The sequence below is a fragment of the Streptomyces sp. NPDC048295 genome, assembly GCF_040652135.1.
Lineage (GTDB): Bacteria > Actinomycetota > Actinomycetes > Streptomycetales > Streptomycetaceae > Streptomyces.
In genome coordinates, this window is the sequence record NZ_JBEZLL010000020.1 from 1 (window position 1) to 55,987 (window position 55,987).

At 72.0% G+C, this 55,987-nt stretch carries 53 protein-coding genes (1 of these 53 cut by a window edge); 19 read left to right on the forward strand and 34 right to left on the reverse strand.

Annotation, left to right across the window (positions count from 1 at the left end):
* Positions 1–307: 307 nt before the first annotated feature.
* Entirely contained in the window at positions 308–1,297 is a 990-nt protein-coding gene (locus AB0D53_RS26725) for a helix-turn-helix domain-containing protein (protein WP_362450977.1), read from the reverse strand.
* Positions 1,298–1,372: 75 nt separating this feature from the next.
* Here AB0D53_RS26725 and AB0D53_RS26730 point away from each other — a divergent pair, with 75 nt between their 5' ends.
* Positions 1,373–1,957 (forward strand): cysteine hydrolase family protein, encoded by a 585-nt coding sequence (locus AB0D53_RS26730; RefSeq protein WP_362450979.1) that lies wholly within the window; start codon positions 1,373–1,375, stop codon positions 1,955–1,957.
* 1 nt (position 1,958) lies between these two features.
* Here AB0D53_RS26730 and proC read toward each other — a convergent pair whose 3' ends face one another.
* From proC to AB0D53_RS26760, 6 genes are all read right to left on the reverse strand, one after another.
* Complete coding sequence (gene proC / locus AB0D53_RS26735) at positions 1,959–2,768, reverse strand: pyrroline-5-carboxylate reductase (RefSeq protein ID WP_362450982.1); 810 nt, start codon at positions 2,766–2,768, stop codon at positions 1,959–1,961.
* A gap of 74 nt (positions 2,769–2,842) precedes the next feature.
* The gene (locus tag AB0D53_RS26740; protein ID WP_362450984.1) at positions 2,843–3,613 is read right to left on the reverse strand and encodes an ABC transporter permease; all 771 of its coding nucleotides are present in this window, start codon (positions 3,611–3,613) and stop codon (positions 2,843–2,845) included.
* A complete protein-coding gene (locus AB0D53_RS26745; protein ID WP_362450986.1) occupies positions 3,610–4,377 on the reverse strand; it encodes an ABC transporter ATP-binding protein in 768 nt (255 codons plus the stop codon). The genes AB0D53_RS26740 and AB0D53_RS26745 overlap by 4 nt, the downstream gene beginning before the upstream one ends.
* Positions 4,378–4,409: 32 nt before the next feature.
* Complete coding sequence (locus tag AB0D53_RS26750; RefSeq protein WP_362450988.1) at positions 4,410–5,231, reverse strand: methyltransferase domain-containing protein; 822 nt, start codon at positions 5,229–5,231, stop codon at positions 4,410–4,412.
* A 143-nt stretch (positions 5,232–5,374) separates the two neighbouring features.
* Entirely contained in the window at positions 5,375–5,893 is a 519-nt protein-coding gene (locus AB0D53_RS26755) for a hypothetical protein (RefSeq protein WP_362450990.1), read from the reverse strand.
* A gap of 103 nt (positions 5,894–5,996) precedes the next feature.
* On the reverse strand, positions 5,997–6,338 hold the full coding sequence (locus AB0D53_RS26760) for an SH3 domain-containing protein (RefSeq protein ID WP_362450992.1): 342 nt from the start codon (positions 6,336–6,338) through the stop codon (positions 5,997–5,999).
* Between the two features lie 132 nt (positions 6,339–6,470).
* Between AB0D53_RS26760 and AB0D53_RS26765 the strand changes: the two genes are divergently transcribed.
* Complete coding sequence (locus tag AB0D53_RS26765; RefSeq protein ID WP_362451269.1) at positions 6,471–8,663, forward strand: PQQ-binding-like beta-propeller repeat protein; 2,193 nt, start codon at positions 6,471–6,473, stop codon at positions 8,661–8,663.
* A gap of 112 nt (positions 8,664–8,775) precedes the next feature.
* Here the strand turns inward: AB0D53_RS26765 and ilvD are convergent, their stop codons facing one another.
* The 4 genes from ilvD to AB0D53_RS26785 all read right to left on the reverse strand — a co-directional run bounded on the left by ilvD (position 8,776) and on the right by AB0D53_RS26785 (position 13,274).
* Positions 8,776–10,626, reverse strand: coding sequence for a dihydroxy-acid dehydratase (gene ilvD, locus AB0D53_RS26770; protein ID WP_362450994.1), 1,851 nt, complete (start codon positions 10,624–10,626; stop codon positions 8,776–8,778).
* Between the two features lie 124 nt (positions 10,627–10,750).
* Positions 10,751–11,395, reverse strand: coding sequence for a TetR family transcriptional regulator (locus tag AB0D53_RS26775; protein WP_362450998.1), 645 nt, complete (start codon positions 11,393–11,395; stop codon positions 10,751–10,753).
* The gene (locus AB0D53_RS26780) at positions 11,392–12,219 is read right to left on the reverse strand and encodes a sugar phosphate isomerase/epimerase (protein ID WP_329820431.1); all 828 of its coding nucleotides are present in this window, start codon (positions 12,217–12,219) and stop codon (positions 11,392–11,394) included. Before AB0D53_RS26780 ends, AB0D53_RS26775 begins: the two co-directional genes overlap by 4 nt.
* A 107-nt stretch (positions 12,220–12,326) precedes the next feature.
* On the reverse strand, positions 12,327–13,274 hold the full coding sequence (locus AB0D53_RS26785; RefSeq protein WP_362451000.1) for a Ppx/GppA phosphatase family protein: 948 nt from the start codon (positions 13,272–13,274) through the stop codon (positions 12,327–12,329).
* A 40-nt stretch (positions 13,275–13,314) separates the two neighbouring features.
* On the opposite strand from AB0D53_RS26785, the gene AB0D53_RS26790 reads away from it, so the two are divergent.
* Positions 13,315–14,166 carry a hypothetical protein gene (locus AB0D53_RS26790; RefSeq protein ID WP_362451003.1) on the forward strand — a complete coding sequence of 284 codons (852 nt, stop codon included), beginning with the start codon at positions 13,315–13,317 and terminating at the stop codon, positions 14,164–14,166.
* Between the two features lie 34 nt (positions 14,167–14,200).
* Here the strand turns inward: AB0D53_RS26790 and AB0D53_RS26795 are convergent, their stop codons facing one another.
* Positions 14,201–16,066 (reverse strand): hypothetical protein, encoded by a 1,866-nt coding sequence (locus tag AB0D53_RS26795; protein WP_362451005.1) that lies wholly within the window; start codon positions 16,064–16,066, stop codon positions 14,201–14,203.
* Between the two features lie 239 nt (positions 16,067–16,305).
* Here AB0D53_RS26795 and radA point away from each other — a divergent pair, with 239 nt between their 5' ends.
* Both radA and disA read left to right on the forward strand, forming a co-directional pair.
* Positions 16,306–17,718 (forward strand): DNA repair protein RadA, encoded by a 1,413-nt coding sequence (radA, locus tag AB0D53_RS26800; RefSeq protein WP_362451007.1) that lies wholly within the window; start codon positions 16,306–16,308, stop codon positions 17,716–17,718.
* 80 nt (positions 17,719–17,798) lie between these two features.
* A complete protein-coding gene (gene disA / locus AB0D53_RS26805) occupies positions 17,799–18,923 on the forward strand; it encodes a DNA integrity scanning diadenylate cyclase DisA (RefSeq protein WP_329820424.1) in 1,125 nt (374 codons plus the stop codon).
* Between the two features lie 109 nt (positions 18,924–19,032).
* Here the strand turns inward: disA and AB0D53_RS26810 are convergent, their stop codons facing one another.
* A complete protein-coding gene (locus AB0D53_RS26810) occupies positions 19,033–19,848 on the reverse strand; it encodes a hypothetical protein (protein WP_362451010.1) in 816 nt (271 codons plus the stop codon).
* A gap of 172 nt (positions 19,849–20,020) precedes the next feature.
* Between AB0D53_RS26810 and AB0D53_RS26815 the strand changes: the two genes are divergently transcribed.
* The 6 genes from AB0D53_RS26815 to cseC all read left to right on the forward strand — a co-directional run bounded on the left by AB0D53_RS26815 (position 20,021) and on the right by cseC (position 25,335).
* A complete protein-coding gene (locus AB0D53_RS26815) occupies positions 20,021–20,668 on the forward strand; it encodes a phosphatase PAP2 family protein (RefSeq protein ID WP_362451012.1) in 648 nt (215 codons plus the stop codon).
* A 154-nt stretch (positions 20,669–20,822) separates the two neighbouring features.
* Positions 20,823–21,725 carry an A/G-specific adenine glycosylase gene (locus tag AB0D53_RS26820; protein ID WP_072487051.1) on the forward strand — a complete coding sequence of 301 codons (903 nt, stop codon included), beginning with the start codon at positions 20,823–20,825 and terminating at the stop codon, positions 21,723–21,725.
* Between the two features lie 176 nt (positions 21,726–21,901).
* Positions 21,902–22,516 (forward strand): SigE family RNA polymerase sigma factor, encoded by a 615-nt coding sequence (locus AB0D53_RS26825; RefSeq protein WP_362451014.1) that lies wholly within the window; start codon positions 21,902–21,904, stop codon positions 22,514–22,516.
* An 83-nt stretch (positions 22,517–22,599) separates the two neighbouring features.
* Positions 22,600–23,241, forward strand: coding sequence for a hypothetical protein (locus AB0D53_RS26830; RefSeq protein WP_362451271.1), 642 nt, complete (start codon positions 22,600–22,602; stop codon positions 23,239–23,241).
* A gap of 7 nt (positions 23,242–23,248) precedes the next feature.
* Positions 23,249–23,956: a two-component system response regulator CseB gene (gene cseB, locus AB0D53_RS26835; RefSeq protein ID WP_329820490.1), complete on the forward strand. Its 708-nt coding sequence runs from the start codon at positions 23,249–23,251 to the stop codon at positions 23,954–23,956.
* Entirely contained in the window at positions 23,953–25,335 is a 1,383-nt protein-coding gene (gene cseC / locus AB0D53_RS26840; protein WP_362451016.1) for a two-component system sensor histidine kinase CseC, read from the forward strand. The genes cseB and cseC overlap by 4 nt, the downstream gene beginning before the upstream one ends.
* Before the next feature lie 232 nt (positions 25,336–25,567).
* On the opposite strand, the gene AB0D53_RS26845 is transcribed toward cseC, so the two are convergent.
* Positions 25,568–27,139 carry an MDR family MFS transporter gene (locus AB0D53_RS26845; protein WP_362451018.1) on the reverse strand — a complete coding sequence of 524 codons (1,572 nt, stop codon included), beginning with the start codon at positions 27,137–27,139 and terminating at the stop codon, positions 25,568–25,570.
* 136 nt (positions 27,140–27,275) lie between these two features.
* Here AB0D53_RS26845 and AB0D53_RS26850 point away from each other — a divergent pair, with 136 nt between their 5' ends.
* Positions 27,276–27,860: a helix-turn-helix domain-containing protein gene (locus tag AB0D53_RS26850; RefSeq protein ID WP_362451020.1), complete on the forward strand. Its 585-nt coding sequence runs from the start codon at positions 27,276–27,278 to the stop codon at positions 27,858–27,860.
* Positions 27,861–27,893: 33 nt separating this feature from the next.
* On the opposite strand, the gene AB0D53_RS26855 is transcribed toward AB0D53_RS26850, so the two are convergent.
* Together AB0D53_RS26855 and AB0D53_RS26860 are read right to left on the reverse strand one after the other, a co-directional pair.
* A complete protein-coding gene (locus AB0D53_RS26855; protein WP_362451022.1) occupies positions 27,894–28,604 on the reverse strand; it encodes a M23 family metallopeptidase in 711 nt (236 codons plus the stop codon).
* 1,192 nt (positions 28,605–29,796) lie between these two features.
* Positions 29,797–32,325: an ATP-dependent Clp protease ATP-binding subunit gene (locus AB0D53_RS26860; protein ID WP_329820414.1), complete on the reverse strand. Its 2,529-nt coding sequence runs from the start codon at positions 32,323–32,325 to the stop codon at positions 29,797–29,799.
* A gap of 428 nt (positions 32,326–32,753) precedes the next feature.
* Here AB0D53_RS26860 and AB0D53_RS26865 point away from each other — a divergent pair, with 428 nt between their 5' ends.
* Complete coding sequence (locus AB0D53_RS26865; RefSeq protein WP_362451025.1) at positions 32,754–33,359, forward strand: SCO3374 family protein; 606 nt, start codon at positions 32,754–32,756, stop codon at positions 33,357–33,359.
* On the opposite strand, the gene AB0D53_RS26870 is transcribed toward AB0D53_RS26865, so the two are convergent.
* The 10 genes from AB0D53_RS26870 to AB0D53_RS26915 all read right to left on the reverse strand — a co-directional run bounded on the left by AB0D53_RS26870 (position 33,338) and on the right by AB0D53_RS26915 (position 41,607).
* Positions 33,338–33,673, reverse strand: a complete 336-nt coding sequence (locus tag AB0D53_RS26870) for an Lsr2 family protein (protein WP_072487060.1) — start codon at positions 33,671–33,673, stop codon at positions 33,338–33,340. The two genes, AB0D53_RS26865 and AB0D53_RS26870, sit on opposite strands and share 22 nt — an antisense overlap.
* A 157-nt stretch (positions 33,674–33,830) precedes the next feature.
* Positions 33,831–34,388 (reverse strand): amino-acid N-acetyltransferase, encoded by a 558-nt coding sequence (locus AB0D53_RS26875; RefSeq protein ID WP_362451027.1) that lies wholly within the window; start codon positions 34,386–34,388, stop codon positions 33,831–33,833.
* A gap of 9 nt (positions 34,389–34,397) precedes the next feature.
* Positions 34,398–34,886: a BlaI/MecI/CopY family transcriptional regulator gene (locus AB0D53_RS26880; protein WP_362451029.1), complete on the reverse strand. Its 489-nt coding sequence runs from the start codon at positions 34,884–34,886 to the stop codon at positions 34,398–34,400.
* A 116-nt stretch (positions 34,887–35,002) separates the two neighbouring features.
* Positions 35,003–35,182, reverse strand: coding sequence for a hypothetical protein (locus tag AB0D53_RS26885; RefSeq protein ID WP_093547418.1), 180 nt, complete (start codon positions 35,180–35,182; stop codon positions 35,003–35,005).
* 137 nt (positions 35,183–35,319) lie between these two features.
* Positions 35,320–35,904: a hypothetical protein gene (locus AB0D53_RS26890; protein WP_362451273.1), complete on the reverse strand. Its 585-nt coding sequence runs from the start codon at positions 35,902–35,904 to the stop codon at positions 35,320–35,322.
* 139 nt (positions 35,905–36,043) lie between these two features.
* The gene (locus tag AB0D53_RS26895) at positions 36,044–36,841 is read right to left on the reverse strand and encodes a type III pantothenate kinase (protein ID WP_362451031.1); all 798 of its coding nucleotides are present in this window, start codon (positions 36,839–36,841) and stop codon (positions 36,044–36,046) included.
* On the reverse strand, positions 36,841–37,884 hold the full coding sequence (gene nadC / locus AB0D53_RS26900) for a carboxylating nicotinate-nucleotide diphosphorylase (protein WP_362451033.1): 1,044 nt from the start codon (positions 37,882–37,884) through the stop codon (positions 36,841–36,843). The genes AB0D53_RS26895 and nadC overlap by 1 nt, the downstream gene beginning before the upstream one ends.
* A 2-nt stretch (positions 37,885–37,886) precedes the next feature.
* Positions 37,887–39,629 carry an L-aspartate oxidase gene (locus tag AB0D53_RS26905; RefSeq protein WP_362451036.1) on the reverse strand — a complete coding sequence of 581 codons (1,743 nt, stop codon included), beginning with the start codon at positions 39,627–39,629 and terminating at the stop codon, positions 37,887–37,889.
* On the reverse strand, positions 39,626–40,672 hold the full coding sequence (gene panC / locus AB0D53_RS26910; protein ID WP_362451039.1) for a pantoate--beta-alanine ligase: 1,047 nt from the start codon (positions 40,670–40,672) through the stop codon (positions 39,626–39,628). The genes AB0D53_RS26905 and panC overlap by 4 nt, the downstream gene beginning before the upstream one ends.
* Positions 40,669–41,607: a DUF2520 domain-containing protein gene (locus AB0D53_RS26915; RefSeq protein WP_362451042.1), complete on the reverse strand. Its 939-nt coding sequence runs from the start codon at positions 41,605–41,607 to the stop codon at positions 40,669–40,671. Before AB0D53_RS26915 ends, panC begins: the two co-directional genes overlap by 4 nt.
* Positions 41,608–41,798: 191 nt before the next feature.
* On the opposite strand from AB0D53_RS26915, the gene AB0D53_RS26920 reads away from it, so the two are divergent.
* Positions 41,799–43,001 carry a beta-eliminating lyase-related protein gene (locus AB0D53_RS26920; RefSeq protein WP_362451045.1) on the forward strand — a complete coding sequence of 401 codons (1,203 nt, stop codon included), beginning with the start codon at positions 41,799–41,801 and terminating at the stop codon, positions 42,999–43,001.
* Here the strand turns inward: AB0D53_RS26920 and AB0D53_RS26925 are convergent.
* A complete protein-coding gene (locus AB0D53_RS26925; protein ID WP_362451047.1) occupies positions 42,998–43,258 on the reverse strand; it encodes a hypothetical protein in 261 nt (86 codons plus the stop codon). The two genes, AB0D53_RS26920 and AB0D53_RS26925, sit on opposite strands and share 4 nt — an antisense overlap.
* Positions 43,259–43,362: 104 nt before the next feature.
* On the opposite strand from AB0D53_RS26925, the gene AB0D53_RS26930 reads away from it, so the two are divergent.
* Positions 43,363–44,463, forward strand: coding sequence for a DUF5937 family protein (locus AB0D53_RS26930; protein WP_362451275.1), 1,101 nt, complete (start codon positions 43,363–43,365; stop codon positions 44,461–44,463).
* Between the two features lie 100 nt (positions 44,464–44,563).
* Here the strand turns inward: AB0D53_RS26930 and AB0D53_RS26935 are convergent, their stop codons facing one another.
* Positions 44,564–45,241, reverse strand: coding sequence for a response regulator transcription factor (locus tag AB0D53_RS26935; RefSeq protein ID WP_362451050.1), 678 nt, complete (start codon positions 45,239–45,241; stop codon positions 44,564–44,566).
* 43 nt (positions 45,242–45,284) lie between these two features.
* Positions 45,285–46,487, reverse strand: coding sequence for a sensor histidine kinase (locus AB0D53_RS26940; RefSeq protein WP_362451052.1), 1,203 nt, complete (start codon positions 46,485–46,487; stop codon positions 45,285–45,287).
* A gap of 96 nt (positions 46,488–46,583) precedes the next feature.
* Between AB0D53_RS26940 and AB0D53_RS26945 the strand changes: the two genes are divergently transcribed.
* Positions 46,584–47,558 (forward strand): SAM-dependent methyltransferase, encoded by a 975-nt coding sequence (locus tag AB0D53_RS26945; protein ID WP_362451055.1) that lies wholly within the window; start codon positions 46,584–46,586, stop codon positions 47,556–47,558.
* Between the two features lie 52 nt (positions 47,559–47,610).
* Positions 47,611–48,753 carry an NADH-quinone oxidoreductase subunit D gene (locus AB0D53_RS26950; protein WP_362451057.1) on the forward strand — a complete coding sequence of 381 codons (1,143 nt, stop codon included), beginning with the start codon at positions 47,611–47,613 and terminating at the stop codon, positions 48,751–48,753.
* 50 nt (positions 48,754–48,803) lie between these two features.
* On the opposite strand, the gene AB0D53_RS26955 is transcribed toward AB0D53_RS26950, so the two are convergent.
* From AB0D53_RS26955 to AB0D53_RS26970, 4 genes are all read right to left on the reverse strand, one after another.
* On the reverse strand, positions 48,804–49,820 hold the full coding sequence (locus AB0D53_RS26955) for a hypothetical protein (protein ID WP_362451060.1): 1,017 nt from the start codon (positions 49,818–49,820) through the stop codon (positions 48,804–48,806).
* A 95-nt stretch (positions 49,821–49,915) separates the two neighbouring features.
* Entirely contained in the window at positions 49,916–50,902 is a 987-nt protein-coding gene (locus AB0D53_RS26960) for an ABC transporter substrate-binding protein (RefSeq protein WP_362451062.1), read from the reverse strand.
* A gap of 110 nt (positions 50,903–51,012) precedes the next feature.
* Positions 51,013–51,687 carry an ABC transporter permease gene (locus tag AB0D53_RS26965; RefSeq protein ID WP_362451065.1) on the reverse strand — a complete coding sequence of 225 codons (675 nt, stop codon included), beginning with the start codon at positions 51,685–51,687 and terminating at the stop codon, positions 51,013–51,015.
* A gap of 3 nt (positions 51,688–51,690) precedes the next feature.
* Positions 51,691–52,401 (reverse strand): ABC transporter permease, encoded by a 711-nt coding sequence (locus AB0D53_RS26970; protein WP_362451067.1) that lies wholly within the window; start codon positions 52,399–52,401, stop codon positions 51,691–51,693.
* A gap of 129 nt (positions 52,402–52,530) precedes the next feature.
* Between AB0D53_RS26970 and AB0D53_RS26975 the strand changes: the two genes are divergently transcribed.
* Positions 52,531–53,718 carry a betaine/proline/choline family ABC transporter ATP-binding protein gene (locus AB0D53_RS26975; protein ID WP_362451069.1) on the forward strand — a complete coding sequence of 396 codons (1,188 nt, stop codon included), beginning with the start codon at positions 52,531–52,533 and terminating at the stop codon, positions 53,716–53,718.
* 59 nt (positions 53,719–53,777) lie between these two features.
* On the opposite strand, the gene AB0D53_RS26980 is transcribed toward AB0D53_RS26975, so the two are convergent.
* Complete coding sequence (locus AB0D53_RS26980) at positions 53,778–54,902, reverse strand: alpha/beta hydrolase-fold protein (protein WP_362451071.1); 1,125 nt, start codon at positions 54,900–54,902, stop codon at positions 53,778–53,780.
* Between the two features lie 138 nt (positions 54,903–55,040).
* Between AB0D53_RS26980 and AB0D53_RS26985 the strand changes: the two genes are divergently transcribed.
* On the forward strand, positions 55,041–55,987 hold the 5' portion of the coding sequence (locus tag AB0D53_RS26985; protein ID WP_362451074.1) for a phosphatidylglycerol lysyltransferase domain-containing protein. The gene runs 889 nt beyond the window's last position; only the first 947 of its 1,836 coding nucleotides appear in the window; it begins with the start codon at positions 55,041–55,043; the stop codon falls past the right edge of the window.

A 55,987-nucleotide genomic window follows, 5' to 3' on the forward strand; every position in this document is an offset into this window, starting at 1 on the left:
TTTCCCTTTCCGGCGAGTCCGACTCTATCAGATCCTTTCGGGCCTGATTCCCAGTCAGCGGGGTTTGTCTTCCCGGCCGTTGGGCCGTTCCGACGAGTGAGACTTTAGCGGAATCCCGGGCCCCGACGCTAATCGGGGTCACGTTCCTTCGAACGCGGATTCCTCATTTCGCACATACGCACAGAATGCCCGGCGACAGATGTCGCTGACCAGATGTGATTACTGCGGAATGGCTGTCCGGGGACCGACCGGAGTCGGCGCTCACGTCGGACAACTCGGAGCACACTACGGATCCGGGCGGGGCGTGTCAACCTCGGGCCCGGGCCGGGTCCTGGTGGAAGGCCAGGCGGTAGTCACGGGGGCTGGTGGCGAGGTGGGTGGCGAAGTGCTGGCGCATGGTGACCTCGCTGCCGAAGCCGGTGCGGCGGGCCACCTCGGGAAGGGGGAGGTCGGTGCGCTCCAGGAGCTTCTGGGCTGCGGCGATGCGTTGGGTGATCAGCCAGCGCAGCGGCGTCGTACCGGTGGTGGCCTGGAAGTGGCGGGCGAAGGAGCGGGGGGACATTCCTGCGCGGGCGGCGAGGCCGGCGACCGTGTGGGGTTCGGCCAGATGGGCCAGGGCGTGGGCGCGTACCGCGGCGAGGGTGTCCGCATCGCGGTCGGCGCGGGGGGTGGGGTGCTCGATGAACTGGGCCTGGGTGCCGGTACGGAACGGGGCGGTGACCATCGAGCGGGCGATCGTCGCCGCGGCCTCGGCTCCATGGGTGGTGCGTACGAGGTGGAGGCAGAGGTCGATGCCGGCCGCGGTGCCGGCTGACGTCCAGATGTTGTCGTCGTGGAGGAAGAGGGCGTCCTGGGTGACCTTCACCTTGGGGTGGCGGGTACTCAGGAGGTCGGTGAGGTTCCAGTGGGTGACTGCCTGGCGGCCGTCCAGCAGGCCGGCCTGGGCGAGCGTGAAGGCTCCGCCGCACAGGGCAGCGATCGGGGTGGCTCGGGCGTGGGCGCGGCGCAGGGCTCCGAGGACGGGTGCGGGGGCCGGGGTCACGTGGTCGTCGAGGCCGGGGACGACGATCAGGTCGGCGCGGGCGAGCCAGGCGAGGGTGCGGTCGGGGGTGAGGGAGAGGCCACCGCGCAGGGCGACGGGGGTCGGTCCGGCGGCGGTGCGGCGCAGGTCGAAGGGCGGGACGCCCCGGTCGGTGCGGTCGACGCCCCAGACCTCGGTGATGACCGAGACGTCGAAGGCACGGACGCCGGGGAAGCAGACGAGCGCGATGCGGGTGGGATCGGAGGTGGTCGCCATCATGGCAGTAAAGCATCGGTCGATGGCTTTTTGACCTCTGGGACGCGGGGGGTGCCGGGCGGCAGGATCTTTCACATGGAGATCGCAGAGAACGCAGCGCTGATCGTGATTGACGTGCAGAACGGCTTCGAGGAGGAGGCGTACTGGGGGCCGCGGAACAATCCGGAGGCGGACCGGAACATCGCGGGGCTGATCGATGCATGGCAGGCGAGCGGGCGGCCCGTGGTGTTCGTACGGCACGACTCGACCAAGCCCGGTTCGCCGTTGCGCACGGGGCAGTCGGGGAACGACTTCAAGGCATACGTGGAAGAGCGGCGCGGAAAGGGCAGTGGGCCCGAGCTGTTGCTGACGAAGAGCGTGAATTCCGCCTTCTACGGGACGCCCGACCTCAAGGAGTGGCTGGAGCGGAGCGGGATCCGGCAGTTCGTGGTGGCGGGGATCCAGACCAACATGTGCGTCGAGACGACGGCGCGGATGGGCGGGAACCTCGGGTACGAGGTGTTCTTCCCGCTGGATGCGACGCACACCTTCGATCTGACCGGGCCGTGGGGGTGGACGCAGAGCGCGGACGAGCTGGCACGGGCCACCGCCGTGTCGTTGCACGGCGGTGGGTTCGCGAAGGTGGTCGGCAGCGCCGAGCTGATCGCTGCGGCGGAGTAGGTCAGCCGTTGCCGGAGGCGAGTTCGCGGCTGCGGTCGCGGGCGGCTTCGAGGGCGGCGATGAGAGCGGCTCGTACGCCGTGGTTCTCCAGCTCGCGGATGGCGCTGATGGTGGTGCCCGCCGGGCTGGTGACGGCTTCGCGCAGCTTGACGGGGTGTTCGCCGCTGTCGCGGAGCATCACGGCGGCGCCGATGGCGGCCTGGACGATCAGGTCGTGGGCCTGGGCGCGGGGCAGGCCGAGCAGGATGCCGGCGTCGGTCATCGCCTCGACGAGGAAGTAGAAGTACGCGGGGCCCGAGCCGGACAGGGCGGTTGCCGCGTCCTGCTGGGACTCGGGGACCCGGAGGGTCTTGCCGACGCCGCCGAAGATCGCCTCGGCGGCGGCGAGGTGGTCGGTGGTGGCGTGGCTGCCGGCCGAGATGACGGACATGCCCTCGTCGACGAGGACGGGGGTGTTCGGCATGACCCGTACGACCGGGGTGTTCGCGGCGAGGCGGTCCTCGATGAAGGCGGTCGTGATGCCCGCGGCCGCGCTGATGACCAGGCGGTCGGGGGTGATGCGCCGGGCGAGCTCGTCGAGGAGCCGGCCCATGTCCTGGGGCTTGACCGCGAGGATGAGGATGTCGGCGCGCTCGGCGGCCTCGGCGTTGCTGACGGAGTCGACACCGTAGCGGTTGCGGAGTTCCTCGGCGCGCTCGGAGCGGCGGGTGGTGACCAGCAGGTTCCCCGGGCGCCAGCCCGCCCGGATCATGCCGCTGAGCAGGGCCTCGCCGATCTTGCCGGTGCCGAGGACTGCGACTGTCTGGGTCATGTGGTTCACCCTCCGGGCGGTGCTGACGGTTCTCGGTGCTCGGTGCTCGTGTGCGCCATCCTCGCACCGGCCCGTCAGGCGGTGCGGCGGCGGAGGGTGGCGGCGCCGAGGGCCAGGACCAGGAGGGCGCAGCCCGCCACGATCAGGACGTCGCGGACGAAGTCGCCGGTGATGTCGGTGTGGCCGAGGACCTGGTTCATGCCGTCGACGGCGTACGACATCGGCAGCACGTTCGAGATCGCTTCGAGGAACGGGGCCATCCGGTCGCGGGCGATGAACAGTCCGCAGAGCAGGAGCTGCGGGAAGATCACGGCGGGCATGAACTGGACGGCCTGGAACTCGGATGCGGCGAAGGCGGAGACGAACAGGCCCAGCGCCGTGCCGAGCAGCGCGTCGAGCAGGGCGACCAGGAGCAGCAGCCACGGGGAGCCGATGACGTCCAGGCCCAGTGCCCAGACCGAGACCGCGGTGGCCAGGAGGGACTGGACGATCGCCACGGTGCCGAACGCGAGGGCGTAACCGGCGATCAGGTCGCCCTTGCCGAGCGGCATCGCGAGGAGGCGTTCGAGGGTGCCCGAGGTGCGTTCGCGCAGGGTGGCGATCGAGGTCACCAGGAACATCGTGATCAGCGGGAAGATGCCGAGGAGCGAGGCACCGATGGCGTCGAAGACGCGGGGGCTGCCGTCGAACACGTACCGCAGCAGCGTGATCAGTACGACCGGGACCAGGAGCAGCAGTGCGACGGTACGGGCGTCGTGGCCGAGCTGGCGCAGGACCCGGGCGGCGGTGGCGAGGGTGCGTGCCGGGCTCAGGAATGCGGGTGCCGGGGACGGGTGCGGGCTCATCGGGAGGGCTCCTGACGGGTGGCGGCCTGGTCGACCAGGTGGAGGAATGCCTCTTCGACGGTGTCCGCGCGGGCGGCGGAGCGCAGCGCCCCGGGGGTGCCGTCGGCGAGGATCTCGCCCTCGCGCATGAGGAGCAGACGGTGACAGCGCTCGGCCTCGTCCATGACGTGGGAGGAGACGAGGAGCGTGGTGCCGTGGTCGGCTGCGAGGCGGTGGAAGAGGTTCCACAGGTCGCGGCGGAGCACGGGGTCCAGGCCGACGGTGGGTTCGTCGAGGACCAGGAGTTCCGGGGTGCCGAGCAGGGCCACGGCGAGGGAGGTGCGGGCGAGCTCGCCGCCGGAGAGGGCTCCGGCGAGGGCGTCGGCCCGGCCGGTCAGGTCGACCTCGGCGATGGCGCGGGTGACGGCGTCCCGGCGGGCGTCACGCTGTCGGCGGCCCGGCCGGAGGATCGCCGCGAAGTAGTCGAGGTTCTGCCGGACGGTCAGGTCGGTGTAGACGGAAGGGGCCTGGGTGACGTACCCGATGCGCGGCCGGAGGGTGGGGTGGCCCGCGGGACTGCCGAGCACGTCGAGGGTGCCGGTGACCTTGGCCTGGGTGCCCACGACGGCACGCATAAGGGTGGATTTGCCGCAGCCCGAGGGGCCCAGGAGGCCGGTGATCCTGCCGGGTTCGACGGCGAAGTCGAGGCCGTGCAGGACGGTGCGGTCGCCTCGTACGACCGTGAGGCCGTGGGCCTCGACGGCCGCACCTCGGTAATTCATCATGCGATGAATATTGATCCCGGGTTGTCCGCCCGTCAAGAGGCGTGGCCTGGGCTCACCGCCACGCTCAGGTCGACCGTGTAGCGCTCCTCGACCGTGCCGTCGGGGAAGAGTTCCGCGAGCCGGTCGCGCTCCTCGGCAAGGAAGCGTCGGGTGCCCTCCTCGCCGAGGACGAGGAAGGCGGAGTGGCTGCCGAGGTTGGCGAGGTGGGTGTCGACGGACACCCGTCGGGTCCAGGGCACCCGGCGGTGCGTGAAGTCGAGCCCGGAAGGCAGGTCGCGGGGGCGGACGGCCGAGCCGTGGGCGGAGTCGCCGGCGCCCAAGAAGCGGCGGAGCCGGGCGTCCTGGTCGGCGATCCAGGGGACGGAGTGGTCGGCGACGTTCCACCAGAGGGCGAGTGCGCCGCCGGGGCGCAGGACGCGCAGTGCCTCGGGGGCGGCGAGCGCCGGGTCCGTCCAGTGCCAGGCCTGGGCGTACGTGATCAGGTCGGCCGACGCGGTGGCGAGGGGGAGGTGGTTGCCGTCGCCGCGTACGACGGGCAGGTGCGGGAGCGAGCGGTGGAGTTCCGCCGCCATGCCGGCGCCCGGTTCCACGGCGACGACCCGTGCGCCGCGCTCGTGGAGGAGGCGGGTGGCGATGCCTGTGCCGGCGCCGATGTCGACGGCACGGGCGCCCCGGAGGGGACGGCGGGCCAGTTCCTCGACGGCGTCGAGGAGTGCGGGCGGGTAACCGGGGCGGGCCGCGGCGTACTGGGCGGCGGCGCGGTCGAAGGAGAGCGCGCGGGGCACGGGAGCGGGTGCGTCGGGACTGGTGGAGTAGGCGGGATCTGCGGGATCTGCGGGATCTGCGGGAAGCATGGGCTCATCGTGGCGCGTGCGCCGGAGCCCGCGCCGGTGATTTCCCCCTGCGCGTACCCGCGCCGGGGTGCGCGTGGCTACGCGAACCGGCGCGCGCGTGACTTCGCGAACCGGCGTGCGTGTGGCTTCCGCCCGGGGCCGTGCTACTTGCGCTTGGGGCGCTTGCCCTTGGTGTTCTTGCGGGCCGAGCGGCGCTTCTCGTACCGGGCCAGGGCCGTCTCGTACTCCGTGCGGTGCAGCTGCTCGCCCGGCGCCTCCCGGAACGTACGGAGGAAGTACGCGATCAGCGAGCCGACGAAGCCGATCGTCTTGAGGCCGCGCAGATTGGCCTCGCGCGCCGGATCGGCGGGGCGGCGGCTGAACCCCTCCCAGGTCTTGCGGAAGGCGATGGCGCTGCAGATGGCGAACATCAGGACGACCAGGATGCCGACGAAGCCGCCGACATCGGCGATCTCCAGCCCCTGGTAGGCGAAGCGGAGCACGAAGCAGGCGGCGACCGCGGCGGCCAGGGAGCCGACCGCGGCCCCGGCCCGGCGCAGCCCGTAGCCCCCGCTGTGGTCGACCCAGGTCGTACCGAAGAAGCGCAGGGGCTCGGGCCGCGGGCCGGGCGTGGTGGGGCCGGGCGTGGCACCGGCGCCGGGGGCTTCGCTGTTCTCGCTCACGAAGTCGATTATCCCCGGGCGGCCGCGGACCCGGACGCGCCGGTCGCGATCCCCTTCACGATCCCGGCCGCCGTCCCGGTCAGTCGCAGCGCGGCGCGATGTATCAGTCGCAGCGCGGCGCGATGTAGCCGTCGCTGCCCGTGTGGACGTAGGCGTCCGACACGAACTGGCCGTTGGCGATGTTGTCCCAGAGGTTGGAGGTGCCGTACGGGCCGGTGACCCGCTCCCCCGGCTTCTGGCAGTAGACCGGGACCTTCATTCCGTACGGCAGGGTCCTGACGATCCCGTACTTGGTGCCCGGTCCCGTCCGGACGTTGACGCGGTAGCCGGGCGCGATCGGGTACCGGGTGACGTCGTCGGTCCCGGCGAGCGTCTGCACGCCCTCGGTGACGTCGATCGCGTCGGCCGCGGCGGTCGTGCCGTCGGTGTGCTCGTCCATGGCCATGAGGCCCTCCCCCGTCGAGAGATGGTGTGTACGACGTGTACGACGCGCAGGCTACAAGCCCCATCCGGATCGCACGCACCATCGACTAGGCTCCGTGCGTCGCGCTTGCGGACGAACACACGGGGGTGGGCGATGCCGCCGCTGCGAGGTACCGGAGCCAATCCGGAAGCGGAGCATCCGGAGTACGCCGGGCAGTACCGTCTTGAGGCACGTCTCGGCGCGGGCGGCATGGGCGTCGTGCACCTGGCGCGCTCCGCCTCCGGGCTGCAGCTCGCCGTCAAGGTGGTGCACCAGCAGTACGCCTCGGACCCCGAGTTCAGGGCGCGTTTCCGGCAGGAGGTCGGGGCGGCCCGCCGGGTCAGCGGCGCCTTCACCGCACCGGTCGTCGACGCCGACCCGGATGCCGCACGGCCGTGGATGGCCACCCTGTACGTCCCCGGCCCCACGCTCGCCGACCAGGTGAAGCGGAACGGGCCGATGTCCCCCGCCGCACTGCGCAGGCTGACGGCGGGACTGGCCGAGGCGCTGCGCGACATCCACCGGGCCGGGGTGATCCACCGCGACCTCAAGCCGAGCAACGTGCTGCTCTCCGACTCCGGGCCCAAGGTCATCGACTTCGGGATCTCCCGGCCCTACGACAGCGATCTGCGCACCGAGACCGGCAAGCTGATCGGCTCGCCGCCGTACATGGCGCCCGAGCAGTTCCAGCGGCCGCGCGAGGTCGGGCCCGCCGCCGATGTGTTCGCCCTGGGGGCCGTGCTGGTCCACGCGGCGACCGGCCGGGGGCCCTTCGACTCGGACAGCCCGTACATCGTGGCCTACCAGGTGGTGCACGACGAGGCCGATCTGGCGGGCGTGCCGTCGGACCTGGCCCCGCTGATCGGGCAGTGCCTGACGAAGGACCCGGCCGGGCGGCCCACCCCGGACGAGATCATGACGACGCTGAGCCCGCCGTCGTACGACGCCGCCGCCTTCATACCGTCGCAGCGGCGGCCGGTCCGCGGCCCGGCGCCCGTACCGGAGACCGGGGCCGATGCCTCCTCCGACGCGGACACGCATGTGGGCGCGGCACGGGCCGGCAAGGCGGCCCCGGGCGGCGGCAAGCGGCGGTGGCTGGCGGCCACCGCGGCGCTGCTGGTCATGGGGGCCGGCGGGGTGTGGGCCGTCGGCGCGGCCGGCGGGGCCGGTGAGCCGGGCGGTACGGGCGGTACGGGCGGGGCGAAGGGTCCGGCAGAGGAGTTCGCCCCGTGGCGGACGGCCTTGCGGACCAGCGGCAAGGCGACACCGGTCTGTTCCCCGGCGGACGGTGCCGGGCAGGAGGGGCCCGGCCGGGCCGCGGGTCTGTACTGCGTGGCGGACGGCGTCGGTGTCACCCGGCTGGATCCCGCGGACGGCCGGGTGCTGTGGTCCCGGCGCGGCGCGGAGGGCGGCCCGTCGGTCGGCGTGGTGTCGGTCTCCGGCGGTCTGGTGCACACGGCGGTGCCGGGCGGGAAGCTCCGGGCGTACGACCCCGCCAAGGGCGAGCAGGTCTGGGCAGCGGACCTCTCCCCGTATGCGGGCGTCCCCTTCGACGCGGGTGACGCGCTGCTGCTGGTCGCCGAGGACGGCACCACCGAGGCGCTCGACTCCGCGACCGGTGTCTCCCTCTGGCGGCATTCGCTCGCCGGGCATCGGCGCCCGGACTACGCGCTGTACGACGCCGGCACCGGGCTGGCCTACGCGTTCGAGCACTCCGCCTACGGGTCCACCACCCTGGTCACGGCCGTCCGTGCCGCGACGGGGCGCACGGCGTGGCAGCGGCGGCTGGACGGGATGCTGACCCCGGTGGGGACCTCGGGCGGTGCACTCGTCATGACGGCCATGAACGGGGACACCCAGACCGTCGGGCTGGTCCGCTACGAGCCGAAGGAGCGGAACGTCGTACGGATGACGCTGCCGTTCCGGATGAACGAACCGGAGGTCGTGCTGGGCGGGGACACGGCCTATCTGCTGGCGCACGGCGGGAGGCTGGTCGCCGTCGACACCCGCCCGGCCGAGGGCGGCGAAACGGTCCGCTGGCAGCTGGAGACCGCCGCCGGGCGGACTTCCGCTCCCGTCCTCGGCGCCGGGGGCCGGCTGTACTTCTCGGCGGCGGACGGGCGGCTGATGGCCGTGGACACCGCGCACGGCAAGCTGCTGGGGCAGACGGGCCCACGGCTGCGGAACGGGAGGCTCACGTACTCCTCGGCGCTGCCCGCCCCGGTGGCCGCCGGCCGGACCGTCTTCGGGACCGCGCCCGACGGGTCCGTGTTCGCCGTGGACGGACAGGACCCCGCCCGCTGGTGAGAGCGGACGGGGTCCTCGTCGGTCGGCGGACCGGTCGGCCGGGCCGTACATGTCTCGGTCCGGCTCCTACAAGTGCCGACCCGGCTCCTATACGTACCGGCCCGGACGCGTCTCAGCCCAGCTTGGACACGTCGCGCACCGCGCCCCGGTCCGCGCTCGTCGCCATCGCCGCGTAGGCGCGCAGCGCCGCCGAGACCTTGCGCTCGCGGTCCTTCGGGGCGTAGACGCCGTTCAGCGCCTCGCGGCGGGTGGCCAGCTCGGCCTCGGGGACGAGGAGCTCGATCGAACGGTTCGGGATGTCGATCCTGATCCGGTCGCCGTCCTCGACCAGTGCGATCGCGCCGCCCGACGCGGCCTCCGGCGACGCGTGGCCGATGGACAGGCCCGACGTACCGCCGGAGAAGCGGCCGTCGGTCACCAGGGCGCAGCTCTTGCCGAGGCCGCGGCCCTTGAGGAAGGAGGTCGGGTAGAGCATCTCCTGCATGCCGGGGCCGCCGCGCGGGCCCTCGTAACGGATGACGACGACGTCGCCCTCCTTGATCTCCTTGCGGAGGATCTTGTCGACGGCCGCCTCCTGCGACTCGCAGACGACCGCCGGGCCCTCGAAGGTCCAGATCGACTCGTCGACGCCCGCCGTCTTCACGACACAGCCGTCCACGGCGAGGTTCCCCTTGAGGACCGCGAGGCCGCCGTCCTTGGAGTAGGCGTGCGCCAGGTCGCGGATGCAGCCGCCGGCCGCGTCCAGGTCGAGGGTGTCCCAGCGCTCGGACTGCGAGAAGGCGGTCGCGGAACGGACGCAGCCGGGAGCCGCGTGCCACAGCTCGACGGCCTCCGGGGACGGGGAGCCGCCGCGGACGTCCCAGTTCTTCAGCCACTCGGCGAGGGAGTCGGAGTGCACCGAGTGCACGTTCTCGTCGAGCAGGCCGCCGCGGTGCAGCTCACCGAGGATGGCGGGGATGCCGCCGGCCCGGTGGACGTCCTCCATGTAGTACGTGCCGCCGGGGGCCACGTTGGGCGCGACCTTCGAGAGGCAGGGGACACGGCGCGAGACCTCGTTGATGTCGTCGAGGTCGTACGCCAGCTCGGCCTCCTGGGCGGCGGCCAGCAGGTGCAGGATCGTGTTGGTGGAGCCGCCCATCGCGATGTCGAGCGCCATGGCGTTGTCGAACGCGGCACGGGTGCCGATGGAGCGGGGCAGGACCGACGCGTCGTCCTGCTCGTAGTAGCGCCGGGTGATCTCGACGACCGTGCGGCCGGCCTCCTCGTACAGCGCCTTGCGGGCGGTGTGCGTGGCGAGGACGGAGCCGTTGCCGGGGAGGGAGAGGCCCAGGACCTCGGTCAGGCAGTTCATCGAGTTGGCGGTGAACATGCCGGAACAGCTGCCACAGGTGGGGCAGGCGTTCTCCTCGATGCGGAGGATGTCCTCGTCCGAGATGCTCTCGTCGACGGCGTCGCTGATCGCGTTGATCAGGTCGAGCTTGCGGACCGTGCCGTCGACGAGGGTGGCCTTGCCGGCCTCCATCGGGCCGCCGGAGACGAAGACCGTCGGGATGTTGAGGCGCATCGCGGCCATCAGCATGCCGGGGGTGATCTTGTCGCAGTTGGAGATGCAGATCAGCGCGTCCGCGCAGTGCGCCTCGACCATGTACTCGACGGAGTCGGCGATCAGGTCGCGGGAGGGGAGGCTGTAGAGCATCCCGGCGTGGCCCATCGCGATGCCGTCGTCGACGGCGATGGTGTTGAACTCGCGGGGCACGGCGCCCGCGGCCTTGATGGCGTCGGAGACGATCCGGCCGACCGGGGCCAGGTGGGTGTGGCCGGGGACGAATTCGGTGAAGGAGTTGGCGACCGCGATGATCGGCTTGCCGATGTCCTCGCTCGCTACGCCCGAGGCCCGCATGAGGGCACGGGCGCCCGCCATGTTGCGGCCGTGAGTGACAGTGCGGGACCTCAGCTGGGGCATCGTCTCTCGCTCCTTCGACGTTAAAGACTGTCTCCGAGCGTACGCCTCCGGCTCCAAGATCTGGACACAGTGTCCGAAATGCGGGATGAATTGCTCGGTGGGTGGGCGGGGTGCCGGTGAGGTCTCAGGATTCCGTGAGGTAACGCTGAAGTGTCGGCGCGACCATCTCGATGATCTTCTCGGGGTCGGCCGAAGCCAGCGGTTCCGCCCGGATCACATAGCGGAGCATCGCGATCCCGATCATGTGCGAAGCCGCCAGTTCCACGCGGAACGTGGCGTCCGGTACGTCGAGTGCCTCCGCGACCCGCTCCAGGAGCCGGCGCAGGACGAAGCCCCTGAGGACCTCCGCCGCCGCCTCGTGCGTCAGGGCGGACCGCATGACCGCCAGCAGTGGGGCCCTGGACGCCGGGTTCTCCCATACGCCGATGAAGTAGCGGGCCAGCCGCTCCCCCACGCCCTCCGTGCTGTCGCCGAGGAGGGCCGGGATCACCAGGGCCGGCTCGAAGGAGAGCTCGATCGCGGCCGCGAAGACCTCGTCCTTCGTACCGAAGTAGTGGTGGACCAGCGCGGAGTCGACACCCGCCGCCTTGGCGATGCCCCGGACCGAGGTCTTGTCGTAGCCGCGCTCGGCGAATTCGGTGCGGGCCGCCTCCAGGATGCGGGTGCGCGCGTCGGGCCCGCTGGGTGCGGTGGTACGGGAGGGGCGGCCGCGGCGCCTGGGGCCGACGGGGCCTTTGGGCTCGCCGGGCCCCATGGGGTCGTCCGTCATTTGCGGGGTGCCCGGGTCGGGGACGACGCCAGGTGGAGCCGGGTGAAGGCCAGCGCCTCCGCCAGGTCGGCCTCGCGTTCGGCAGTGGACATGGCACGGCGGGTGTTGACCTCGATGACGACATGGCCGTCGAAGCCGGTCCGGGCCAGGTGCTCCAGCAGTTCGGCACAGGGCTGGTCGCCCCGGCCGGGCACCAGGTGCTCGTCCTTGTTGGAGCCCTTGCCGTCGGCGAGGTGGATATGGGCGAGCCGGTCGCCCATCCGCTCGACCATCGCCATGCCGTCGGTGCGGGCCGTCGCGGTGTGCGAGAGGTCCACGGTGAAATGGCGGTAGTCGTCGTGGGTGACGTCCCAGTCGGGGGCGTACGCGAGCATCTCGCGGTCCCGGTAGCGCCAGGGGTACATGTTCTCGACGGCGAACCGCACATCGGTCTCGTCCGCCATGCGCCAGATGCCGGAGACGAAGTCGCGGGCGTAGTTGCGCTGCCAACGGAACGGCGGGTGGACGACCACGGTCGTCGCCCCGAGCTTCTCCGCCGCGGCGCGGGCCCGCTGGAGCTTCACCCACGGATCGGTGGACCAGACCCGCTGCGTGATCAGCAGACAGGGCGCGTGGACGGCCAGGATCGGCACCTGGTGGTAGTCGGAGAGCCGCCGCAGTGCCTCGATGTCCTGGCTGACGGGGTCGGTCCACACCATGACCTCGACGCCGTCGTAGCCGAGGCGCGCGGCGATCTCGAAGGCCGTCGCCGTCGATTCCGGGTAGACGGAAGCCGTCGACAGGGCGACCTTCGCGTCCGGGATGCGCACCACTGGTTCTGCCACTGGGACAGCGTACGGGCAGTGGTGGGCCGCACCGGGGGGTCCCGGCGGAAAGTGAGCAGGGCCATGACGGGCGACCGGCCGCCCGGCGGCCCTCCGCGGTCCGGCGCTCAGCCCAGCGAGGCCCGCTCCGCCGGCAGGTGGTCCAGGCGGCGCAGGATGACGCCCTCGCGCAGCGCCCAGGGGCAGATCTCCAGCTCGTCGACCCCGAACAGATCCATCGCCCCCTCCGCGACCAGCGCCCCGGCGAGCAGCTGCTGGGCCCGGCCCACGGAGACGCCGGGCAGACCGCCCCGCTGCTCGGTGGTCATCGTCGCCAGCTTCGGCACCCACTCCTCCAGCGACTTGCGGGTGAGGCCGCGCTGCACGTAGAGACCGTCGGTGGAGCGCGCGGCGCCCGCGATCCTGGCGAGCTGCTTGAAGGTCTTGGACGTGGCCACGACGTGGTCCGGGCGCCCGAGACGGGTGAACTCCCCGACGCTGCGGGCGATCCTGGCCCGGACATGGCGGCGCAGCGCCTTCACCTCCGCCGGGTCCGGCGGGTCGCCCGGCAGCCAGCCGGCGGTGAGCCGGCCCGCCCCGAGCGGCAGCGACACCGCGGCGTCCGGCTCCTCGTCCATCCCGTACGCGATCTCCAGCGAGCCGCCCCCGATGTCCAGGACCAGCAGCCGCCCCGCCGACCAGCCGAACCAGCGGCGGGCGGCGAGGAAGGTGAGCCGGGCCTCCTCCGCGCCGCTCAGGACGGCGAGGTCGATGCCCGTCTCGTCCCGCACCCGGGCCAGCACCTGATCGGCGTTGCTCGCCTCCCGTACGGCGGACGTGGCGAACGGCAGGACGTCCTCGCACCCCTTGTCCTCGGCGGCCTGGAGCGCGTCGGTGATCGTCGCCACGAGCCGGTCCACACCGTCGGGGCCGATCGCCCCGTCCTCGTCGAGCAGTTCGGCCAGGCGCAGCTCCGCCTTGTGCGAATGCGCGGGCAGCGGGCGCGCGCCGGGGTGCGCGTCCACCACCAGCAGATGCACCGTGTTCGAACCCACGTCGAGGACTCCGAGTCTCATGGCAGGAACGCTACCGGGACCTCAGCCTTACTCTTGGCGCGTGCCAAAGACGAAAAAGGCGAAGCCGGGCAAAAACACGAAGAAGCAGAGAACGAAGCAGGAGATGCAGCAACAGGAAGTGAACGGACCGGACCGGTCCGAAGACGAGACGGGGATCGACTTCGCGCGCGCCTGGGTCGAGTTCCCGGACCCCGCGGACGACGAGCAGATCTTCCGCTGCGACCTGACCTGGCTGACCTCCAGGTGGACCTGCATCTTCGGCAGCGGCTGCCAGGGCATCCAGGCGGGCCGCGCGGACGACGGGTGCTGCACCCTGGGCGCGCACTTCTCGGACGAGGACGACGAGAAGCGGGTGGCGGACCACGTCGAGCGGCTGACCCCCGAGCTGTGGCAGTTCCACGACGTCGGCACCGGGACGGGCTGGGTCGAGGTCGACGACGACGGGGAACGCCAGACACGGCGCTGGAAGGGTTCGTGCATCTTCCAGAACCGGCCCGGATTCGCGGCGGGCGCGGGCTGCTCCCTGCACATCCTGGCGCTGCGGGAGGGCCGGGAGCCCCTGGAGACCAAGCCGGACGTCTGCTGGCAGCTGCCGGTCAGGCGTACGTACGACTGGATCGACCGGCCCGACGACACACGGGTGCTCCAGGTGTCGATCGGTGAGTACGACCGCAGGGGCTGGGGCCCCGGCGGTCACGATCTGCACTGGTGGTGCACCTCGGCGACCTCGGCGCACGGGGCCGGGGAGCCGGTGTACGTCTCGTACCGGCCCGAGCTCACCGAGATGATGGGCAAGGAGGCGTACGAGCGGCTCGTCGAGCTCTGCGAGCAGCGGCTGTCCTCGCTGCTGCCGATGGCACCGCACCCGGCGGACCCGGTCGATCCGGAGTGACGGCACGGGGGGGGTGAGCCCCGGCCGGCCCGCTTCAGTCCGCCGGGGTCGTGCCCGGCCCCGGGTCGGTGGGGGCTGTGGAGCCGGACGGGTCCGGTGACGGGTGGCCGGTCGGGCCGGGGTCCGTCGGCGTCGGTGTGGGCTCGCCCGGTGTCGGGCCGGTGGACGGTGTGGGGTCCGGCGAGGACGTGGGCGGCTCCGAGGGGCCGGGGGTGGCGGAGGGTTCCGCCGGGTGTCCCGGGCCGCCGGGCACGGGCGGCGCCGCCCCGTGCCCCCGGATCACCACCGCCGAGCCCGACGGGGCGAGGGCGATGCGCGCGCTCCACGGGCCGGCCGGTCCCTGTTGGTGGTCCACCAGGACCTGGACGGTGACGCTCTCGCCCGCGGCGAGCGTGCCCGAGTAGCGGCTCAGCCCCACCCAGGACGCGTCCGAGCGGGCCGACCAGGCGACGGGCGTGCCGCCCGACGCGGTCAGCCGGATCAGGGTCCTGCCGCCCGAGGAGCGGGCCTCGACGGTGAGCCCGCCGACGCCGTCCCGGCCCGGACCCGAGCTGATCACCTCCGCCGAGACGTCCGGGGCACTGCCGTCCACGAAGCGGGCGCCGGGCTGGGGGCGGGCGTTGCCCGCGTTCTCGTAGTGCCCGTCCGCGGTGCCGTCGGAGCCGTGCCGGGCATCGCTCTCGGTGGCGGTGACCGACGAGCCCTCGTGGCCCTCGCCGGTCAGCGACGCGCCGCGGTAGGCGGTCCACAGCGCGATCACCGGGGCGGCGACGACCGTCGCCACCACCGTCGTCGTGACGACCCTGGCCCGCAGCCGGTCGCGGCGCGCGGCGTGGTCCTTCGGGTCCACGGGGAAGCCCGCCCGGTCGAAACGCGGGCCGCCGGAGCGGTTGCGCCGGGCGTGGACCATCGCCACGTACGCCGAGGGCCGGGGCGCCTCGACGACCGGCAGCGCGGCGGCCGGGGTGACCGCGGCACCGGGCCACGGGCCCTCGGCGCCGGCCCGTTCGGCGGCCCGGCGGCAGCGGGGGCAGTCGTCGACGTGGCGGACGAGTTCGCGGCGCAGGGCGGCGGAGAGCAGGACGCGGTGCTCGCCGGTGAGCCGGGCGACGGTGGAGCAGTTGCCGCTCTCGACGACGGCGAGTGCGGCGCGGGTGCGTTCCACCTCGCAGGCCGCGGCGGCCAGGAGTTCCCGGGCGGCCGCCGGTTCGAGGCCCAGGACGGAGGCGACGGCGCGTGGGGGGAGACGGTGGCGCACGGCGAGTTCGAGCGCCTCGCGCTGCTCGGGGGTGGTGCCGGCGGCCTCGGGCCAGGCGAGCCGGGCGAGTTCACGGCGGTGCGCCTCGGCGGCGGCCTCGGTCTCGGGAGCGCGGGCGGGGCCTGCGGGGGCGCCGCCCGGCGTGAACGCGGCGGTGGCGGGGGTCTTCGCGGCGACGGCCGGGGGCGTACGCCGCCCCGTGCGCGCCCCCTGAGTGGCCGCTCCGCCCGGCTGCTTGCCCGGAGGCCCGCCCGCCCGCCACGTCTCCTGCTTCGACGAGAGCCTCCGCGGCTGCTTCCCGGTCTTGTGCCGGTGCGCCTGGCGGCCCTGTTTCTGCTCGGCGAGCTTGCGCAGGCACATCCATCTGGCCAGCGCGTACAGCCAGGATTTACGTTCCTCCTCGCCCGTCGGGCACCGGCCGCCCTGCCGTTCCGCGATCGCGAGGACACCGCCGAGCGCCTCGGTGGCCGCGTCGTGGTCGCAGAGCACGGAGAGGCAGTAGGTGAACAGGCCGTCGAGATGGGGTTCGTAACGGGCGGGCGGCCGACGCGGCGAAGGGTCCGTCGGGAGACGGGGCGCACTGCTCCGCGCCCGGTGTGCGCCGGTGGTGTGCGTGGGGGGCTCCAGACCGCTGCTCGTCACCTTGCGACCGTAGGCAGCACAGGGCACACATTTAGCGCCTCTTCAGCACTTTTAATCCTTACGGGTGAACGTATCCCTCAAAAGGGGACAGAAATTCCCTATTTCTCCGCAAGCACCCACCATTTCGCCCTGCAGCGCCCACCGTTCCGCCGGGTGCGCAGCAGCCCTCGGAGGGCACGCACCCTCGCCGCCGGACCGGGCCCGGCGGCGTTGTCGTACCCCACCTATACGGTTGCGCCATGGCTGCCCGTACGAAAACCGCGAAGGACCGGCCGTCCTACCGCTGCACCGAGTGCGGCTGGACGACCGCCAAGTGGCTCGGCCGCTGCCCCGAATGCCAGGCGTGGGGGACGGTCGAGGAGTTCGGCGGCGCCCCCGCCGTGCGGACCACCGCGGCCGGCCGGGTCAGTGCCGCCGCGCTCCCCATCGGCCAGGTCGACAGCCGGCAGGCCACCGCCCGGTCGACCGGCGTCGGTGAGCTGGACCGGGTGCTCGGCGGCGGTCTCGTCCCGGGCGCCGTCGTGCTCCTCGCGGGCGAGCCGGGCGTCGGCAAGTCGACGCTGCTGCTGGACGTCGCCGCCAAGGCGGCGAGCGACGACCACCGCACGCTCTACGTCACCGCCGAGGAGTCCGCGAGCCAGGTGCGGCTGCGCGCCGACCGGATCCGGGCGATCAACGACCACCTCTACCTCGCGGCCGAGACCGACCTGTCCGCGGTCCTCGGCCATCTGGACGCCGTCAAGCCCTCGCTCCTCATCCTCGACTCCGTACAGACCGTCGCCTCGCCCGAGATCGACGGGGCGCCGGGCGGCATGGCGCAGGTCCGGGAGGTCGCCGGGGCCCTCATCCGGGCCTCCAAGGAGCGCGGCATGTCCACGCTCCTGGTCGGCCATGTCACCAAGGAGGGGGCGATCGCCGGGCCGCGGCTGCTGGAGCACCTCGTCGACGTGGTGCTGTCCTTCGAGGGCGACCGCCACGCCCGCCTGCGGCTCGTACGGGGCGTCAAGAACAGATACGGCGCGACCGACGAGGTCGGCTGCTTCGAGCTGCACGACGAGGGCATCACCGGCCTCGCCGACCCCTCCGGCCTCTTCCTCACCCGGCGCGACGAGCCCGTGCCCGGCACCTGCCTGACCGTCACCCTGGAGGGCAAGCGGCCGCTCGTCGCCGAAGTCCAGGCGCTGACGGTCGATTCCCAGATCCCTTCGCCCCGGCGCACCACCTCCGGCCTGGAGACGTCCCGGGTGTCGATGATGCTCGCGGTCCTGGAGCAGCGCGGCCGGATCAGCTCGCTGGGCAAGCGGGACATCTACAGCGCGACGGTCGGCGGTGTGAAGCTCTCCGAGCCCGCGGCGGACCTCGCGGTCGCGCTGGCCCTGGCCAGTGCCGCGAGCGACACCCCCCTGCCCAAGAACCTGGTGGCGATCGGCGAGGTGGGCCTCGCGGGCGAGGTCAGAAGGGTCACGGGGGTCCAGCGCAGGCTGGCCGAGGCGCACCGCCTGGGCTTCACGCACGCGCTGGTCCCGACCGACCCGGGGAAGGTCCCGGCCGGTATGAAGGTCACAGAAGTCGCCAACATGGGCGATGCGCTGAGAGTCCTCCCACGGCGCTCTCGCGCACAGGCCCCCCAGGAGGAGAGCGCACGCCGGTAGACTTTGCCCTGGTCTCGCCCGTCCGTACGAACGGTACGAGGGACGTAAGGGCACCGCAAACCTGTGACCGGAGGAGTGCAGTGGCAGCCAACGACCGGGCAGCATCGCCCGGAAAGTCCGGCCAAGGCACCGGTAATGAGGCGCTCATGCGCGCCTCGCTGAGCGCCGTGGCGCCCGGAATGGCGCTGCGGGACGGTCTGGAGCGCATCCTCCGCGGCAACACCGGCGGGCTGATCGTGCTCGGCATGGACAAGACCGTCGAGTCGATGTGCACCGGCGGATTCGTGCTGGACGTGGAGTTCACCGCGACGCGCCTGCGCGAGCTGGCCAAGCTCGACGGCGCACTGATCCTCGACAAGGACATGACCAAGATCCTGCGCGCCGGCGTGCAGCTGGTGCCGGACGCCTCCATCCCCACCGAGGAGACCGGCACCCGCCACCGCACGGCGGACCGGGTCTCCAAGCAGTGCAACTTCCCGGTCGTCTCGGTCTCGCAGTCGATGCGCCTGATCGCGCTCTACGTGGACGGGGAGCGCCGGGTCCTGGAGGAGTCCGCCGCGATCCTCTCCCGCGCCAATCAGGCCCTCGCCACCCTGGAGCGGTACAAGCTCCGGCTCGACGAGGTCGCGGGCACGCTCTCCGCGCTGGAGATCGAGGACCTGGTGACGGTCCGGGACGTCACGGCCGTCGCCCAGCGGCTGGAGATGGTCCGCCGGATCGCGACCGAGATCGCGGAGTACGTGGTCGAGCTCGGCACCGACGGCCGGCTTCTCTCGCTCCAGCTCGACGAGTTGATCGCGGGCGTCGAGCCGGAGCGCGAGCTGGTCGTGCGCGACTATGTGCCGGAGCCGACCGCGAAGCGGTCCCGCACGGTCGGCGAGGCGCTGACCGAGCTCGACGCGCTCTCCCACACCGAGCTGCTCGAACTCCCGGTCGTGGCACGGGCCCTGGGCTACAGCGGCTCGCCCGAGACGCTCGACTCGGCGGTCTCGCCGCGCGGCTTCCGGCTGCTGGCGAAGGTGCCGAGGCTGCCCGGGGCGATCATCGACCGGCTGGTGGAGCACTTCGGCGGTCTGCAGAAGCTGCTCGCCGCCAGCGTGGACGATCTCCAGACGGTGGACGGCGTCGGCGAGGCGCGCGCCCGCAGCGTGCGCGAGGGGCTGTCACGGCTGGCCGAGTCGTCGATCCTCGAACGGTACGTGTAGAGCCGGTACCAGCAGCGGCGCGCAGCGTGACCGGGGCCCGGGAGACCGGGCCCCGTCGCATGTCCGGGGCCCGCCCCGGCGCCCCCTGCCCGGCGCCGGGCCCGCGCGCTCAGTCCTTCGCGAGGACGAACGAGGCGCGCTGCACCGGCTCGCCCGGCGCCTTCGCCTCGACCAGATACGTTCCGGGCCCCGCCGTCCCCGCGGGCGGCGTCGCGCACTGCGGGGAGCTCTTCCTGCGGTCCCACTCCACGGTGTGCACGACGGTCTCGCCCGCCGGGACCTTCAGCAGCAGGACGGCCGCATCGCGCGGGCAGTCCTTGGAGGACCACACCTGGTTGTCGTCGCCGCCGGCCTCGGTGATGGTGAGCACCGCGCTCTTCGGCCCGAGGTCGGCCTTGCAGGTGGTGGCCGAGGTGTTCTTGACGACCAGCTTGAACTTCGGCTTCTCGCCGGGGCTGTAGCTGAGCTCGGTGCTCAGGTTCAGGCGCAGTGCCGCGGGGGTGCAGTCGGGGAGCGGGGAGGAGGCCGGGACCTGCTGGCCGGCCGTCCAGCCGCTGCCGTTCGCGCCACCGGCTCCGGTGCCCGCTCCGCCATCGGCGCCCGTACCGCCGTCGCCCGCTCCGCCGTCGGAGCCCGCGCCCGTGCCGCCGCCGTGACCGCCGTCACCGCCCGAGTCGCCCGACTCGTCGCGTCCGCCGGGCTGTTGGCTGATGGCCGGGCCCGAACCTCCGGGGCCAGGGGTGATCTCGCGTACGGGACCGGACCCGGCGGGCCGGGAGTCGTCCTTGGTCTTCTCGCCCCCGCCCGAGGTGACGATCCATACGATCAGCAGCGCGAGCAGCGCGACGAGCGTCGCCGCTACGGCCCTCCGGCGCCAGTAGATGGTGGAGGGAAGCGGACCGATCGGATTACGCAAAGATCCCACGGCTCAAACTCTACGAGAGATCGGCGCCAACTCCCGCCCCACCCGCCGCCCCGGGCCACAAGTTTTACGGATCATCATCCCGGACGGCCCGTTCCGGGCCCGTGGCGCCGCCGAGTTGGCCACCGGGCATCGCCCGGATGAACTCCCGGTTTCATTGACTACCCTCTGTCACATGGATAGTTCAGTTACGGCCCCGCTCTACCGGGACATCACCGACTTCGCACATGACATGCCGTCATGGGTGCAACATCTGGCCGAGATATGGACGGAGCTCGGGCTCCTGGTCTTCGGGGTCCTGTTCATCACCGGCTGGTGGCGGGCCCGGAGTCAGGACGACCGCGCCCTGGCGCTGGCGGTGCTCGCGCCCGTCGCGACGGCCTTCGGCTATGTGGCCAGCGAGGTGCTCAAGTCGATGGTGAACGAGGAGCGCCCGTGCAGGTCGGTCGCCGGAGCGGCGGCCTCGTTGGTGACCTGCCCGCCGACCGGTGACTGGTCCTTCCCCAGCAACCACTCCGCGATCGCCGGCGCGGCGGCCGTGGCCCTGGCGATCGCCCGGCCCCGGCTGGCCTGGCTCACGGTGCCGCTGGCGCTGCTGATGGCTTTCTCCCGGGTCTTCGTCGGCGTGCACTATCCGCATGACGTGGCGGTCGGGCTGCTGCTCGGCGCCGCGGTCTCGGCCCTGGTGGTCGCCGTGCTGCGCCGCCCGGCACAGTCGCTCGCCCGGACGGTGCGCGGCAGCGGGGCGCCTGTGGCCGCCTGGGCCTCGGGGCCGGGCACGCCCCCGGCCGGCCGCTCCCACCGACGGGCCAAGCGGCACTGACGGCCCCTGGCAGCCGGGGCCGGCCCCCTTGGGCCGGTTGCCGGACCGCCGGGGCGCGGACGGGTGGCATTATCACCCCAAGGGCCCTCAGCGGGGGCGACACCACCGTGCACGGAACCATCGTGTGTCCTTCCGTGCCAGGATCGGCGGTGCGATGACTGCCATGACTGCGACACAGACGCCCCCCGCCTCCCTCCACTCTCCCGTCATCGGGTGGTTCGACCAGCACGCCCGCGATCTGCCCTGGCGCCGCCCCGAAGCGGGCGCCTGGGGTGTGATGGTGAGCGAGTTCATGCTGCAGCAGACCCCCGTGAGCCGGGTCCTTCCGGTGTACGAGCAGTGGCTCGCCCGCTGGCCCCGCCCCGCCGACCTGGCCGCCGAACCGCCCGGCGAGGCGGTCCGCGCCTGGGGCCGGCTCGGCTACCCGCGCCGGGCGCTCCGCCTGCACGGGGCCGCGCAGGCCATAACGGAACGGCACGGCGGCGACGTACCGAGCGAGCACGCCCAGCTGCTCGCCCTGCCCGGGATCGGCGAGTACACCGCGGCGGCCGTGGCCTCGTTCGCGTACGGGCAGCGGCATGCCGTGCTCGACACGAACGTCCGCCGGGTGTTCGCCCGCGCCGCGACCGGGATCCAGTACCCGCCGAACGCGACCACCGCCGCCGAACGCAAGCTGGCCCGCGCGCTGCTCCCCGAGGAGGACGAGCGGGCGGCCCGCTGGGCCGCCGCGACGATGGAGCTCGGAGCCCTCGTCTGCACCGCGAAGAACGAGGACTGCGACCGCTGCCCGATCGCCGGGCAGTGCGCCTGGCGGCTGGCCGGGAAGCCCGCCCACCAGGGGCCCCCGCGGCGCGGTCAGACCTATGCCGGTACCGACCGGCAGGTGCGCGGCCGGCTGCTCGCCGTGTTGCGCGAGGCGATGACACCGGTGCCGCAGTCGGCGCTGGACGCGGTGTGGGACGAGCCGGTGCAGCGCGCCCGCGCGCTGGACGGCCTGGTCGCCGACGGCCTGGTCGAACCGCTGGCCGGCGGGCAGTACCGGCTGCCGCTGAGCTGAGCTCCGTACCGGCGCCTCTCCGCCGCTGTTACACAACCGATGGACAGCCGTGCGTCGGCGTATGGCTGCTCCGCACAACCCCGTGACAACAGCTCCGTAGCGTCTTCTCCGTCAGCCCGACCGAACGATGGCTGACGGCGGAACCACGGGGATCCACGGGGACGGAGGCGGTTGGAATGGCGCACGGCGAGGTGCTCGCATTCGAGGACTACGTACGCACTCGGCACGACGCGCTGCTGCGCAGCGCGCGACGGCTCGTCCCGGACCCCGTGGACGCGCAGGACCTGCTCCAGACCGCGCTGGCCCGTACGTACGGCCGCTGGGACGGCATCGCCGACAAGTCCCTGGCCGACGCCTATCTGCGCCGCGTCATGATCAACACCCGTACCGAGTGGTGGCGGGCCCGCAAGCTGGACGAGGTCCCCACCGAGCAGCTGCCCGACGCGAGCGTCGAGGACGGCACCGAGCAGCGCGCCGACCGCGCCCTGCTGATGGATGTGCTGGGCGTACTGGCTCCCAAGCAGCGCAGCGTCGTCGTGCTGCGACACTGGGAGCAGATGAGCACGGAGGAGACGGCTGCGGCGCTCGGCATGTCGGCCGGTACGGTGAAGAGCACGCTGCACCGTGCGCTGGCACGGCTGCGCCAGGAGCTGGAGAGCCGTGAGGCGGCGAGCAGCGAGGCCCGGCTCCACGAGGAGCGGGACCTGGCACCCCGCCGCGCTCCGGCAGCCGTCCGGACGCGGGCGGCCAGGCATACGGACGAACGGGGGCGGGAGCGTTGCGCGGCCTGACAGCCAGCGACGGCGACGGCGGTGACCGTGGCGGTGAAAGAGACGACGGTGGCCGAGCGGCCACCGTCGGACGTGGCCGGGTCCTGACCGGCTGGGCGGCGAGCGCCACGACCCTGGTCGGCCTCGCCGCCTTCGGGCTGCTCATCGTCGGCTGCTCGACCGGCGGTACCGGCACCCGGGACGAGGGCCCGGCCGGCACGCAGCCGGTGGCCCAGGTCACGCCCGGCACCGGACCGACCTCCTCCGCGAAGCCCGCCGCGCGGATAGATCCCGTGACGCTGCTCAAGCACGACCCCAAGGTCAGCGAGCGGGTCAGAACGGATCTGAAGCCCTGCACCGGCTCCGCGTACCCGGTGGACACCTCCTACGGCACCATGACCGGGGGGCCCTCGCCCGATGTCGTGGTGAACGTGATGACCTGCGGCGACTCGGTGGGCGTCGGCACGTACGTGTACCGCCCGCGGACCAACGGCCAGTACGAGAACGTGTTCGCCATCGAGCAGCCCGCGGTCTACGGCACCATCGACCGCGGCGATCTGGTGGTGACGACCCAGGTGTACGAGAAGAAGGACTCGGTCTCGTACCCCTCCGGCGAGGAAGTGATCACCTACCGCTGGGCGGGCAGCCGGTTCAACGAGCACGACCGGGTGCACAACGACTTCAACCGAGCAGTCGGCAGCGGCGGTACGGACCTTCCGGGGGCCGCCGACCCGGCGGGGAACTGAGAGCAGTCTGATGGCCGAGACCCACGTCCTGTTCGTCGAGGACGACGATGTCATCCGCGAGGCCACCCAGCTGGCGCTGGAGCGCGCCGGCTTCGTGGTCACCGCCATGCCCGACGGCATGTCGGGCCTCGACGCCTTCCGGGCGGACCGCCCCGACATCGCCCTGCTCGACGTGATGGTGCCTGGACTCGACGGGGTCAGCCTCTGCCGTCGTATCCGCGACGAGTCGACGGTGCCCGTGATCATGCTGTCGGCCCGCGCGGACTCGATCGACGTGGTGCTCGGTCTGGAGGCCGGCGCGGACGACTACGTCACCAAACCCTTCGACGGGGCGGTCCTGGTCGCCCGGATCCGTGCCGTACTGCGCCGTTTCGGCCATGCCTCGGGCGGGCAGCCGGGCACCGGGGAGCCGGAGTTGCAGCCCGCCGGCGGGGTGCTGGTCTTCGGTGATCTGGAGGTCGACACCGAGGGCATGGCGGTCCACCGCGGCGGCGAGCAGGTGGCGCTGACCCCGACCGAGATGCGGCTGCTGCTGGAGTTCTCCGCGGCGCCCGGCACGGTGCTCTCCCGCGACAAGCTCCTGGAGCGGGTCTGGGACTACGGATGGGGCGGTGACACCCGGGTCGTGGATGTCCATGTGCAGCGGCTGCGCACCAAGATCGGCCAGGACCGGATCGAGACGGTCCGCGGCTTCGGCTACAAACTCAGGCCATGAAGCGGCCCGCCCTGCGGACCGGAGTCCGCTGGAAGATCAGCATCGCGATCGCCGCGGTCGGCGCGCTGACCGCGGTCGCGCTCAGCTTCGTCGTCCACAACGCGGCCCGGGTCTCGATGCTGGAGAACGCCCGCGAGGTCCAGCTGGAGCGGCTGACGTACGCCCAGCTGCTGTACGAGGCGACGAAGACGAAGAAGGCCGACCCCCGGTTCGGCGCCAAGCTCAACGACCCGACCATGCCGCGCAGCCTGCGCGCGGAGACCGCCAGGAACCGGCGCGCCACCCATGTCGAGGTGACCAGCAAGGGGGTGCCCGATGTGTGGGCGGCCGTGCCGGTCGGCCACGGTGACGTGCTCTCGCTGCACACCCGGTTCGCGGGCCGCAACTCCACGATCATGCGCGATCTCGACCGGGCGCTGATCATCGGCTCGGTCTCGGTGGTCTTCGGCGGCTGTGCGCTGGGGGTGCTGATCGGCGGGCAGCTGTCGCGCCGGCTGCGCAAGGCGGCGGCCGCGGCGGGCCGGGTCGCGCAGGGCAATACGGAGGTACGGGTCAGGGAGGCCGTCGGCGGTGTCGTCCAGGACGAGACCGATGAGCTGGCCGGTGCGGTGGACGCGCTGACGGACGCGCTGAACGCGCGGATCGAGGCGGAGCGCCGGGTCACCGCGGACATCGCGCACGAGCTGCGTACGCCGGTGACCGGTCTGCTGACGGCGGCCGAGCTGCTGCCGCCCGGCCGCCCCACCGAGCTGGTACGGGACCGGGCGCAGGCGATGCGCACGCTCGTCGAGGACGTGCTGGAGGTGGCCCGGCTGGACAGCGCGTCGGAGCGGGCCGAGCTCCAGGAGGTCGCGCTGGGCGAGTTCGTCAGCCGGCGGATCGCGCTGCTGGACCCGGATGTACGGGTGCGGGTGGTGCATGAGTCCTGGGTCAACACCGATCCGCGGCGCCTGGAGCGCATCCTCGGCAATCTGCTGGGCAACGCCGCCAAGCACGGGGCCACCCCGGTGGAGGTCACGGTCGAGGGCCGGGTGGTCCGGATCCGCGATCACGGTTCCGGGTTCCCGGCGGCGCTGCTGCGCGAGGGGCCGAGCCGGTTCCGTACCGGAAGCAGTGACCGGTCCGGACAGGGGCACGGTCTCGGGCTGACCATCGCGGCCGGTCAGGCCCGGGTCCTCGGGGCCCGGCTGACCTTCCGCAACGCGGCGCCGGAAGGGGCCGCGGAGGGCACGGGCGGGGCGATCGCGGTGCTGTGGCTGCCCGAGCACGCGCCGACGAACACCGGCAGCTTCCCGATGCTCCAGGTGTCCGAGCAGCGCGGCCCGGACAGCGACGAGGCCCGGGGCGCGGAGGCCGGCCGCGGGCGGACCGACGCCTGAGCCGGACACGGCAGGAGGCTACGGGGGCCGAGGGGCCGGGTACGGCAGAAGGCCACCGGGGCCGAGAGGTCCGGTACGGCAGAAGGCTCCCGAAGGGGTCCGTACGTCGAAGGCTTCCGGGGCCGGAGGGGCCCGGGTACGACAGGAGGCCACCGGGGCCGGAGGGGCCCGCCGATACAGCGGAAGGCTCCCGGGGGCGTGCCCCGGGAGCCTCCTTCGTACCCGCTCCGGATCAGACGGCCTCGGCCTGCTGGGTGACCGGACCCGCTCCGCGCAGCGGTACCTCCTTGACGAAGACCGAGGCGACCAGGGCGATCAGGCCGACCGAGGCGCCGACGAGGAACGCGATGTGCGTGCCGGACGACACCGCGAACTGGTAGGCCTCGCGGGCCGCCTCCGGCAGCTTCGCCAGGCTCGCCGCGTCCAGCTGGGCGGACCTGGCGGTGGCTGCCCCGCCGCCGCGGGCGACCATCTCGTCCTGCACCCGCCCGGTGAACAGCGCGCCCATGATCGCGACGCCGAAGGAGCTGCCGAGCGTACGGAAGAGGGTCGTCGCGGAGGAGGCGACGCCCATGTCCTTCATCTCCACGCTGTTCTGCGCGACGAGCATCGTGATCTGCATCAGGAAGCCCATGCCCGCGCCGAGCACCGCCATGTAGACGCCGGAGGTGAACCGCGTGGTGTCGACGTCCATCCGCGAGAGCAGGAAGAGGCCGATCACCATCAGCGCGGAGCCCACCACGGGGAAGATCTTGTACTTGCCGGTGCTGGTGGTGACCCGTCCGGCGACCAGCGAGACGACCATCATCGACAGCAGCATCGGCAGGAGCAGCAGACCCGAGTTGGTCGCCGAGGCGCCCTGGACGGACTGCTGGTACAGCGGCAGGAAGAGCACCGCGCCGAACATCACGAAGCCCGTCATGAAGCCGACGACGGACATCAGGGTGAAGTTGCCGTTGCGGAAGATGTGCAGCGGGATGATCGGTTCCGCCGCCTTCGTCTCGACGAAGACGAAGCCTGCGAGCGAGGCCACGCCGATCGCGATGAGCTCCATGATCACGGCGGAGTTCCAGTCGTACTCCGTACCGCCCCAGGTGGTCACCAGCACGATCGCGGTGATGCCGAGGGTCAGCAGCCCCGCGCCGAGGTAGTCGACCTTGGCCTGGGCCCCCTTCCGCTTCGGCAGGTGCAGCACGATGGTGACCATGGCGAGGGCGACCGCGCCCAGCGGCAGGTTGATGTAGAAGCTCCAGCGCCAGCCGAGGTGGTCGGTGATGGTGCCGCCGACCAGCGGTCCGCCGATCATGGCGATGGCCATGACACCGGCCATCATGCCCTGGTACTTGCCGCGCTCGCGGGGCGGGACGAGGTCGCCGATGATCGCCATGACGCCGACCATCAGGCCGCCCGCGCCGAGTCCCTGGACCGCCCGGAAGCCGATCAGCTGGCCCATGTCCTGGGCCATTCCGCTCAGCACCGAGCCGATCAGGAAGATCACGATGGACGTGAGGAAGATGCCCTTGCGGCCGTACATGTCGCCGAGCTTGCCCCAGATGGGGGTGGAGGCGGCGGTGGCCAGGGTGTACGCGGTGACGACCCAGGACAGGTGCTCCAGGCCGCCGAGGTCGCCGACGATGGTCGGCATGGCCGTGCCGACGATCAGGTTGTCCAGCATGGCGAGCAGCATCGTGATCATCAGGGCGAGCATCACCACCCGGACACTGCGCTGCGGCGTCTCGGGTATCCCGGACGGCCGGTCGGCGACGGCCGCCGCCCCGCCGCCCGCCTTCTTCAGATCGGACATTGTCCCCACTCCCCTGATCCCCTGTCGGTCCCCTGTGCGGCCGGGCACTTACTTGCCGCCCGGCTAGTAACTACACTGGGGAAAGTAGACCCCCAACTAGCCGGGCGTCAAGTAAGTTTCCAGCAAAGGAGAGCTCATGAGGAGCACGCCGCAGCGGCGCCGGGGCAACACGCGCCAGCGCATTCAGGACGTCGCTCTGGAGCTCTTCGCCGAACAGGGCTACGAGAAGACCTCGCTCCGCGAGATCTCCGAGCGGCTGGATGTCACCAAGGCCGCGCTGTACTACCACTTCAAGACCAAGGAAGACATCCTGGTCAGCATCTTCGACGACCTCAACCGTCCGGTCGAGGAGCTGCTGGCCTGGGGCAAGGAGCAGCCGCGCACCCTGGAGACGAAGAAGGAGATCCTCAGCCGCTACAGCGAGGCCCTGGCCGCCGCCGCCCCACTGTTCCGCTTCATGCAGGAGAACCAGGCGGCCGTACGGGACCTGAGCATCGGGGTGACCATCAAGGAGCGCGTCGTCGCCCTGGTCGACCTGCTCCAGGAACCCGGCGGCTCGCTGGCCGACCATGTGCGCTGCTCCACCGCGCTCTTCGCGACGCACGCGGGCATGTTCGCCCTCAAGGACCTCGAAGGCGACCCCGAGGAGAAGCGCAAGGCCGTCCTCGAAGTCGCCTTCGAACTGGTCACCCGGGCCCACGGCCGGGAGTCCGCGGAGTAGCGGAGCCGTCCCGGCCCCGGCCGTCCGGTCGGATCAGACCCGCACGCCCTTCTTGTGCAGGAAGCCGACCGGGTTGACCGCGGAGCCGTAGTCGGCGGTGTGCCGGATCTCGAAGTGCAGGTGCGGGCCGCTGGAGTTGCCGGTGTTGCCGGAGAGCGCGATCCTGTCGCCCGTCTTCACTGTCTCGCCGATCCGCACGTCGATCTTCGACAGGTGGGCGTACTGCGAGTACGTGCCGTTGGCGTGCTTGATCACGACGGCGTTGCCGTACGCGGGACCGTCGCCGCCGCCGTTGGGGCCGGCCTTCACGACGACGCCGGTGTGCGCGGCCTCGACCTTGGTGCCGACCGGCACGGCGAAGTCCTGGCCGGAGTGCTTGTGCGCCCAGCGGCTGCCGTCGTTGCCGAAGCTCGCGCTCAGCTCGTAGCGGCTCACCGGGGCCTCCCAGCCCTGGGCCTTCTTCAGCGCGGCCTTCTTCGCCGCGGCCGCCTGCTTGGTCGCCGCCGCCTTCTTGGCGGCGGCCTTCTCGGCGGCCTTGCCCTGCGCGGCCGCCTGCTGGGCGACCGATTCGGCCGCGCCGCTGGTGATCAGGTTCGCGGAATCCGGGGCACCCGCCGAGCCGGCCGCGAACGCAGCGCCCACACCGAGAACCATCGATGTTCCCAGGCCCGCCGCCAGGACGGCTCCACGGACACGGGACAGGGACGGGCGGCGGGAGTGCTGGAACGAAACGCGCTTCGACATAAGCGGAGAACCTCCGGAGATGACTGGACCCGGCGCTCCGGCCGGGCTGGCCATTCCTTGGTAACCCGCACTCCGGCCATTGCTCAAACACCTCATCTACGAACAAAAGCCGTATCCGGAGCCTCGGGAATCAGCCACCGCGGGTTGGGGGCGAGCCACGCCCGGGCCCGTCGAAACTCTGATTCGGGACAGGTTTAACCCCAGTTCCAAACCTCCCGAAACGGACAGATCCCGCCATCCGGGCTCGGCTCCCTCCGTGCCCGGGAGCTCCTTCCACCGCAGGGCCGAAGGCCCCCGCAGCGATCACCACCCGCTCTCCTACTGCTCCTAGTAGGCCCTGAAAGGGCTGTGCGCCTTGTCACCGCCGGTGGGCCCGAAGGCTGTCCGTTTCGGGACCTTCGGCCTGCGCGACGGCCGGGCCGACACGACGACCGGAGCAACTCCGGGGCTGCCGGCCATGGCCGGTGACACCGCAGGCACCGGTGACACGGACGGCACCGAGTTCGCCGATGCCGTCGAGTCCACGGCCTCGACGCGGCCCTCCTGCTGGACGCCGTCCCGGTGCGCTCCGTCCCCCGTTGCGGCTCGGCACCCTCCACGCCGGGCACGAGGCCCCCGGATGCGGGATCACCGGCTTCCCCGGCATCCAGCGGTACGGCCCCCCGAGCGGCATCCGGAGGCCGGCCGGTACACGGCCGCCGCCCTGCCGATGGCCGGACACCTGCGCGGACCGCCGGTCTGCGAGCCGGACGGCCCGCCGCCTACGGGAAGCGACTCGGAGCCCCGCCACTGGGCGGTATGTCCGGCGGCCCGGCCCTTCGCCGGGAACGTCCTCGGCGGCATCCCCCCGGCGGATCCCACGGCGGATCCTCCGGCAGCGCGGCGGCCGGCACGTGGAGTGCGTACGGCTCACTTCGCTCGTCGCCTCGCGTCCGTTCGAGCTCGTCCACCGGCAGACCGGCAGACCGGCACGACACGGCGCCACGAGCGGATCCATGGCCGCTTCCCTAGGGAAGCCCGGTACGGGGAGGTCCGCGTGCCGGGTGGCCGTCGCCGGCCGGGCCACGCTCACGGGCGGCGAGGGCCTCGACGTGAACCGCCCGCCGCTCCATGCCAGAAGGGGCTGCCCCGGACCGTTCGCACGGTTCCGGGGCAGCCCCTTCTACTTCTGCTCAGGCGCTCGGGGGCGTCCTCACACGTCCTTCGACATGTTCGGGCCCGCGCCGCCTGCCGCCTGCTCGATCGGGGGGACGTCGGGCAGCGCCGACTTCTCCTCGCCGCGGAAGGTGAAGGTCTTCTCCTCACCCTCGCCCTCGGTGCCGACGACCACGATGTGACCGGGGCGCAGCTCACCGAAGAGGATCTTCTCGGAGAGGATGTCCTCGATCTCGCGCTGGATCGTCCGGCGCAGCGGCCGGGCGCCCATCACGGGGTCGTAGCCCTTCTTCGCCAGGAGCGACTTGGCCTCCGAGCTCAGCTCGATGCCCATGTCGCGGTCCTTCAGTCGCTCGTCCACCTTGGCGAGCATGAGGTCGACGATCTGGATGATGTCTTCCTCGGTGAGCTGGTGGAAGACGACCGTGTCGTCGACACGGTTGAGGAACTCGGGGCGGAAGTGCTGCTTGAGCTCTTCGTTGACCTTGTTCTTCATCCGCTCGTAGCCGGTCTTGACGTCACCCTGGGCGGCGAAGCCCAGGTTGAAGCCCTTCGAGATGTCCCGGGTCCCGAGGTTGGTCGTCATGATGATGACCGTGTTCTTGAAGTCCACGACCCGGCCCTGGGAGTCGGTCAGGCGACCGTCCTCCAGAATCTGGAGCAGGGAATTGAAGATATCGGGGTGGGCCTTCTCGACCTCGTCGAAGAGGACGACGGAGAACGGCTTGCGGCGCACCTTCTCGGTGAGCTGGCCACCCTCTTCGTAACCCACGTAACCGGGGGGAGAACCGAAAAGACGGGAAACCGTGTGCTTCTCGCTGAACTCCGACATGTCGAGGGCGATCAGCGCGTCCTCGTCACCGAAGAGGAATTCGGCGAGCGTCTTGGAGAGCTCCGTCTTACCGACACCGGACGGGCCGGCGAAGATGAACGAGCCACCGGGGCGCTTCGGGTCCTTCAGACCGGCTCGCGTACGGCGGATCGCCTGCGAGAGGGCCTTGATGGCGTCCTTCTGCCCGATGACGCGCTTGTGGAGCTCGTCCTCCATGCGCAGCAGACGGGAGGACTCCTCCTCCGTCAGCTTGAAGACCGGGATGCCGGTGGCGGTGGCCAGGACCTCGGCGATCAGCTCGCCGTCGACCTCGGCCACGACGTCCATGTCGCCGGCCTTCCACTCCTTCTCGCGCTTGGTCTTCGCGGCGAGGAGCTGCTTCTCCTTGTCGCGGAGGGAAGCCGCCTTCTCGAAGTCCTGGGAGTCGATGGCCGACTCCTTGTCGCGGCGGACGCCCGCGATCTTCTCGTCGAACTCGCGGAGGTCCGGCGGCGCGGTCATCCGGCGGATGCGCATCCTGGATCCGGCCTCGTCGATCAGGTCGATCGCCTTGTCCGGCAGGAAGCGGTCCGAGATGTACCGGTCGGCCAGCGTCGCGGCCTGGACCAGCGCCTCGTCCGTGATGGAGACGCGGTGGTGGGCCTCGTAGCGGTCGCGCAGACCCTTGAGGATCTCGATGGTGTGCGGCAGCGAGGGCTCCGCGACCTGGATGGGCTGGAAGCGGCGCTCCAGCGCGGCGTCCTTCTCCAGGTGCTTGCGGTACTCGTCGAGCGTGGTGGCACCGATGGTCTGCAGCTCGCCGCGGGCCAGCATCGGCTTGAGGATGCTGGCGGCGTCGATCGCGCCCTCGGCGGCACCCGCACCCACCAGGGTGTGGAGCTCGTCGATGAACAGGATGATGTCGCCGCGGGTGCGGATCTCCTTGAGGACCTTCTTCAGTCGCTCCTCGAAGTCACCGCGGTAGCGGGAGCCGGCGACCAGCGCGCCGAGGTCCAGGGTGTAGAGGTGCTTGTCCTTGAGGGTCTCGGGCACCTCGCCCTTGACGATGGCCTGCGCCAGGCCCTCGACGACCGCCGTCTTGCCGACGCCGGGCTCGCCGATGAGCACCGGGTTGTTCTTGGTGCGGCGGGACAGCACCTGCATGACCCGCTCGATCTCCTTCTCGCGCCCGATGACCGGGTCGAGCTTGGATTCGCGAGCGGCCTGGGTGAGATTCCGGCCGAACTGGTCGAGCACCAGGGACGTGGAGGGCGTGCCTTCCGCGGGGCCGCCCGCGGTCGCCGCCTCCTTGCTGCCCGAGTACCCGGAGAGCAGCTGGATGACCTGCTGCCGCACCCGGTTCAGGTCGGCACCCAGCTTCACGAGGACCTGGGCGGCGACGCCCTCGCCCTCGCGGATCAGGCCGAGCAGGATGTGCTCGGTGCCGATGTAGTTGTGGCCGAGCTGGAGGGCCTCACGGAGCGAGAGCTCCAGGACCTTCTTGGCCCGGGGCGTGAAGGGGATGTGCCCGGACGGGGCCTGCTGGCCCTGGCCGATGATCTCCTCCACCTGCTGGCGGACCGCCTCGAGCGAAATCCCGAGGCTCTCCAGGGCCTTAGCGGCGACACCCTCACCCTCGTGGATAAGGCCCAGGAGGATGTGCTCGGTGCCGATGTAGTTGTGGTTGAGCATCCGGGCTTCTTCCTGAGCCAGGACGACAACCCGCCGCGCGCGGTCGGTGAACCTCTCGAACATCGTTAATCGCTCCTCAGAGCGGTCAGGCAGTAAGGGGTCGGTCCCCTCCCTGTCCTTCCGCAGCTTAGTCCCGCAAGCGGGGACCGCTCATTCCAACTGCCGACACCGTCCTTGGCCTCCTGCCCCGAACGCTGACAACTTCTCCAACCCGATGGTGCGAGACGATGTTCCCGCAGGCCAGGCAGATACCCCTTTCGCCAGTACGCCGATGGCGAACGTGGGATGCCCGAACCTGCGTGTCGCCCCTCCCCACTAGGGATGTCTTACCCGCAATTAGAGACAGTCCATGCGGCGCGCGCCGGTTCCCTCCGCTACGGGCGAACACATTCGCGCTCCCGAATGCGTCCCTACGCCCCCATCCCGGACACATGACGTATCCGATCGCGGACTCTGCGTAACCCCGGGGGTCTCCGTGCCGTTCTTCCGGCATGGCCATCACCGTCCCGCCTCCTGTGCCGTCGGTCACCGGTGCGTCCAAGAGCGGCGACTGCGCCCGGTGGGCACAGTGGTACGAACGCGAGCTCGGCTGGGCGACGGCGGGCACCGCGCCGGTGCGCCTGCTGACCGGGGTGCGGTTCGACGTGCTCCAGGTCCCCGCGGCCGCCGGTCACGCGGCGCTGCGGCGGCTGGACCGCACCGGACCCGTGGCGCTCTCGGGTGCGCGGATGAGCCTGCTGGTCGCGGCGGGGAGCGCCGAAGAGCTGCCCGGGCTGCTCGACTGGCTGGAGTGGGGAGGCGTCGCCCTCTCCCTGACCGCCATCGGAGCGGGCGGCCGGATCACCGCGCCGGTGCCGCCCGGACGGATGGCGGGCCGGCCGGGGGCCGCCGCATGGCTGCGGCCCCCCGGGCCACGACACGAGGAAGGGTCGGGACTCCCGGCCCTCGCCGGCCTCGGGAGCAGGGGTGGGGATGCTCCCGATCTCGTACGGCTGGTGGACGCGGTGGCGACGGAATGCCACCGGGCCCGGTTGATGCGTGCCCGAACGGGGCTGTCGGCGGATGGGCCGACAGCTCAGCCGTTGGCCTTCTCGTAAGCTTCGCGGATCTCCGCGGGAACACGGCCGCGGTCATTCACATTGTGGCCGTTCTCGCGGGCCCACTTACGGATCTCGGCAGTGTCCTTGTTGCCACCCGTAACGGCGCGACCCTTGCCGCGACCGGACGCCGCGCGGCCACCCGTACGCCGGCCACCCTTGGTGTACGGCTCAAGAAGACCACGGAGCTTGTCCGCGTTGCTCGTCGTGAGGTCAATCTCGTACGTCTTGCCATCGAGAGCGAACGTGACCGTCTCGTCCGCCTCGCCGCCGTCGAGGTCATCGACAAGAAGGACCTGAACCTTCTGTGCCACTGGATTCCCTTTCATCGAAAATGCAGTACGCGGAAAGGAAACCGCTTTTCCCCGGAAAACACAAACCCCCGGGAGAGGTTCAGGATCACGGGAAGACGGGAAACATGCGCGATTCGGACATAGGGTTCCGGCTTCTTGTGGCGGGCGCAGATGGCGGTCACAGATGCAGAAGCATCCGGCTGTTGCCCAAGGTGTTCGGCTTCACTCGTTCGAGACCCAGGAACTCCGCTACACCCTCGTCATAGGAACGCAGCAGCTCACTGTAGACATCTCCGTCGACCGGCGTCTCTCCGATCTCCACGAAGCCGTGCTTCGCGAAGAAGTCCACTTCGAAGGTGAGACAGAAAACCCGCCGCACACCCAGCCAGCGCGCGGTCTGCAACAACTTGTCCAGCACTTGATGGCCGACTCCGGCACCCCTGATGCTGTGATCGACGGCGAGAGTACGCACTTCGGCGAGGTCTTCCCACATCACGTGCAGCGCGCCGCAGCCGATGACCCGGGCGTCCTCGTCGCGTTCCGCGATCCAGAACTCCTGGATGTCCTCGTAAAGCGTCACGGTCGCTTTGTCGAGCAGGATGCCTTCACGTACGTACCCGTCGAGGAGACCGCGGACCGATCCCACATCGCTGGTCCTGGCACGTCGGACTGTGATGGCCGTGTTTATGGCTGGCGGTTCGGTACGGGAATCGGCGTACGGAAGCTCTGAGGACATACCCCGACGCTATCGCCCGGCCTCCGGGGCCGCCCCATCGGCCGGATCTCCGGCCGCTTCTCCGGCCGCTTCACCGGTGACCGCATCGGCTGGTTCACCGGCGGGTTCGCCGGGCGGGGGCCCGGGGGTTCCGGACAGGTCGGGCTGCACGATCCGCATGGCGTCCCGGAGGGCCTCGCGCTGCTCGGCGGACATCATGCCGAAGAAGGCGACAAGTGCGGCCGCGGGGTTGTCACTGCGCGACCAGGCTTCGTTCATCAGTGCGGCCGAGTAGGCGGCGCGGGTGGAGACCGCCGTATATCTATATGCGCGGCCGTCGACTTCCCTGCGTACCCAGCCCTTCTGATGGAGATTGTCCATTACCGTCATGACGGTCGTGTAGGCGATGGAGCGTTCCTGCTGAAGGTCCTCAAGGACTTCCCGCACGGTGACCGGACGGTTCCATTGCCAGACCCGTGTCATCACGGCGTCTTCCAGATCTCCCAATTGACGGGGCACGATGTCACTTTAGTGCCAGATGCCTGGAATGACCGGTTATTCGTGCAGCAAAGCGCGAAAGGGCGCACGGCTCGGGTCGAGCCGTGCGCCCTTTCGCGTGCTGCGGGACGGCGGGGTCAGGCGCCGTCGGTCCGCGGGGCCTGCTGGACCGACTCGGCGCGGCCGATCGCCAGGTCCACGGCCGCGTCCTCCTTGGCCTTGTTGGGACCGCCCTGGCTCTTGACGATCGTCACGACGAGGCCGATGAAGAAGGCGGCCATCACCACGGGGGGCACGAGCGCGGATACATAGTCCATGACGTCCAGAGTAGCGAGGCCGGTACGGACTTCCGCGGCGCCCCTCCACCGGGACCTTTCCGGCGGATCGGGGCCGGACGGGCCCCGGGGCCTCTCGCTCCGGCCCCGCGGGCCCGGCACGATCCGGGCCGGAGGCCCTAACCCGCGGCGCGCTGCTGCGGCGGCGGCGGCACCGGGCGGCGGCGCGGCGGGAAGACCTCCGAGGGCTTCGGCGCCGGACGCCCGGGCACCCGGCCGGGCCGGGCGGGCTCCGCCGGGGCCTTGGGCCGTTCGGGTTCGGCTTCGGCGGCCCGGCCGCCGGGCAGGGCGAGGAGCCTGCTGCGCGGCGCGGGGGCCTTGACCGATACGGCCCGCCCGGCGAGGCGGGCCTGCACCGACCGTTCCGCGAGCACCTGACAGCGCTCCAGGAGCGCCGCGGCCAGCGGTCTGTGGCGCAGGGCGCGCAGCGCGGCGAGGTCGTCGGGACCGGGGTCGTATCCGCCTGCCAGAGCGTCCTGGAGCAGCTCCAGATAGCCGCTGACGGAGCCGGGGAGGGCGTTGCGGTAGCGGACGAGATCGGCGAGGAGGAACGTGCGCAGCCGTCCCGCCTCGCCGACCGCCTCGTCCACGGCGCCGGCCAGCCGCAGACAGTCCTGGACGTCCTCGTCCGGCAGGGGCATGGGGTGAAGGGCGATGGCGAGGGCACGTCGGAGCACCCGCAGCTCGTCCGCGCTGAACGCCATGCCGCCGCGTGATCCGTAAGGCGTGGGCATGACGCAACAATACGTGCTAAATGGACAAAATCGGCTTAACTGGCCGTCGGCGGCGCGGCGGCGGGCTCGCTCCCCCGTGGGCCGTTCCCGCAGGTACACCGCCTGTCCGCTACATCCGGGACACGTTCCGCTCGTAGACCAGGCGCAGGCCGATCAGGGTGAGCCAGGGCTCGTGCTCGTCGATCACGGAGGACTCGCCCAACACCATCGGCGCAAGGCCGCCCGTCGCGATGACGGTGACGTCGTCGGGGTCGGCCGCCAGCTCCTTCTTCATCCGCGCGACGACGCCGTCCACCTGGCCGGCGAAGCCGTAGATGATGCCCGACTGCATCGCCTCGACCGTGTTCTTGCCGATCACGCTGCGCGGCCGGGCCAGCTCGATCTTGCGGAGCTGGGCGCCCTTGACGCCGAGCGCCTCGACCGAGATCTCGATGCCGGGCGCGATGACACCGCCGGTGTACTCGCCCCGGGCGGAGACCGCGTCGAAGGTGGTGGCCGTGCCGAAGTCGACGACGATCGCCGGACCGCCGTAGAGCTCGGCGGCGGCGGCCGCGTTGATGATGCGGTCCGTGCCGACCTCCTTCGGGTTGTCCATCAGGATCGGCACCCCGGTCTTGATGCCCGGCTCGACGAGCACGGCGGGGACGTCGCCGTAGTAGCGGCGGGTCACCTCGCGCAGCTCGTGCAGGACGGCCGGGACCGTGGAGCAGATCGCGATGCCCTCGATGCCGTCGCCCAGCTCCATGCCGAGCAGCGGGTGCATGCCCATCAGGCCCTGGAGCAGCACGGCGAGCTCGTCGGCGGTGCGGCGGGAGTCGGTGGAGATCCGCCAGTGCTCGACGATCTCCTCGCCGTCGAACAGGCCGAGGACGGTGTGCGTGTTGCCGACGTCGATGGTGAGCAGCATCAGGCGTCGGCCCCGTCGGTGTCGCGGAAGTCCAGGCCGATGTCGAGGATCGGCGAGGAGTGGGTGAGCGCGCCGACGGCCAGGTAGTCGACGCCCGCCTCGGCGTAGGCGCGGGCGGTGTCGAGGGAGAGCCGGCCGGAGGACTCCAGGACCGCGCGGCCGCCGGTCAGGGCGACCGCCTCGGCCGTCAGCAGCGGGGTGAAGTTGTCCAGCAGGATCAGGTCGGCGCCCGCGTCGAGCACCTCGCGGACCTGCTGGAGGGTGTCGACCTCGACCTCGATCGGTACGTCAGGGAACTCGTCCCGTACCCGCTTGAAGGCCTCGGCGACGCCGCCCGCCGCGATGACGTGGTTGTCCTTGACCAGTGCCGCGTCCGACAGCGACATCCGGTGGTTCACGCCGCCGCCGCAGCGCACCGCGTACTTCTCCATGGCGCGCAGGCCCGGGGTGGTCTTGCGGGTGTCGCGGACCTTGGCCTTCGTGCCTTCGAGGACATCGGCCCAGGCGCGGGTGGCGGTCGCGATGCCGGAGAGCCTGCACAGCAGGTTGAGCGCACTGCGCTCGCCGGTGAGCAGGTCGCGGGTGCGGGTGGTGACGGTCAGCAGCTTCTGGCCGGGGGCGACGCGGTCGCCGTCCTCGACGTGGCGCTCGACCGCGAACTCCTCGGTGCAGACGATGGACAGGACGGCCTCGGCGATACGCAGACCGGCCACGACGCCCGCCTCGCGGGCGGTGAAGTCACCGGTGGCCACGGCGTCCTCGGAGACGGTCGCGACGGTGGTGACGTCCACCCCGCCGTCCAGGTCCTCCTCGATCGCGACGTGCGCGACGTCCTCGACCTGGACGGGGTCCAGGCCCGCGTCGGCGAGGAGCTGGGCGAGGGCGGGGTCGAGGCCGCACTCCAGCGGGTCGAGCTCGTAGAGCTCGTCCCCGCCGCAGCCGCAGCCGTCCCCGCAGCCGCCCGCGGACGGTGCGGGCGCGCCGATCCGGACCAGCGGTACGTCCACGGGTGTGGGGCGCGGATTCTCTTCGGGCGTGCTCACGGTTACGGCTCCTCGGTGACGTCGGCGGGGTGGGTGGGGGGTGCTGCTGCGCAGTCTGGTGCCTGCGTCGGGTGTACGGGCCCGAATGCCTGGGTCTCCGTCCGACGGAGGACCGGGCGGCGCTCCGGGGTGAGCCGCACGACGAGGTGACGGCGCCAGTTCTCGTCGTCGCGCTCGGGCCGGTCCTCGCGCCAGTGGCAGCCGCGGGTCTCCTCGCGCTGCCGGGCGGCGGCGACCAGGACGCGCGAGACGAGCAGCAGGTTGGTGGCCTCCCACGCCTCGACGCCGGGCACCGCGACCTTGGGTTCGTCCGCCTCCACGGCCAGGGCCGCGCTGGTGTGGAGGGCCTCCAGCTCGTCGGCGGCGTCGGCCAGGCTCTCGGCGGAGCGGAGGACCCCGGCGCCCCGGGTCATGATGCGCTGGATCGTGGACCGGGCCTCCGGGGCGAGCAGCGGGGAGGGCGCGCGCTCGTCGCCGGTCTCCGCGGCGCCCGCGCGGGGCCGGTCCTCGACGATGTCCGCCGCGATGCGCTCGGCGAAGACGAGGCCCTCCAGGAGGGAGTTGGACGCCAGCCGGTTGGCGCCGTGCACGCCGGTGCAGGCGACCTCGCCGCAGGCGTACAGACCGGGCACCGTGGTACGTCCCCGCAGATCGGTGCGGATGCCGCCGGAGGCGTAGTGCGCGGCGGGGGCCACGGGAATCGGTTCGGTGACCGGGTCGATGCCGTGGGCCCGGCAGGCCGCCAGAATGGTGGGGAAGCGCCGCTCCCACATCTCGGCGCCGAAATGGCGGGCGTCGAGGTACATGTGCTCGGTGCCGTGCAGCTCCATCCTGCGGGTGATGGCCTTGGCGACGATGTCGCGCGGGGCCAGCTCCGCCAGCTCGTGCTGCCCGAGCATGAAGCGCGTACCGGACGCGTCGACGAGATGGGCGCCCTCGCCCCGTACCGCTTCCGAGACCAGCGGCTGCTGGCCCTCGGAGCCGGCGCCGAGGAAGAGGACCGTCGGGTGGAACTGGACGAACTCCAGGTCGGAGACCTCCGCGCCGGCCCGCAGCGCCAGCGCCACGCCGTCGCCGGTGGAGACCGCCGGGTTGGTGGTGGCGGAGAAGACCTGGCCCATGCCGCCGGTGGCGAGGACCACCGCGGGGGCGTGGACGGCGCCGACCCCGTCGTGCTGGCCCTCGCCCATGACGTGCAGCGTGACGCCCGCGGTGCGTCCTTCGGCATCGGTGAGGAGGTCCAGTACGAGCGCGTTCTCCACGGTGTGCAGGGCTGCCTCGCGGACCGCCTCGACCAGGGCGCGGGAGATCTCGGCGCCCGTGGCGTCGCCGCCCGCGTGGGCGATGCGGCGGCGGTGGTGGCCGCCCTCGCGGGCCAGCGCGATGTCGCCGCTCTCCGTGGTGTCGAAGTGCGCACCGGTCCCGATCAGCCGGCGCACCGCGCCCGGGCCCTCGGTGACCAGCATCCGCACCGCCGCCTCGTCGCACAGACCGGCGCCCGCGACCAGGGTGTCGTCGAGGTGCTGCTCGGGGGTGTCGCCCTCGCCGAGCGCGGCCGCGATTCCGCCCTGCGCCCAGCGGGTGGAGCCGTCGTCGAGGCGGGCCTTGGTGACGACGACGGTGGCGAGGCCCGCGGCGGCGCAGCGCAGCGCGGTGGTGAGACCGGCCACGCCGGAGCCGACCACCACGACGTCGGCGTCGATGGACCAGCCGGGGGCGGGGGCGGTCAGCCGTATTCCGGTCACGTGTCGGCTCCGAAGGTCAGCGGGATGTTGTCGATGAGGCGGGTCCTGCCGACCCGTGCGGCGACGGCGAGGACCGCCTCACCGGTGGTGCGGTCGTCGGGGATCTCGGTGAAGTCGGCCGGGTCCACCAGCGCCAGGTAGTCCAGGGCGAGCGGGGGCTGCGCGCCCGCCGCGTCGTCGAGGACCAGGAGCGCGGCCGCCCGTACCGCCGAGGGGCCGTCGACCGGTCGGGCCAGCGCCACCGCCTGGGTGTCGGCGGCGGCGCGGGCCTCGCCGAGCGCGGTGAGCGCGGCGGCCCGGCCGGTGGTGGCCGAGGTGGTCCGGGCGCGGGCGTGCAGCGCCTGCTGGGCGGCGAGCCGGTCGCGGGCGGCGAACAGGGCCCGGGACAGGGCGAGGGCGGTGTGCCGTTCCTCCGGGTCCAGGAAGCGGTTGCGGCTGGAGAGCGCCAGGCCGTCCGGCTCGCGGACCGTCTCCACGCCGACGATCTCCACGGGGAAGTTCAGATCGCGCACCATCCGGCGGATCAGCGCCAGCTGCTGGGCATCCTTCTGCCCGAAGAAAGCGGCGTCGGGGCGGGTCAGGTGGAGGAGCTTGGCGACGACGGTGAGCATGCCGTCGAAGTGTCCGGGGCGCGAGGCCCCTTCGAGCCGCTCGCCCATCGGGCCCGCCGATATCCGGACCTGCGGCTCGCCGCCGGGGTAGACCTCGTCGACGGATGGTGCGAAGACCGCGTCCGCCCCGGCGGCGCCCGCCACGGCGAGATCGGCGTCGAGCGTGCGGGGGTAGCGGTCCAGGTCGGCGGCCTCGCCGAACTGGAGCGGGTTGACGAACACGGTGACGACCACCTGGCCGTCGGGGCCCGCCGCCGCGCGGGCGGCGCGGATCAGGGCGGCATGGCCCTCGTGCAGGGCGCCCATGGTCATGACGACGGCCCGCGGCCCCTCGAAGGGGGCGAACGCGGCGAGCTCGGCCGCGGTACGGAGCAGGGGGGCCGCGGGCCCGTGGGACGCGGCGGGGCGGGGAGTGCCGGTCGTGTCGGTCATCGGGGCTCCTGGGATCCGGTGCCCGTGCCGTCGGCCAGGACCCCGAGCAGGTCCTCGGCCAGCTCCGGCTTGAGCATGCCGTGGGCGAGGGCGCGGTCGGCGGTGGCCCGGGCCATCGCGACGTATCCGGCCACGGTCTGCGGGGCGTGCCTGCGCAGCTCGCCGATGTGCGCGGCGACCGTGCCGGCGTCGCCGCGGGCCACGGGGCCGGTCAGCGCGGCGTCGCCGGAGCGCAGGGCGTTGTCGAGCGCGGCGCCGAGGAGGGGGCCGAGCATCCGGTCGGGGGCGGTGACCCCGGCCGCGCGCAGCAGCTCCATCGACTGGGCGACCAGGGTGACCAGGTGGTTCGCGCCGAGGGCGAGCGCCGCGTGGTAGAGCGGACGGGACTCCTCCGCGATCCATTCGGGCTCGCCGCCCATCTCGATGACCAGCGCCTCGGCCGCGAGCCGCAGCTCCTCGGGGGCGGTCACGCCGAAGGAGCAGCCGGCCAGCCGCTGGACGTCGACGGAGGTGCCGGTGAACGTCATCGCGGGGTGCAGGGCGAGCGGCAGGGCGCCGGCCCGCAGGGCCGGGTCCAGGACGCCGGTCCCGTACCGCCCCGAGGTGTGGACGATCAGCTGTCCCGGCCGCACCGCGCCGGTCTCGGCGAGGCCCTCGACCAGGCCGGGCAGGGCGTCGTCGGGGACGGTCAGCAGCACCAGCTCGGCGCGCGCGAGAACCTCGGCGGGCGGCACCAGCGGTACGTCGGGCAGCAGGGCGGCCGCTCTGCGCACGGAGGCGTCGGAGACACCCGATACGGCGACCGGCCGGTGCCCGGCGAGCTGCAGGGAGGCGGCGAGAGCGGGGCCGACGCGGCCCGCCCCCACGACGCCGACCGTGAGGCGGGCGGGGCGGTCCCTCGCGTCGAGGGGGTCATGGGGGGCTTTTGCATTCACGCGGCGATGGCCTTCCGTTCCAGTCCGCAGGGGGTACCGGACGACTTCTCTGCATGCTACGCCAGCGTTTCGTCCGGGCTCCTGGCCGTCCACAGCCTGTGGGTGAAGTCCGGACGGAAGGCGCGGCCCGGAGCCGGGAGCGCCCGGAAAACCGGGTGGGCCGGTGGTGCGGGCTGCGTGATGATCGTCCCATGACAGACACAGCAGACACGGGCGGGCAGCCACGGCCGGAGGCGCAGGAGGACGTGCGGGAGGAGTCCCGGGAGGAAGCGCAGCGGGCGCGCAGGACCAAAGCCTGGGCCGCGGCCGAACGGGTCCTGATCCGGCCGGCCATGAACCTCTCGCTCGGTGAGCGGCTGGCCGCGCTGACGGCCGGGGCCGGGTCCGTCACCGATCTCGACCGCCCCGCGGACATCTACGGCGACGGTGTCGTCGCCGAGCTGGAGGAGCGGATCGCGGGCCTGCTGGGCATGGAGGCCGCGGCGTTCTTCCCCACCGGGACGATGGCCCAGCAGGTCGCGCTGCGGTGCTGGGCCGGGCGGACCGGCAACGCCACCGTGGCGCTGCATCCCCTCGCCCACCCCGAGGTGCACGAGCGCGGCGCGCTGGGGGCGGTGAGCGGGCTGCGTACGGTCCATCCCACGCACGAGCCCCGGCTGCCCACGGCTCAGGAGATCCGCGACTTCGACGAGCCCTTCGGCACGCTGATGCTGGAGCTGCCGTTGCGCGACGCCGGTTTCGTCCTGCCGACGTGGGAGGAGCTGGAGGACGTGGTGGCGGCCGCGCGGGAACGCGATGCGGTGGTGCACATCGACGGCGCGCGGCTGTGGGAGTGCGCCCCCCACTTCGGGCGGGAGCTGCCGGAGATCGCGGCGCTCGCGGACAGCGTGTACGTGTCGTTCTACAAGACCCTCGGCGGGATCTCCGGAGCCGCGCTGGCCGGTCCCGCCCCACTGGTCGAGGAGGCCCGCACCTGGCGCCACCGGTACGGCGGGCAGCTCTTCCAGCAGTTCCCCGCGGCGCTCGCCGCCCTGATCGGCCTCGACCGGGAGCTGCCTCGGCTGGATGCGTACGTGGCGCAGGCGAAGGTGGTGGCGGGGGCGCTGGCCGAGGGCTTCCCGGCGGCCGGCACCCCGTGGTCCCGGGTGCATCCGGAACCGCCGCACACGCACCAGTTCCAGGTGTGGCTGCCGTACGGGGCGGACGTGCTGACGGAGGCGGCGGTGCGGCAGGCGGAGGAGACGGGCGTGTCCCTCTTCCGCAAGTGGTACCCCGCGGCAGCCGGGCCGCCCGGACTGTCGTTCACCGAGGTGACGGTGGGCCGGGAGGGCCTGGAGTGGACGGCCGGGGATGTACGCGACGCCGTACGGGAGTTCGTGGAGCGGCTGGCCTAGAGGGACCCTGCCGGGCCGGCGGGGGAACGGCCGGCGGTTCCACGACCGCCGGTCCCGCGGATCCGGGTGATCAGGGAACGCAGGGCCGCCCGCCGGCGACCGCGCGCCGGGCGGCCCGCGATCACCGCCTCGAAGCGGGCCCGGTCACGCGCCTCGCGCACCACGGCCCAGTCGTGCCGGCCCGGCAGTGGCGGCGGCGGCTCACCCCGCCCGGCCGCGCGGTAGCTGTCGAACATCTGCTGCTGGATGGCGTCCATGGCCACAGCGTGGGCCGGTCCGGCCCGCCCGGCCCGCCGATTGACGACCCCCGTCAAATGGCGCGATGCCTTCCGCGGCCACCCCGCACTATGGAGGGGTGAGCGTGCACATCGACATCGCCGGGCTGGCGCCCGACCGCATCGTCTTCGAGACCTCCCCCCTCGCCGAGCTGGGGCTGGCCCTGCACGCCCTCTCCGAGCCGGGGCACCACCCGGGCCTGCACGGCTGGGCGACGGCGACCTCCAGCGCCCTGGACCCCGATCTCGCCGACCGGCTGCACGAGGCCGACTTCCTGTGGCGCCACACGTTCTCGGACGTCTTCATGCCGTTCGCCGGGATCCGCGGCGGCAACGGCCGGACGGGCGCCGACCTCGCCGAGGACCTCGACATCCTCGACCGGCTGGACGACGAGCGGTTCGTCGCCGCCGCCCTGGAGTTCACCTGCACCAGTCTGTACGGGCAGGGCGCCCCCTCCCCGCTCGACGACCCGACGATGCGCGCCCGCGCCCTGGAGATGGCGGCGGCGCGCGGCCCCCGGCAGGTGGAGTTCACCCAGCAGCTGCTGGCGGACCCGGCCCCGGTGCGGGCCTGGGTGCGGCGCCTGTTCGAGGACTGCGACCGGGCGTTCTTCGCGGACACCTGGTGCCGGGTGCGGGTCCAGCTGGTCGCCGACGCCCGGCACAAGACCGACCTGCTGCGGCGCAAGGGGATCGGCGAGGCGATGGGCGCGGTCTCCACCGCGCTGACCGTCGACGAGACCGTCACCCGGATCAGCGCCGACAAGCTCAGCGAGGGCCGCACCAGCGCCGTCGGCCCCGGGCTCACCCTCATCCCGTCCACCTTCGGCTGGCCGCACCTCAATCTGCTGCACGCCCCGGGCTGGCGCCCGGTGATCCACTACCCGGTGCACCAGCCCGAGCTGCCGTCCCCCGCCTCCGTGGAACTGCTCCAGCTGCGCATGGAGGCGCTGGCCCACCCGATGAGGATGCGGCTCTGCCGCCACCTCGCCCGCTCCCCGCACACGACCGGCCAGCTCGCCGACACGTACGGCATCACGGCCCCCGAGGTCTCCCGGCATCTCTCGGTGCTGAAGAAGGCGGGCCTGGTCACCACCCGGCGGCGCGGCCGGTACGTACTGCACCAGCTGGACCTGACCTCGGTGGCGCGGCTCGGCAGCGACTTCCTGGAAGGCATCCTGCGCTGACCGGAAGGCGCCCCGGGCCCCGGCAGCGGCCCGTCGCCCGCCCAGGCCCCGGGAACGGCCCGTCGGCCCGACCGCCCCGCAGGCCCGACCGCCCCGCCGGTCAGACCGCCCCGCCGCCACCGGCCCGGACCAGCCCCGTCTCGTACGCGAGGACCACGACCTGCACCCGGTCGCGCAGGTTCAGCTTGGTGAGGATGCGGCCCACATGCGTCTTCACCGTCGCCTCGGAGAGCACCAGGCGCGCCGCGATCTCGCCGTTCGACATGCCCTGGGCGACCAGCAGCATCACCTCTCGCTCGCGTTCGGTGAGCTTGGCGATGTCCTTGTGCTGCGGCTCGCCGGCGCCGCTCGGCAGCATCGGCGAGAAGCGGTCGAGCAGCCTGCGGGTGGTGGACGGGGCGACGACGGCGTCACCGCTGTGCACGGAACGGATCGCGGCCAGCAGCTCGGCGGGCGGCACGTCCTTGAGCATGAAGCCGCTGGCCCCGGCCTTCAGTCCGGAGAAGGCGTACTCGTCCAGGTCGAACGTGGTCAGGATGAGCACCTTGGGCGCGTCCGGCTGCGCGCAGATGCGCCGGGTGGCCTCGACACCGTCCAGCCTCGGCATCCGCACATCCATCAGCACCACATCGACGGCGGTGGAGCGAAGGTTCTCGATCGCCTCCGCGCCGTCGCCGGCCTCGGCCACGACCTCCATGTCCGGCTGGGCGGCGAGCACCATCCGGAAGCCGGTGCGCAGCAGCACCTGGTCGTCGACGAGCATCACGCGGATCGCCATGAGGGGTCCTGTCTCCTGTCTGATGGGGCGTCGGCTCCGACGCCTAGTGGGCCGGCTTGAGCGGCAGCAGCGCGCTGATCCGGAAGCCGCCGCCGGGCCGCGGCCCGGCGTCCAGCGTGCCGCCGACCATGCCGACCCGCTCGCGCATACCGATCATCCCGTGGCCCGCGCCGTCGGCGCCGCCGTCCTCGTACAGTTCGTGCGCCGCGCCCCGCCCGTCGTCCTCGACCAGCAGCCCGAGCCCGTCGTCGAAGTAGACCAGACGCACACTGGCCCCCGCGTCCGGGCCGCCGTGCTTGCGGGTGTTGGTCAGGGCCTCCTGCACGATGCGGTACGCGGTCAGCTCGACCCCGCTGGGCAGCGGGCGCGGGGTCCCCTCGATCTTGAAGTCGACGGCCAGGCCGGTCTGCCTGACCTGTTCGATCAGATCCTCGATCTGGTCCACATCGGGCTGCGGGACGTACTCCCCGCTCTCCTGCGCGTCGCCCGTCCGCAGCACCCCCAGCAGCCGCCGCATCTCGGCCAGTGCCTGCCTGCCGGTGCTGGAGATGGTCTCCAGGGCCTGTTTGGCCTGGTCGGGGGCCGCGTCCATCACGTACGCCGCACCGTCGGCCTGCACCACCATCACCGACACGTTGTGCGCGACGACGTCGTGCAGTTCACGGGCGATACGGGCACGCTCGGCCGCCACCGCGACCTTCGACTGCGCCTCGCGCTCCCGCTCCAGCCGGGCGGCGCGCTCCTCCAGCTGGCTGAAGTAGGCGCGCCTGGTCCGCATCGAGTCGCCGAGCACCCAGGCGAGCACGAAGGGAACGGTCAGCACGACGGCGATGAAGACTTCCTCGGCCCAGCCGGTCCGCGGCACCTCCGCAGGCCAGCGCAGTTTGGACAGGGTCGCCGCGCCCAGGCTGCAGACCAGCGCGAGCCGGGACGCCCAGCGCTCCCCGACGGTGGCCACGGTGAAGACGATCACCAGCATCGCGAAGTTCATGACCCCGGGACCCACCCCGGTGACCAGCTGCGCCACCCCCATCGCGATGGCGAGCAGCAGCATCTTCTCCGGCGCGCGCCGGCGCAGGGAGACCACCGCGCAGAGGCCGAGGACGATCGGAACGGCGGCGACGCGCTCCTTCGTGCTTTCCCCCAAACCGACCATGGACAGGCCGGAGAGCCCGAGGAGGACGACGGCCCAGAAGGTGTCGACGCCCGTCGGGTGTCTGCGGAGGAAGTCGTAGAGGCGCTGCACGTAACCCAGCGTAGGGACAGGCGAGGGGCGCCCGGGTCAGCCGAAGGGCCGATCCGGCTCCGGAGACCGTACTCCCCAAGGTGGAGACTTGGACACGTGACGGACGAGTGGCGTGGGTGGCAGGAGGCGGCGGAGACCGCTTTGTACGGGGACGGGGGGTTCTACCGGAGCCCCGAGGGGCCGGCGGGCCACTTCCGTACCTCTGTCCACGCCTCCCCGCTCTTCGCCTCCGCCGTCGCCCGGCTGCTGGTCGAGACGGCACGGGAGCTGGGCACCGGCCCGGTCGACCTGGTGGACCTGGGCGCCGGGCGGGGCGAGCTGCTGACGGGGGTGCTGGCGGCGCTGCCGGCCGCCGGCGGTCCGGCCGTACGGGCGTACGCCGTGGAGCTGGCCGGACGTCCGCCCGGACTGGATCCCCGGATCGAGTGGTGCGCCGAACCGCCGCAGGGGACCCGCGGCCTGCTGTTCGCCAACGAGTGGCTGGACAACGTCCCGACCCGGATCGCCGAGACCGACGCGGACGGGGTCGCCCGCTACGTCCTCGTCCGGCCCGGGGACGGTACGGAACGGCTCGGCGAGCCGGTGACCGGGGCGGACGCCGAGTGGCTGCGCCGCTGGTGGCCCTCGGCCGGACCGGGCGGCCGCGCCGAGATCGGCCGCCCCCGCGACGAGGCCTGGGCGCGGGCGGTGGCCACGCTGAGCGGGGGGCTCGCGGTGGCGGTGGACTACGCCCATGTGCGCGAGGCGCGGCCCCCGTTCGGCACCCTGACCGGCTTCCGGGCCGGCCGCGAGGTCCGGCCGGTCCCGGACGGCAGCTGCGACCTCACCTCGCACGTGGCGCTGGACGCGTGCGCGGCGGCCGGGTCCGGTGACGGTGCGCCGCCCGAGCTCCTGAGCCAGCGCGAGGCGCTGCGCCGCCTCGGCGTCAGCGGCGAACGCCCGCCCCTGGCACTGGCCTCGGCCGACCCGGCCGGTTACGTACGGGCGCTCGCCTCGGCGGGCGAGGCGGCGGAGCTGACGGCCCGGGGCGGCCTCGGCGATTTCGGCTGGCTGATGCAGCGCAGGGGCTGAGAACGGGCGCCCTGGGCTCGGCGCCCCGGCCCGGCCACGCGATACTGGCCGCATGACGGAGACGACGGTCGGCATCGGCGGCGCGGCGGAGAGCACCGACATGGTGCTCAACATCGGCCCGCAGCACCCCTCCACCCACGGTGTGCTCCGACTGCGCATCGTCCTGGACGGCGAGCGCATCCAGCACGCCGAGCCGGTCATCGGCTACATGCACCGGGGCGCCGAAAAGCTGTTCGAGGCCCGCGACTACCGGCAGATCGTGATGCTCGCCAACCGCCACGACTGGCTGTCGGCGTTCTCCAACGAGCTGGGCGTCGTGATGGCCGTGGAGCGCATGCTCGGCATGGAGGTCCCGGAGCGCGCGGTCTGGACCCGCACTCTGCTCGCCGAGCTGAACCGGGTCCTGAACCATCTGATGTTCCTCGGCTCGTACCCGCTCGAACTCGGCGGGATCACCCCGGTGTTCTACGCCTTCCGCGAGCGCGAGGAGCTCCAGACGGTGATGGAGGAGGTCTCCGGCGGCCGGATGCACTACATGTTCAACCGCGTCGGCGGCCTCAAGGAGGACCTCCCGGCCGGCTGGCTCGGCCGCGCCCGGGACGCCGTCGCCTCGGTCCGGTCCCGGATGGACGTCTACGACGACCTGGTGCTCGGCAACGAGATCTTCCGCGGCCGCACCCGCGGCGTGGGCGTGCTCTCCGCAAAGGCCGTGCACGCGTACGGGGTGTCCGGGCCGATCGCCCGCGCCTCGGGCGTCGACTTCGACCTGCGGCGCGACGAGCCGTACCTCGCGTACGGGGAGCTCCAGGACACCCTGAAGGTGGTCACCCGCACCGAGGGCGACTGCCTGGCCCGCTTCGAGTGCCTGCTGGAGCAGACGCACAACGCCCTGGACCTCGCGGACGCCTGCCTGGACCGGATGGCCGCCCTGGCCCCCGGTCCGATCAATCAGCGGCTGCCCAAGGTGCTGAAGGCCCCCGAGGGCCACACCTACGCCTGGACCGAGAACCCGCTCGGCGTCAACGGCTACTACCTGGTGTCCAAGGGCGAGAAGACCCCGTACCGGCTGAAGCTCCGCTCCGCCTCGTACAACAACATCCAGGCGCTCACCGAACTGCTGCCGGGCACGCTGGTCGCCGACATGGTGGCGATCCTGGGCTCGCTCTTCTTCGTCGTCGGCGACATCGACAAGTAGGCGACATCGGCAAGTAGCGTCCGCCCCGGGGACCGGGGCGGACGCCTGTGCTACGAGATCGCGCTGCGCAGCTCCACCACGTCCAGCTGCTCGGTCACGTCGTGCGCGGTCAGGTCGATGACCTCGCCCACGACGCGCTCCGGGGCCGCGTCCGTACGGTGCGCGGCCAGCGCCTCCTCGCCCACCACGTCGGCGAGGTCCTCGTCCTGCACGGACTCGATCGCGGCGCGCGCGGCCTTCTGCGTACCGAAGAAGTCGAAGCTGCCCTGCGGCACCGGGTGGCGGCGGGAAGCCGCGTACGGAGCGACGGCGGTGGCGGCCGGTGCGGTGCGCGCCGGGGGCAGCGCGGCGGACCGGCGGGGCGCGGGCAGGGCGGCCGGCGGGCGCAGATGCTGCGCGCCGGTCCGGTCCTCGTCGGCGGCGTGCCTGCCCTGCCGCTCGTCCGCCTCCCGGGACCGCTCCTCCAGGTCGCGCTTCCTGGCCTGCTCGGCGGTGCGGCGCGCCTCCTGGAGCGCCCCGTTGCGCGAGAGGTCCTCCAGCGCCTGGGCGGCCCGCAGGTAGGCGGCCGGCGTCGGCGTGCTGCGCGCGGCGGGCAGCTCCCGGGGCGCGGCGGCGGCCTCGATGGCGAGCTGCCTGCGGCCCTCCAGCGCGCTGGCCCGCTCGGTCTCGGCGTTGGCGTACCGGCGCAGCAGCGCGGCGTGCTCCCCGCGGAGGTTGGCGAGCTCCACGCGCTTGCGGCGGAGCTTCGTCTCCAGCCGGGTGCGCAGCTCCCGCGACTCCTCCAGGTCGGCCTCCAGCTCGGCGAGCCGCTCCTCGGCCCGCCACTCGTCACCGGCGCGGGCCCGCGTCAGCTCCGCGACCCGGCGGCCGGCCTCCCGGTCCCAGCTGCGCATCAGATACGCGCCGGTCACGGCGGCGGCCGCCGAGGCGGTCACCAGACCGCGCAGGACCAGGGGCTCGGCGAGCAGCCAGGCGCCCGAGGCACAGAGAACCGAGACTCCGACGACTGCCGACGACGGAAGGATTCTGTGCAGAGGTGGCGAATGGCGATGGCGTCCACGTGGCATGGCCTGAAATTTACCGTGTGTACGGGGCACTTGGGGGGCCGCCCGCCAATCTGTTCCCTGCCGGTTACCTGACGGCCCCCTTTCCGCCCCGATTCCTACTTCTCGACCAGGCCCTTCGAGCGCAGATAGTCCTTGGCCACATCGGCGGGCTTTGCGCGCTCGGCGTCGACCTTGCGGTTCAGTTCCGCGAGATCCTCGGTGGTGAGCGCCTTGGTGAGCTTGCCGAGTGCGTCGGCAATGTCCTGGGAACCGGCGTCCTTCGCATTGAGGACCGGCAGCACGTTGTCGGCGTTCTGGAGCTTCTTGTCGTCCTCCAGGAACACCAGGCCGTAGCTGTCCAGCACCGCGTCCGTGGTGGTGGTGAGGACCAGCTGGTCCTTGCCGTCCTTGACCGCCTGCTTGGACTGCGGCGTACCGACTCCCTTGGGGTCTATACCGGTGACATTGATGCCGTACGTCTTCTTCAGACCGGGTGCGCAGAAGGGCCGCACCTCGCACTCGTCTCCCGCCGCGATCTTCACTCCGGCCTTCGACCTGCCGAGGTCCGAAAGGGTCTTGAGCTTGTTCTTCCCGGCGAATTCCTTGGTGACCGCGAAGGCGTTCTGGTCGACGGCCGCACCGGCCGGGAGCACCTTCAGTCCGCGCGGGGTGGCGAGCTTCTCCAGCGCGGCGACGGTGGCCGCCGTGTCGCCGGAGGCGACCGGCGCCTTCTCGGCCTTCTTCGAGCCGTTCACCTTGGCATTGAGGAATTCGGCGATCGTCGCCGCGTATTCGGGGACGACGTCGATCTCGCCCTTCTCCAGGGACGGCTCGTACAGTTCCCGGTTCGCCACCGTGGTGACCGAGGTGCTGTATCCGGCGTCGCCCAGGATCTGCGCGTACAGCTCGGCGAGCACCTTGGACTCGGTGAAGGAGGCCGCGCCGACGACCAGCGAGCCCTTCTTGCCGGAGCCCGCGGCGCCGCCGGAGGACGCCGGGCCCCCCTTGTCCTTCTCCAGGCTGTCGCCGCCGCAGGCGGCGAGCGAGCCGGCCAGCGCGACCATGCCGATGACCGCGCCGGCTATGCGCGAGGTCTTGCTCATTGTCGTTCTCCGTCCACGGCCGCAGGGGCCGTACGAGTTCACAGCAACAGGTCTGTACGTGATGCGATCGGGGAATCGCGGACCGGGTTCATGGGGCGCTCGCGCCGCCGTCATGCCGTCCGGCGGCGGCGCAGCGGTGACAGCAGCCGGTCCAGGCCCACCAGCACCGCCTCCACCAGCAGCGCGAGCACGGCGACCAGCACCGCCCCCGCGACCACCTGCGGTGTGTTGTACGTGTTGAAGCCGGCGGTGATGATCCGGCCGAGGCCGCCCTGGCCGACCATCGCGGCGATCGTCGCCGTGGCGACCACCTGGACCGCGGCGGAGCGCAGCCCGGTCATGATCATCGGGTAGGCCAGCGGGAGTTCGACCCGGAGGAAGAGCTGCCGCCCGGACATCCCCATGCCCCGCGCCGCCTCCCTCACCGACCGGTCGACCTCCGTCATCCCGACATAGGCGTTGGTCAGCAGCGGCGGCACGGCGAACAGCACCAGCGCGATGACCGTCGGCACATATCCGGCGTTGCGCAGCGGCGAGACCATGAAGAGGGCCAGCACCGCGAAGACCGGCACCGCCCGCCCCACATTGGAGAGGTTGACGGCCAGCGCGCCCCCCTTCCCGACGTGCCCCAGGTACAGCGCGACCGGCAGCGCCACCGCGCACGCCAGGGCGAGCGCGACGCCGCTGACGTACAGGTGCTCGGCGAGCCGGTGGGCCGCCCCGCTCTCCCCCGACCAGTTGGCGCCGGTGGTGAGCCAGGTCCATGCCTCGCCGAGAACTCCCATGGGTCAGACCGCCTTTGCCACGGTGTCCGCGTCCGCGTGCGCGGCGCGTATTCGGGTCCAGGGGGTCACCAGCCGCTGCACACCGAGCAGCAGCAGATCCGCGACGACCGCGAGCAGTACGCACAGGACCGAGGCGGTGAGCACCTGGGCCTTGAAGAAGCTGGGGAGCGCGTCCCCTATGAGATTGCCGAGGCCGCCCCTGCCGATGATCGACCCGACCGTCGTCAGCGCGATCGTCGACACCGTGGCGATCCGCACCCCGGCCATCACCGCGGGCATGGCCAGCGGCAGTTCGACCTCCCACAGCAGCCTGGCCGGTCCGTACCCCATCCCTCTCGCGGCCTCCTTCGCCTCCTGGGGCACCGCTTCCAGGCCCGCCAGGATGTTCCGCACGAGAATGGTCAGCGAATACAGCACCAGGCCGGTGACCACCAGCGCGGCCGAGAGCCCGAACAGCGGCAGCAGCAGCGAGAACATGGCGAGCGAGGGCACGGTGTAGAGCACCGTCGTCAGACCGAGCACCGGCCCGGCGAAACGGCGGCTGCGGCGCGCGAGCAGCGCCAGCGGAAAAGCCACCAGGAGCCCGATCACCACCGAGACCGCGGTGATCCAGATGTGCTGGACCGTCGCATCGGTCAACTCCTGGCTGCGGGAACGGAGATACTCCCCGCAGATCCAGTCGTTCGTCACCAGGCAGTTCTGTCCCGCGGCCATCCGCCCCCACCTCCCGTTCACCGCTTCGTACGTATGTCTGGCGACCCTATCCTCGACCACCGACAATCGCCGGAGCCGTTGTATTTCAGCAACATGTCCTTCACAGAACACGCGCCACAATGGGGAACCATGATCCGATTCGAGCACGTCACCAAGCGGTACGCGGACGGCACCACCGCCGTCGACGGCCTTTCCTTCGAGGTCGCCGAGGGTGAACTGGTCACGCTCGTAGGGCCGTCGGGGTGCGGCAAGACGACCACCATGAAGATGGTGAACCGGCTGATCGAACCGACCGAGGGCCGGATATTCGTCGACGGGGACGACATATCCGCCATCGACCCCGTCCGGCTGCGCCGCCGTATCGGTTATGTGATCCAGCAGGTGGGACTCTTCCCGCACCGCACGATCCTGGAGAACACCGCGACCGTCCCCCATCTCCTGGGCTGGAAACGGGGAAAGGGCCGGGAACGCGCCGCCGAACTCCTGGATCTTGTCGGACTTGACCCTTCCGTTTATGGCGACCGCTATCCGGAACAGCTCTCCGGCGGTCAGCGCCAACGCGTCGGGGTGGCAAGGGCGCTGGCCGCGGACCCGCCGGTGCTGCTGATGGACGAGCCTTTCGGCGCGGTCGACCCGGTCGTACGGGAACGGCTGCAGAACGAATTCCTGAAACTTCAGGAACAGGTCCGTAAAACCGTCCTGTTCGTCACGCACGACATCGAGGAAGCGGTCCGGCTCGGCGACCGGATCGCCGTCTACGGACAGGGCACCATCGAGCAGTTCGACTCCCCCGCCACCGTGCTCGGCGCGCCCGCCACCCCCTATGTCGCGGACTTCGTCGGCGCCGACCGGGGGCTCAAGCGGCTCTCCGTGACCCCCATCGAGGAGGGCGACCTCGACCAGCCGCCGGTCGTCCACCTCGACGACTCCCTGGCACGGGCGACCGAGCGGCTGCGGGCCGAGGGCGCGCGCTGGGCCGTCGTCCTGGACGGCCGGGACAATCTGCACGGCTGGATCCCCGCCGACGCCACCGGGGCCGGGGCCGGGGACACGGTGCGCGCGCACGCCCGCAGGATGGAGGCCTGGCTGCCGGTCGGCGCCCCGCTCAAGCAGGCGTTCGCCACCATGCTCCAGCACGACGCGGGCTGGATCGCCGTCATCGACGAGGAGAGCACCGGCCGGTTCCTCGGTGTGCTCACCCCGGCCCGGCTCCACGAGGCGCTGCGCCGCTCGATCGACGCGGACGCCCAGGACGTGCCGCGCGCCGAGGTGGCGGTCGAGACGGTGGAGAGCGTCGCCAAGGCCGCCGCCCGGTGAACCGGGCGGTCCCGGCACGCCGCGCGGCGGCCCGTGCCGGTTCCTGCCCCGGCCCCGCTTCAGTTCTCGCTGAGCCGGCTGCTCAGCCAGTCCAGCGCCGAGGGGATCTCCCGCCGCCAGGTGTTGAAGTTGTGCCCGCCGCTGTCGAGCACGATCGACGAGACCTGCGCGGGCGACTTCACCTTGGCGATGAACTGCCGCGTGGTCAGGTAGTTCCCCTCTCCGTGCCTGGAGGTCGTGACGAGGAAGGACGAGTCGGGCTGCTTCGGCATGTGGTCCAGAGTCCACATCAGATCGGCGCGGTCACGCGCGCTCTGGTCGCCGTGGAAGAGATCGCCGGTCGTCGGGTCCTCGGCCGCCTTGTAGTACGCGGAGAGCCCGACGCTCGCCCCGAACCGGCCCGGGTGGTGGAGCCCGATCTTCAGCGCGCAGTACCCGCCGGTCGAGTTGCCGATGATGCCCCAGTTCCGGGCCAGCGCGCCGACCCGGTACGACTCCGAGATCACCTTCGGCAGGTCCTCGGCGAGATAGGTCTCGGTCTGCGGCCCGCCCTTGATGTCCACGCACTCGGTGTCCCGCGGCGGCGCGACCGTCGGCCGCAGCATCACCAGGATCATCGGCTGGGCCCGGCCCGCCTTCACCCGCTCGTGAGCGGTCCGCGGGTACCCGAGGCTCTTCAGGAGGTTCTCCGAGACGCCCGGGTAGCCGGTGAGCACGACGACCGCGGGGAACTTGCGGCGGGCGAAGGCCGGCTGGAAGTACTCGGGCGGCAGATACACGTACGCCGAGCTCTCGATCTTCGACTGCCGGCCCGCGATCACGACCTTGTCGATCCGCCCGGCAACCGTCGGCCGCGAAGCGCCCGGCACGTCCGGCCGCTCGATCCCGACCCGGACGATGTTCTTGGAGGCCAGCGTCCCGGCCGCGTGGTCCGTGACCACGCCCAGATCCTGCTTCTGGCCGAACAGGTCGGCCCACGAGCCGTAGAAGAGGAAGGAATTGTTCGCCACCAGGCCCACCGAGACGAAGATCGTCACCTGGGTCGCCAGCAGCAGGCCGACCCTGCCGAGCACCGCGGAAGCGCTGCGACGGGCCAGTCGGGGCCAGAGCCAGACCGTGGCGGCGAAGAACACCACGGCCAGCCCGATGGCCAGAACCAGAAATGTCTTACTGGTAAGACCCATGGAGGTGAGCTTTCTTGTCTGGAAATTTCCGGCTGTCGGGTGAACCCGCGGCCCGGAAGCCTCGTCCTACAGGTCGCACGTCGTCCGGAGGGTTACCACCGAAGGACCGAATAACCTCTCGCGGAACCACGGGAAGCGATGTCTATCACGCTAGATGGGGATAAATCGGGATCGGTTCCGAGTCACGTACGCAAGTTCGTACGCGGCCCGCGCCCCGAGTCCGTGCCGACGCTGGTCGGTACCGCCTGCACCGCCGTCGGCCTGATCGATGTCGCCGCCGGTGTCTTCCCGCGCTTCCGGCACAGCCGGATGCACACCCTCGCCGAGGTACTGCCCGGCGCCCTCGGGCCGTTCGCCGCCGCCCTCTCACTGAGCGCGGGCGTCCTCCTGCTGCTGCTCGCCCACGGCCTCAAACGGCGCAAGCGGCGGGCCTGGCGGGCCGCCGTCGTGCTGCTGCCGGCCGGTGCGCTGGCCCAGTTCACCTACCGGCACTCGGTCATCGGCACGCTCGTCTCGCTGGCGCTCTGCCTGCTGCTGGTCCGTCACCGCGGCGAGTTCGCCGCGCTCCCCGACCCCCGGAGCCGCTGGCGGGCCCTGGCCAACTTCGTGCTCCTCGGAGCGGGGTCGCTGGCCCTCGGCCTGGTCGTCGTCAGCGCACACCCCGGCCGGGTCGTGGGCAGCCCCAGCATCGCCGACCGGCTCCAGCACGTGCTGTACGGAATGCTCGGCTTCGAGGGGCCCGTCGAGTACGCCGGCGACACCTCCTGGACCGTGGCGTACTCCCTCGGCGCCCTCGGCCTGCTGACCGCCGTCACCACCATCTACTTCGCCTTCCGCCCCGAACACCCGGCCGCCCGCCTCACCGAGGACGACGAGGCCCGGCTGCGCGCCCTGCTGGAGAAGCACGGCGGCCGCGACTCGCTCGGCCACTTCGCGCTCCGCCGCGACAAGGGCGTCGTCTTCTCCCCCAGCGGCAAGGCCGCCGTCTGCTACCGGGTCGTGTCCGGGGTGATGCTGGCCAGCGGCGACCCGATCGGCGACGTGGAGGCCTGGCCCGGCGCCATCGAACGGTTCATGGACGAGGC

Excerpts from the sequence above, each read along its gene's own strand:
- AB0D53_RS26760 (WP_362450992.1), bottom strand. The coding sequence starts at position 6,338 with ATGGCCATGGACGAGCACACCGACGGCACGACCGCCGCGGCCGACGCG.
- ilvD (WP_362450994.1), bottom strand. The coding sequence starts at position 10,626 with ATGCCCCAGCTGAGGTCCCGCACTGTCACTCACGGCCGCAACATGGCG.
- proC (WP_362450982.1), bottom strand. The coding sequence starts at position 2,768 with ATGACCCAGACAGTCGCAGTCCTCGGCACCGGCAAGATCGGCGAGGCC.
- panC (WP_362451039.1), bottom strand. The coding sequence starts at position 40,672 with ATGACCGACACGACCGGCACTCCCCGCCCCGCCGCGTCCCACGGGCCC.
- AB0D53_RS26860 (WP_329820414.1), bottom strand. The coding sequence starts at position 32,325 with ATGTTCGAGAGGTTCACCGACCGCGCGCGGCGGGTTGTCGTCCTGGCT.
- AB0D53_RS26725 (WP_362450977.1), bottom strand. The coding sequence starts at position 1,297 with ATGGCGACCACCTCCGATCCCACCCGCATCGCGCTCGTCTGCTTCCCC.
- AB0D53_RS26785 (WP_362451000.1), bottom strand. The coding sequence starts at position 13,274 with ATGAGACTCGGAGTCCTCGACGTGGGTTCGAACACGGTGCATCTGCTG.
- cseC (WP_362451016.1), top strand. The coding sequence starts at position 23,953 with ATGAAGCGGCCCGCCCTGCGGACCGGAGTCCGCTGGAAGATCAGCATC.
- AB0D53_RS26730 (WP_362450979.1), top strand. The coding sequence starts at position 1,373 with ATGGAGATCGCAGAGAACGCAGCGCTGATCGTGATTGACGTGCAGAAC.
- AB0D53_RS26975 (WP_362451069.1), top strand. The coding sequence starts at position 52,531 with ATGATCCGATTCGAGCACGTCACCAAGCGGTACGCGGACGGCACCACC.
- AB0D53_RS26890 (WP_362451273.1), bottom strand. The coding sequence starts at position 35,904 with ATGGCGTTCAGCGCGGACGAGCTGCGGGTGCTCCGACGTGCCCTCGCC.
- AB0D53_RS26740 (WP_362450984.1), bottom strand. The coding sequence starts at position 3,613 with ATGAGCCCGCACCCGTCCCCGGCACCCGCATTCCTGAGCCCGGCACGC.
- AB0D53_RS26865 (WP_362451025.1), top strand. The coding sequence starts at position 32,754 with ATGGCCATCACCGTCCCGCCTCCTGTGCCGTCGGTCACCGGTGCGTCC.
- AB0D53_RS26815 (WP_362451012.1), top strand. The coding sequence starts at position 20,021 with ATGGATAGTTCAGTTACGGCCCCGCTCTACCGGGACATCACCGACTTC.
- AB0D53_RS26980 (WP_362451071.1), bottom strand. The coding sequence starts at position 54,902 with ATGGGTCTTACCAGTAAGACATTTCTGGTTCTGGCCATCGGGCTGGCC.
- radA (WP_362451007.1), top strand. The coding sequence starts at position 16,306 with ATGGCTGCCCGTACGAAAACCGCGAAGGACCGGCCGTCCTACCGCTGC.
- AB0D53_RS26935 (WP_362451050.1), bottom strand. The coding sequence starts at position 45,241 with ATGGCGATCCGCGTGATGCTCGTCGACGACCAGGTGCTGCTGCGCACC.
- AB0D53_RS26965 (WP_362451065.1), bottom strand. The coding sequence starts at position 51,687 with ATGGGAGTTCTCGGCGAGGCATGGACCTGGCTCACCACCGGCGCCAAC.
- AB0D53_RS26950 (WP_362451057.1), top strand. The coding sequence starts at position 47,611 with ATGACGGAGACGACGGTCGGCATCGGCGGCGCGGCGGAGAGCACCGAC.
- AB0D53_RS26765 (WP_362451269.1), top strand. The coding sequence starts at position 6,471 with ATGCCGCCGCTGCGAGGTACCGGAGCCAATCCGGAAGCGGAGCATCCG.
- AB0D53_RS26820 (WP_072487051.1), top strand. The coding sequence starts at position 20,823 with ATGACTGCCATGACTGCGACACAGACGCCCCCCGCCTCCCTCCACTCT.
- AB0D53_RS26895 (WP_362451031.1), bottom strand. The coding sequence starts at position 36,841 with ATGCTGCTCACCATCGACGTCGGCAACACGCACACCGTCCTCGGCCTG.
- AB0D53_RS26850 (WP_362451020.1), top strand. The coding sequence starts at position 27,276 with ATGAGGAGCACGCCGCAGCGGCGCCGGGGCAACACGCGCCAGCGCATT.
- AB0D53_RS26825 (WP_362451014.1), top strand. The coding sequence starts at position 21,902 with ATGGCGCACGGCGAGGTGCTCGCATTCGAGGACTACGTACGCACTCGG.
- AB0D53_RS26745 (WP_362450986.1), bottom strand. The coding sequence starts at position 4,377 with ATGATGAATTACCGAGGTGCGGCCGTCGAGGCCCACGGCCTCACGGTC.
- AB0D53_RS26955 (WP_362451060.1), bottom strand. The coding sequence starts at position 49,820 with ATGCCACGTGGACGCCATCGCCATTCGCCACCTCTGCACAGAATCCTT.
- AB0D53_RS26925 (WP_362451047.1), bottom strand. The coding sequence starts at position 43,258 with ATGGACGCCATCCAGCAGCAGATGTTCGACAGCTACCGCGCGGCCGGG.
- AB0D53_RS26885 (WP_093547418.1), bottom strand. The coding sequence starts at position 35,182 with ATGGACTATGTATCCGCGCTCGTGCCCCCCGTGGTGATGGCCGCCTTC.
- AB0D53_RS26920 (WP_362451045.1), top strand. The coding sequence starts at position 41,799 with ATGACAGACACAGCAGACACGGGCGGGCAGCCACGGCCGGAGGCGCAG.
- AB0D53_RS26875 (WP_362451027.1), bottom strand. The coding sequence starts at position 34,388 with ATGTCCTCAGAGCTTCCGTACGCCGATTCCCGTACCGAACCGCCAGCC.
- AB0D53_RS26970 (WP_362451067.1), bottom strand. The coding sequence starts at position 52,401 with ATGGCCGCGGGACAGAACTGCCTGGTGACGAACGACTGGATCTGCGGG.
- AB0D53_RS26845 (WP_362451018.1), bottom strand. The coding sequence starts at position 27,139 with ATGTCCGATCTGAAGAAGGCGGGCGGCGGGGCGGCGGCCGTCGCCGAC.
- AB0D53_RS26960 (WP_362451062.1), bottom strand. The coding sequence starts at position 50,902 with ATGAGCAAGACCTCGCGCATAGCCGGCGCGGTCATCGGCATGGTCGCG.
- AB0D53_RS26855 (WP_362451022.1), bottom strand. The coding sequence starts at position 28,604 with ATGTCGAAGCGCGTTTCGTTCCAGCACTCCCGCCGCCCGTCCCTGTCC.
- AB0D53_RS26775 (WP_362450998.1), bottom strand. The coding sequence starts at position 11,395 with ATGACGGACGACCCCATGGGGCCCGGCGAGCCCAAAGGCCCCGTCGGC.
- AB0D53_RS26750 (WP_362450988.1), bottom strand. The coding sequence starts at position 5,231 with ATGCTTCCCGCAGATCCCGCAGATCCCGCAGATCCCGCCTACTCCACC.